This window comes from Oscillatoria sp. FACHB-1406 (assembly GCF_014698145.1).
Taxonomy (GTDB): Bacteria; Cyanobacteriota; Cyanobacteriia; order Cyanobacteriales; family Spirulinaceae; genus FACHB-1406.
Genome location: NZ_JACJSM010000001.1, coordinates 1 through 57,671 on the forward strand (window position 1 = coordinate 1; position 57,671 = coordinate 57,671).

General features: G+C 48.7%; 53 protein-coding genes and 2 tRNA genes (1 of these 55 running past the window's edge). 23 read left to right on the forward strand and 32 right to left on the reverse strand.

Annotated features, from left to right (window positions below):
* Positions 1 to 76: helix-turn-helix domain-containing protein (locus H6G50_RS00005; protein ID WP_190712958.1), on the reverse strand; the 76-nt coding region annotated here is incomplete at its 3' end.
* A gap of 88 nt (positions 77 to 164) precedes the next feature.
* Here H6G50_RS00005 and H6G50_RS00010 point away from each other — a divergent pair.
* On the forward strand, positions 165 to 1,871 hold the full coding sequence (locus H6G50_RS00010) for a hybrid sensor histidine kinase/response regulator (RefSeq protein WP_190712037.1): 1,707 nt from the start codon (positions 165 to 167) through the stop codon (positions 1,869 to 1,871).
* A gap of 245 nt (positions 1,872 to 2,116) precedes the next feature.
* On the forward strand, positions 2,117 to 2,962 hold the full coding sequence (locus H6G50_RS00015; RefSeq protein WP_190712039.1) for a chemotaxis protein CheB: 846 nt from the start codon (positions 2,117 to 2,119) through the stop codon (positions 2,960 to 2,962).
* Between the two features lie 211 nt (positions 2,963 to 3,173).
* Here H6G50_RS00015 and H6G50_RS00020 read toward each other — a convergent pair whose 3' ends face one another.
* The gene (locus tag H6G50_RS00020; RefSeq protein WP_190712960.1) at positions 3,174 to 3,632 is read right to left on the reverse strand and encodes a GNAT family N-acetyltransferase; all 459 of its coding nucleotides are present in this window, start codon (positions 3,630 to 3,632) and stop codon (positions 3,174 to 3,176) included.
* A gap of 26 nt (positions 3,633 to 3,658) precedes the next feature.
* Positions 3,659 to 3,835 (reverse strand): hypothetical protein, encoded by a 177-nt coding sequence (locus H6G50_RS00025; RefSeq protein WP_190713040.1) that lies wholly within the window; start codon positions 3,833 to 3,835, stop codon positions 3,659 to 3,661.
* Between the two features lie 103 nt (positions 3,836 to 3,938).
* Here H6G50_RS00025 and H6G50_RS00030 point away from each other — a divergent pair, with 103 nt between their 5' ends.
* The 3 genes from H6G50_RS00030 (at position 3,939) to H6G50_RS00040 (ending at position 7,318) form a co-directional block, all read left to right on the forward strand.
* Positions 3,939 to 4,841, forward strand: a complete 903-nt coding sequence (locus H6G50_RS00030; RefSeq protein WP_190712041.1) for an alpha/beta fold hydrolase — start codon at positions 3,939 to 3,941, stop codon at positions 4,839 to 4,841.
* Between the two features lie 374 nt (positions 4,842 to 5,215).
* The gene (locus H6G50_RS00035; protein WP_347239832.1) at positions 5,216 to 6,703 is read left to right on the forward strand and encodes an LCP family protein; all 1,488 of its coding nucleotides are present in this window, start codon (positions 5,216 to 5,218) and stop codon (positions 6,701 to 6,703) included.
* Positions 6,704 to 6,808: 105 nt separating this feature from the next.
* Positions 6,809 to 7,318: a pentapeptide repeat-containing protein gene (locus H6G50_RS00040; protein WP_190712043.1), complete on the forward strand. Its 510-nt coding sequence runs from the start codon at positions 6,809 to 6,811 to the stop codon at positions 7,316 to 7,318.
* Here the strand turns inward: H6G50_RS00040 and H6G50_RS00045 are convergent.
* A complete protein-coding gene (locus H6G50_RS00045; protein WP_190712045.1) occupies positions 7,315 to 7,740 on the reverse strand; it encodes a hypothetical protein in 426 nt (141 codons plus the stop codon). The two genes, H6G50_RS00040 and H6G50_RS00045, sit on opposite strands and share 4 nt — an antisense overlap.
* Positions 7,741 to 7,890: 150 nt before the next feature.
* On the opposite strand from H6G50_RS00045, the gene H6G50_RS00050 reads away from it, so the two are divergent.
* The 4 genes from H6G50_RS00050 (at position 7,891) to H6G50_RS00065 (ending at position 12,399) form a co-directional block, all read left to right on the forward strand.
* Positions 7,891 to 8,619 (forward strand): GUN4 domain-containing protein, encoded by a 729-nt coding sequence (locus H6G50_RS00050; RefSeq protein WP_190712047.1) that lies wholly within the window; start codon positions 7,891 to 7,893, stop codon positions 8,617 to 8,619.
* A gap of 223 nt (positions 8,620 to 8,842) precedes the next feature.
* Positions 8,843 to 10,417 carry a GAF domain-containing sensor histidine kinase gene (locus H6G50_RS00055; RefSeq protein ID WP_242032651.1) on the forward strand — a complete coding sequence of 525 codons (1,575 nt, stop codon included), beginning with the start codon at positions 8,843 to 8,845 and terminating at the stop codon, positions 10,415 to 10,417.
* A gap of 78 nt (positions 10,418 to 10,495) precedes the next feature.
* Entirely contained in the window at positions 10,496 to 11,119 is a 624-nt protein-coding gene (locus H6G50_RS00060) for an exopolysaccharide biosynthesis protein (RefSeq protein ID WP_190712051.1), read from the forward strand.
* 140 nt (positions 11,120 to 11,259) lie between these two features.
* Complete coding sequence (locus H6G50_RS00065) at positions 11,260 to 12,399, forward strand: PAS domain-containing protein (RefSeq protein WP_190712053.1); 1,140 nt, start codon at positions 11,260 to 11,262, stop codon at positions 12,397 to 12,399.
* Positions 12,400 to 12,448: 49 nt separating this feature from the next.
* Here the strand turns inward: H6G50_RS00065 and ggt are convergent, their stop codons facing one another.
* Genes ggt through H6G50_RS00080 form a run of 3 tightly spaced genes read right to left on the reverse strand, consistent with a single transcriptional unit; the run spans position 12,449 to position 15,048 of the window.
* Complete coding sequence (gene ggt / locus H6G50_RS00070; protein ID WP_190712055.1) at positions 12,449 to 14,011, reverse strand: gamma-glutamyltransferase; 1,563 nt, start codon at positions 14,009 to 14,011, stop codon at positions 12,449 to 12,451.
* Positions 14,012 to 14,016: 5 nt separating this feature from the next.
* Complete coding sequence (locus H6G50_RS00075) at positions 14,017 to 14,151, reverse strand: element excision factor XisI family protein (protein WP_347239853.1); 135 nt, start codon at positions 14,149 to 14,151, stop codon at positions 14,017 to 14,019.
* 12 nt (positions 14,152 to 14,163) lie between these two features.
* Entirely contained in the window at positions 14,164 to 15,048 is an 885-nt protein-coding gene (locus tag H6G50_RS00080; RefSeq protein WP_190712058.1) for an ABC transporter permease, read from the reverse strand.
* Positions 15,049 to 15,327: 279 nt separating this feature from the next.
* On the opposite strand from H6G50_RS00080, the gene clpS reads away from it, so the two are divergent.
* The 3 genes from clpS to H6G50_RS00095 all read left to right on the forward strand — a co-directional run bounded on the left by clpS (position 15,328) and on the right by H6G50_RS00095 (position 16,274).
* On the forward strand, positions 15,328 to 15,621 hold the full coding sequence (gene clpS / locus H6G50_RS00085) for an ATP-dependent Clp protease adapter ClpS (protein ID WP_199302641.1): 294 nt from the start codon (positions 15,328 to 15,330) through the stop codon (positions 15,619 to 15,621).
* 59 nt (positions 15,622 to 15,680) lie between these two features.
* Positions 15,681 to 15,971 (forward strand): DUF2103 domain-containing protein, encoded by a 291-nt coding sequence (locus H6G50_RS00090; RefSeq protein WP_190712062.1) that lies wholly within the window; start codon positions 15,681 to 15,683, stop codon positions 15,969 to 15,971.
* A 99-nt stretch (positions 15,972 to 16,070) separates the two neighbouring features.
* The gene (locus H6G50_RS00095) at positions 16,071 to 16,274 is read left to right on the forward strand and encodes a hypothetical protein (protein WP_190712063.1); all 204 of its coding nucleotides are present in this window, start codon (positions 16,071 to 16,073) and stop codon (positions 16,272 to 16,274) included.
* Positions 16,275 to 16,394: 120 nt separating this feature from the next.
* Here the strand turns inward: H6G50_RS00095 and urtE are convergent, their stop codons facing one another.
* The 5 genes from urtE to urtA all read right to left on the reverse strand — a co-directional run bounded on the left by urtE (position 16,395) and on the right by urtA (position 22,086).
* Positions 16,395 to 17,096: an urea ABC transporter ATP-binding subunit UrtE gene (gene urtE, locus H6G50_RS00100; RefSeq protein WP_190712065.1), complete on the reverse strand. Its 702-nt coding sequence runs from the start codon at positions 17,094 to 17,096 to the stop codon at positions 16,395 to 16,397.
* Positions 17,097 to 17,227: 131 nt separating this feature from the next.
* Positions 17,228 to 17,974: an urea ABC transporter ATP-binding protein UrtD gene (gene urtD / locus H6G50_RS00105; RefSeq protein WP_190712067.1), complete on the reverse strand. Its 747-nt coding sequence runs from the start codon at positions 17,972 to 17,974 to the stop codon at positions 17,228 to 17,230.
* A gap of 94 nt (positions 17,975 to 18,068) precedes the next feature.
* Positions 18,069 to 19,217 (reverse strand): urea ABC transporter permease subunit UrtC, encoded by a 1,149-nt coding sequence (gene urtC, locus H6G50_RS00110; protein ID WP_190712070.1) that lies wholly within the window; start codon positions 19,215 to 19,217, stop codon positions 18,069 to 18,071.
* An 81-nt stretch (positions 19,218 to 19,298) separates the two neighbouring features.
* Complete coding sequence (gene urtB, locus H6G50_RS00115) at positions 19,299 to 20,528, reverse strand: urea ABC transporter permease subunit UrtB (protein ID WP_190712072.1); 1,230 nt, start codon at positions 20,526 to 20,528, stop codon at positions 19,299 to 19,301.
* Between the two features lie 223 nt (positions 20,529 to 20,751).
* Positions 20,752 to 22,086 carry an urea ABC transporter substrate-binding protein gene (urtA, locus tag H6G50_RS00120; RefSeq protein WP_190712074.1) on the reverse strand — a complete coding sequence of 445 codons (1,335 nt, stop codon included), beginning with the start codon at positions 22,084 to 22,086 and terminating at the stop codon, positions 20,752 to 20,754.
* 317 nt (positions 22,087 to 22,403) lie between these two features.
* Between urtA and H6G50_RS00125 the strand changes: the two genes are divergently transcribed.
* Positions 22,404 to 22,628, forward strand: a complete 225-nt coding sequence (locus tag H6G50_RS00125; RefSeq protein WP_190712076.1) for a ferredoxin family protein — start codon at positions 22,404 to 22,406, stop codon at positions 22,626 to 22,628.
* Between the two features lie 21 nt (positions 22,629 to 22,649).
* On the opposite strand, the gene H6G50_RS00130 is transcribed toward H6G50_RS00125, so the two are convergent.
* On the reverse strand, positions 22,650 to 23,627 hold the full coding sequence (locus H6G50_RS00130) for a cation transporter (RefSeq protein ID WP_190712078.1): 978 nt from the start codon (positions 23,625 to 23,627) through the stop codon (positions 22,650 to 22,652).
* 370 nt (positions 23,628 to 23,997) lie between these two features.
* On the opposite strand from H6G50_RS00130, the gene H6G50_RS24330 reads away from it, so the two are divergent.
* The 4 genes from H6G50_RS24330 to H6G50_RS00150 all read left to right on the forward strand — a co-directional run bounded on the left by H6G50_RS24330 (position 23,998) and on the right by H6G50_RS00150 (position 29,286).
* Entirely contained in the window at positions 23,998 to 26,343 is a 2,346-nt protein-coding gene (locus H6G50_RS24330) for an ATP-binding protein (RefSeq protein ID WP_190712080.1), read from the forward strand.
* A 65-nt stretch (positions 26,344 to 26,408) separates the two neighbouring features.
* On the forward strand, positions 26,409 to 26,678 hold the full coding sequence (locus H6G50_RS00140; protein ID WP_190712082.1) for a hypothetical protein: 270 nt from the start codon (positions 26,409 to 26,411) through the stop codon (positions 26,676 to 26,678).
* A complete protein-coding gene (locus H6G50_RS00145; protein WP_190712084.1) occupies positions 26,678 to 27,124 on the forward strand; it encodes a response regulator in 447 nt (148 codons plus the stop codon). The genes H6G50_RS00140 and H6G50_RS00145 overlap by 1 nt, the downstream gene beginning before the upstream one ends.
* 266 nt (positions 27,125 to 27,390) lie before the next feature.
* On the forward strand, positions 27,391 to 29,286 hold the full coding sequence (locus tag H6G50_RS00150) for a diguanylate cyclase (RefSeq protein WP_190712091.1): 1,896 nt from the start codon (positions 27,391 to 27,393) through the stop codon (positions 29,284 to 29,286).
* A gap of 13 nt (positions 29,287 to 29,299) precedes the next feature.
* Here H6G50_RS00150 and H6G50_RS00155 read toward each other — a convergent pair whose 3' ends face one another.
* From H6G50_RS00155 to ylqF, 6 genes are all read right to left on the reverse strand, one after another.
* Positions 29,300 to 30,622: a glycosyltransferase family 4 protein gene (locus H6G50_RS00155; protein WP_190712093.1), complete on the reverse strand. Its 1,323-nt coding sequence runs from the start codon at positions 30,620 to 30,622 to the stop codon at positions 29,300 to 29,302.
* 509 nt (positions 30,623 to 31,131) lie between these two features.
* Positions 31,132 to 32,070: an SGNH/GDSL hydrolase family protein gene (locus H6G50_RS00160; RefSeq protein ID WP_190712095.1), complete on the reverse strand. Its 939-nt coding sequence runs from the start codon at positions 32,068 to 32,070 to the stop codon at positions 31,132 to 31,134.
* Complete coding sequence (locus H6G50_RS00165) at positions 32,067 to 32,792, reverse strand: class I SAM-dependent methyltransferase (protein WP_190712097.1); 726 nt, start codon at positions 32,790 to 32,792, stop codon at positions 32,067 to 32,069. Before H6G50_RS00165 ends, H6G50_RS00160 begins: the two co-directional genes overlap by 4 nt.
* 259 nt (positions 32,793 to 33,051) lie before the next feature.
* Positions 33,052 to 34,224, reverse strand: a complete 1,173-nt coding sequence (locus H6G50_RS00170; RefSeq protein WP_190712099.1) for a glycosyltransferase — start codon at positions 34,222 to 34,224, stop codon at positions 33,052 to 33,054.
* Entirely contained in the window at positions 34,221 to 35,354 is a 1,134-nt protein-coding gene (locus tag H6G50_RS00175) for a glycosyltransferase (RefSeq protein WP_190712101.1), read from the reverse strand. The genes H6G50_RS00170 and H6G50_RS00175 overlap by 4 nt, the downstream gene beginning before the upstream one ends.
* A 267-nt stretch (positions 35,355 to 35,621) precedes the next feature.
* Positions 35,622 to 36,485, reverse strand: a complete 864-nt coding sequence (gene ylqF, locus H6G50_RS00180) for a ribosome biogenesis GTPase YlqF (protein WP_190712103.1) — start codon at positions 36,483 to 36,485, stop codon at positions 35,622 to 35,624.
* 271 nt (positions 36,486 to 36,756) lie between these two features.
* Here ylqF and H6G50_RS00185 point away from each other — a divergent pair, with 271 nt between their 5' ends.
* The 3 genes from H6G50_RS00185 to H6G50_RS00195 all read left to right on the forward strand — a co-directional run bounded on the left by H6G50_RS00185 (position 36,757) and on the right by H6G50_RS00195 (position 41,593).
* Entirely contained in the window at positions 36,757 to 37,263 is a 507-nt protein-coding gene (locus H6G50_RS00185; RefSeq protein ID WP_190712105.1) for a P pilus assembly/Cpx signaling pathway, periplasmic inhibitor/zinc-resistance associated protein, read from the forward strand.
* Positions 37,264 to 37,916: 653 nt separating this feature from the next.
* Positions 37,917 to 38,321, forward strand: coding sequence for a hypothetical protein (locus H6G50_RS00190; RefSeq protein ID WP_190712107.1), 405 nt, complete (start codon positions 37,917 to 37,919; stop codon positions 38,319 to 38,321).
* Between the two features lie 113 nt (positions 38,322 to 38,434).
* Positions 38,435 to 41,593, forward strand: a complete 3,159-nt coding sequence (locus H6G50_RS00195; protein WP_190712109.1) for a WD40 repeat domain-containing protein — start codon at positions 38,435 to 38,437, stop codon at positions 41,591 to 41,593.
* A 320-nt stretch (positions 41,594 to 41,913) separates the two neighbouring features.
* Here H6G50_RS00195 and H6G50_RS00200 read toward each other — a convergent pair.
* Positions 41,914 to 41,985: transfer RNA gene (locus H6G50_RS00200), tRNA-Cys, on the reverse strand.
* Between the two features lie 176 nt (positions 41,986 to 42,161).
* Between H6G50_RS00200 and hemC the strand changes: the two genes are divergently transcribed.
* A complete protein-coding gene (hemC, locus tag H6G50_RS00205) occupies positions 42,162 to 43,127 on the forward strand; it encodes a hydroxymethylbilane synthase (protein WP_190712111.1) in 966 nt (321 codons plus the stop codon).
* Positions 43,128 to 43,539: 412 nt separating this feature from the next.
* On the opposite strand, the gene H6G50_RS00210 is transcribed toward hemC, so the two are convergent.
* From H6G50_RS00210 to H6G50_RS00240, 7 genes are all read right to left on the reverse strand, one after another.
* A complete protein-coding gene (locus H6G50_RS00210) occupies positions 43,540 to 43,752 on the reverse strand; it encodes a DUF433 domain-containing protein (protein WP_190712113.1) in 213 nt (70 codons plus the stop codon).
* Positions 43,753 to 43,889: 137 nt separating this feature from the next.
* Complete coding sequence (locus H6G50_RS00215; RefSeq protein ID WP_190712115.1) at positions 43,890 to 45,815, reverse strand: GTPase; 1,926 nt, start codon at positions 45,813 to 45,815, stop codon at positions 43,890 to 43,892.
* A gap of 311 nt (positions 45,816 to 46,126) precedes the next feature.
* Positions 46,127 to 46,537 carry an ester cyclase gene (locus H6G50_RS00220; protein WP_190712964.1) on the reverse strand — a complete coding sequence of 137 codons (411 nt, stop codon included), beginning with the start codon at positions 46,535 to 46,537 and terminating at the stop codon, positions 46,127 to 46,129.
* Between the two features lie 70 nt (positions 46,538 to 46,607).
* The gene (locus H6G50_RS00225) at positions 46,608 to 48,167 is read right to left on the reverse strand and encodes a metallophosphoesterase (RefSeq protein WP_190712117.1); all 1,560 of its coding nucleotides are present in this window, start codon (positions 48,165 to 48,167) and stop codon (positions 46,608 to 46,610) included.
* A 340-nt stretch (positions 48,168 to 48,507) separates the two neighbouring features.
* Positions 48,508 to 48,580, reverse strand: a tRNA-Gly gene (locus H6G50_RS00230).
* A 175-nt stretch (positions 48,581 to 48,755) separates the two neighbouring features.
* Entirely contained in the window at positions 48,756 to 49,835 is a 1,080-nt protein-coding gene (locus H6G50_RS00235; protein ID WP_190712119.1) for an SDR family oxidoreductase, read from the reverse strand.
* Positions 49,832 to 51,106 (reverse strand): pentapeptide repeat-containing protein, encoded by a 1,275-nt coding sequence (locus tag H6G50_RS00240; protein ID WP_190712121.1) that lies wholly within the window; start codon positions 51,104 to 51,106, stop codon positions 49,832 to 49,834. The genes H6G50_RS00235 and H6G50_RS00240 overlap by 4 nt, the downstream gene beginning before the upstream one ends.
* Positions 51,107 to 51,198: 92 nt before the next feature.
* Here H6G50_RS00240 and H6G50_RS00245 point away from each other — a divergent pair, with 92 nt between their 5' ends.
* Positions 51,199 to 52,116, forward strand: a complete 918-nt coding sequence (locus H6G50_RS00245; RefSeq protein WP_190712123.1) for a Uma2 family endonuclease — start codon at positions 51,199 to 51,201, stop codon at positions 52,114 to 52,116.
* Between the two features lie 41 nt (positions 52,117 to 52,157).
* Here H6G50_RS00245 and lpxD read toward each other — a convergent pair whose 3' ends face one another.
* The 5 genes from lpxD to H6G50_RS00270 all read right to left on the reverse strand — a co-directional run bounded on the left by lpxD (position 52,158) and on the right by H6G50_RS00270 (position 55,607).
* Positions 52,158 to 53,198 (reverse strand): UDP-3-O-(3-hydroxymyristoyl)glucosamine N-acyltransferase, encoded by a 1,041-nt coding sequence (lpxD, locus tag H6G50_RS00250; RefSeq protein WP_190712125.1) that lies wholly within the window; start codon positions 53,196 to 53,198, stop codon positions 52,158 to 52,160.
* Positions 53,199 to 53,291: 93 nt separating this feature from the next.
* The gene (locus tag H6G50_RS00255) at positions 53,292 to 54,047 is read right to left on the reverse strand and encodes a hypothetical protein (RefSeq protein WP_190712127.1); all 756 of its coding nucleotides are present in this window, start codon (positions 54,045 to 54,047) and stop codon (positions 53,292 to 53,294) included.
* A gap of 282 nt (positions 54,048 to 54,329) precedes the next feature.
* Complete coding sequence (locus tag H6G50_RS00260; RefSeq protein WP_190712129.1) at positions 54,330 to 54,596, reverse strand: DUF2470 domain-containing protein; 267 nt, start codon at positions 54,594 to 54,596, stop codon at positions 54,330 to 54,332.
* A gap of 14 nt (positions 54,597 to 54,610) precedes the next feature.
* Positions 54,611 to 55,372 carry a cobalt-precorrin-6A reductase gene (locus H6G50_RS00265; protein ID WP_190712131.1) on the reverse strand — a complete coding sequence of 254 codons (762 nt, stop codon included), beginning with the start codon at positions 55,370 to 55,372 and terminating at the stop codon, positions 54,611 to 54,613.
* A 34-nt stretch (positions 55,373 to 55,406) separates the two neighbouring features.
* Positions 55,407 to 55,607, reverse strand: coding sequence for a hypothetical protein (locus tag H6G50_RS00270; RefSeq protein WP_190712133.1), 201 nt, complete (start codon positions 55,605 to 55,607; stop codon positions 55,407 to 55,409).
* Between the two features lie 611 nt (positions 55,608 to 56,218).
* Between H6G50_RS00270 and H6G50_RS00275 the strand changes: the two genes are divergently transcribed.
* Positions 56,219 to 57,671 carry the 5' portion of a mannose-1-phosphate guanyltransferase gene (locus H6G50_RS00275; protein WP_190712135.1) on the forward strand. The gene runs 1,067 nt beyond the window's last position, so the window shows 1,453 of its 2,520 coding nt (coding positions 1-1,453); its start codon is at positions 56,219 to 56,221; its stop codon lies off the right edge, out of view.

The window sequence follows — 57,671 nt, forward strand, 5'->3', positions numbered from 1 at the left end:
CGCATCCAATTGTCCGGCGCAATATTTGTTCTTGCTCGGAGGTTGGGTAAAAACGGTAGCGGTAGGCTTTTTCCATGTTTCACATTGTACTATAGTCTCTGAGACCCCGTGCTAGAAGCACGGGGTCTCAGACCCAATTTTTCGATGATCCCTACGGGGTGTTGATGTGTCATGGCAAGCAAGCTGGACAATTTACGCCAGAAGATGTTTCGTTTCTACAGTCGATAGCCAATACACTGGCGGCAGCCCTACAGCGAGAAAAAACAGCCGCAGATTTGGCACAAAGTCGCGAACGGCTCGATCTGGCTCTATATGCGGGCAACATGGGCGTATGGGAGTTTGATATTGCGACTCAGAACACCTCCTGGAACCGGATTGAATACGAACTGCTGGGGTTAAACCCAGACGACAATCATCCCGCTAATACCGAGGTTTTCTATCGCTATGTCCATCCAGAAGATCGGGAGCGAGTTCAGCAAGAGGTCGATCGAGCGATCGCCCAAAAAACGGAATTTAACAGCGAATTTCGCATTCATCAGGCGAATGGTCAACTGCGCTGGCTAGCGGGCAAAGGCAGAGTCATCACCGATGCAGAGGACAACGCGATCGAAGTGATTGGAGTGAACTACGACATCACCGAGCGCAAGCAGAACGAAGAAGAATTGCAGGCAGCCGATCGCCGCAAAGACGAATTCCTTGCCGCTTTAGGACACGAACTCCGCAATCCTCTCAATGCTTTAAGTGGCAGCATTGCCTTAATACCCTTGCTCGTGCAATCCTTCCAGGAGCGCGATTGGGATTTTTCAATGTTCCGCGATCGGATCTTGTCTTTCTATACGATCGCTTGGCGGCAACTCAATCAATTAACCCGGATAGTTGACGATCTGCTGGAAGTCTCGCGAGTAGCCTACGGCAAAATTCAGCTACAGCGTCAGCCCGTCGAACTCACCCAAATCCTGCGAGATTTAAGCCAAGACTACCAAGCTCGTGCCGCAGAAAAAGGCATCCAGATCGATCTGACGATTTCAGATCGGAAAATTTGGGTTGACGGAGATGCGGTTCGCCTGATGCAGGCTTTCTCGAATATTGTGCAAAATGCGATCAAATTTTCTAACTCAGACAGTCAGATTGCGATCTCTATCGCAGTAGAGGCAAACCGAGCCACGATAAAAATTACGGACAGCGGTGTAGGAATCGAGGCAGAAGCGCTTGCTCGCATTTTCAAGCCCTTCAACCAAGAAAACCGCAGCCTCGCTCGTAATGATGGACTGGGCCTGGGGCTGCCGCTGGCAAAAGGGATTATCGATCTGCACGACGGGCAGATTAGCGCAGAGAGCTTAGGGCTAAATCAAGGCACAGAAATCACCATTCATCTGCCCCAAATTGAAGCACCAGAGGGGGATAGACAGGCCGCTCCCGCGTTCGATTTGCCTTCAGAAAATCAAGAGTCTACCACTGAACGGGGAAAGGTTCTGATTGTTGAAGATGACGAAGACTCGGCTTTGTTGCTCGAGCTTTCTCTCGAAGAGGCAGGGTATCAAATTGCGATCGCCCGGGATGGACAAACCGGCTTAGCATTAGCCAGACAATTCCAACCCGACCTGATTATCAGCGACATCGGTTTAACCAAAGCGATGAATGGCTATGCTTTTGCTAGAGCGATTCGTGCAGACCCCGAACTGAGCCATATTTACCTGATTGCCGCAAGTGGCTACGGACAGCCAGAAGACAAAGCCAATGCTAAAGCAGCCGGATTTGACGAGCATTTCACCAAACCGATCGACTTCGAGCAACTGCAAATTTTTGTTGCCCAGCAATTAGCTCAAATCGATCGTCAGCCCCCAGCATCTTTAGATCGGGGCGATAGTTGACACCAATAAGTAATGCTCTGCCCTAATTGTGCAAATAGTGCAAAATCAATGAAAACTGGTCTGAGTACAGGAGGAGCGTTTCCGGAGCGCTCCCGCAGGGATCCGCGTAGCGGCACGCATTAAACTCCCCTCATATTAAATTGGTATTATTAAGGAGCATAAACGCTTGTTCCACCACAGTTTTTCTTAGCTGAAATCTGCTGCCGCTTGCCGTCTAATTTAGGTTTGGAACTCGCTCAAATTTTTTGAGATTAGACAGTCTGATTGATAAAGTCAGTCCGCTTAAGGCTAAAACGGCTGAAGATCGCGAGCCAATTCGACCCGGATATATTTATGTCGCTCCGCCCGATCTGCATATGCTGCTTAAGCCCGGTCATATACACCTGCGTCGCGGGCCGAAAGAGAACCGGCATCGTCCGGCGATCGATCCCTTGTTTCGCTCGGCAGCAGTCGCGTATCGGGCGCAAGTCGTGGGAGTTGTCCTGACGGGATATCTGGATGATGGTACTTCTGGCTTACTCGCCATCAAGCGCTGCGGTGGGATTGCTGTGGTTCAAGATCCAGAAGATGCAGATTATCCAGATATGCCCAAAAATGCGATCGCTAAAGTCGAAATTGACTATCAGCTACCCATTCACAAGATGGGGAATGTGATTCGTCAAATTGTAGAGCAGCCCGCCCCTGCGATCGACGAAGTTCCCCAAGATATCGTACTAGAAGCTGAAATTGCAGCACAAACCATGAGCAATATTAGCGACGAGAACCGACTGGGGCATTTAGTACCGGTTAGCTGCCCCGAGTGTGGCGGACCGCTGTGGCGAATCGAGTCCGATCGCGTGAAGCGCTACCGCTGTCATGTAGGACATGGTTTCACTGCAAAGGCACTGATGGCAGACCAGGATGAGGCTTTAGAGCAAGCGCTGTGGGCGGCAATGCGAACGATGGAAGAGCGCGCAAATATCGCTTTGGCGATGGCAAAAGATGAAGAAAAACGCGGGCATAGTCGGTCGGCGCAAGCGTATCAAGAGCAGGCTAAAGTCTCTAAGGCGCACGCTAACGTTATTCGCAAGCTGTTGGTAGAGGGAATTTGAGTCTTTCGGTGGAAAGATTCCGATCTTCTCAAAAAGTCATATAGCAGTTTTCACGTGAGTGAGGTACACCCAACGGGCGCAAGCCTTGCGCCCCTACCGATTTGATTTTGGAATCCGTACCTCACGCCTATGAAAAACGCTATATACTCTTCAAAGCTTAGATTCTTGTCTTGTCGGTATTCGATCGCCTTCCCATACTTCAACGGTTATTCTATTGACTCGAGTCTAGCAGTTGCTTAACCATCAACAGCGATTGCTCCTGGTATCCCAAACGGCGATACAAGCTCAACGCCGGACGATTTTCGCAAAACACTTGCAGCCCGATTTGGCGATCGCCCCGTCTTCTGGCCCAATCTTCCGCTTTCTGCATCAGCGCCGAACCAATCCCCCGACAGCGATACTCCGGGACGACATAAAGCAGGAAAATATGAGCATAGCGATCGCCTTCCGCTTGCGCGATTGCGTTTCCCATCCACAAACCCGCAATTTTCGCCCCATACGCCCCCAAACTCGCTCCCGACACCACCCACCACAGTGGCGTTTCTGAGGAAAAATAACGTTCTACCGTCGTTGCCAGATGGGAGTATTCTTGATTTTCGGGGAATAACTCTTGGTAGCTGCGGGTTAAAAAGCGCAATAACAAGGCCCGATCTCTGCCGCAGCCTTCCATAATTTCATAGTCGGGAACTCTAGCGTTCAACTTTCTGGAATGCTAGAGGGAACTGCTGCCTTTGCCCCGTCTATCTCCTCAATCGGTGCGGGGGCGGCTAAGTCGGAGGGTAAGAAAATGCGCGCGCTGACCGCTACTAGCGCGATCGCGAAAGTCAGCACAACCAACAAAGGGGCAATATACTGGCGGAAAAAAGCCATCATACGAGGATTTATGCAATCTTTGATCTTCCTCTAGTCTAACGAGCCGCCGGATATATGATAAAAAAATAGTATTAACAAATCTTTATAAAACCAGCATAGAGCCGTGATACAAGCAACTTCCCCCAGCCTCCAAAACCGTTCAACTTGGAACTGGCAAAACCATCAAATCCAGTACGCCGTCCAAGGAACGGGCAGCCCTCTACTCTTAATTCACGGCTTTGGGGCTTCTATCGGTCACTGGCGCAAAAATCTTCCCGTCCTCGCCGCTGCTGGTTATCGCGTCTTTGCCCTCGATCTCTTGGGATTTGGCAACTCCGATAAACCCCTCCTCAACTACACCTTAGACCTGTGGCAGCAACAAATTTATGACTTTTGGCAAGAAAAAATACAAGCCCCAACAGTTTTCATCGGTAATTCTATCGGCGGTTTGCTCGCGTTGATGGTAACGGCAAATTTCCCCGAAATCGCCGCCGGATGCACGGTTATTAACTGTGCGGGCGGTCTCAATCACCGTCCTGAAGAGTTACCCGCCCCCCTGCGCGCGGTGATGGGAACGTTTACGAAAGTGGTGAGTTCTCCGCTATCGGGCCCAGTTCTGTTTAACTTAATCCGTCGCAAACCTCAACTACGCCGTACTCTAAGCCAGGTTTACCGCGATCGCGCCGCCATTACCGAAGAATTGGTGGAAATGCTCTATCAGCCTTCCTGCCATCCCAACGCCCAAAAGGTCTTTGCTTCAATTCTCACTGCACCGCCAGGACCCACGCCAGCAAGCTTGCTGCAACGCCTAGAACGCCCGCTGTTGGTAATTTGGGGCGAGGACGATCCTTGGACTCCTCTGGCGGGTGCAAAAGTTTATCGAGAATTAGCAGAACGGAACCCAGACGTAACTTTCACTTCTATCCCTAAAGCAGGCCATTGTCCCCACGACGAATGCCCCGATCTGGTCAATGCTTCGCTCCTGGACTGGCTTAATAGCGATCGGTTCTCAGTTATCAGTCCTTAATGAATGGTGAATAAGGGAAAAGGGATAGCGATCACTCCCTCTCTCCTGCACCAGTCACCAGTAGCAAGACCCTCTCCCCCTCATCTCCTTCCGGATAGAATGCGGCTTTAATGTAGAGAACTATATTGCTTATCGGCTGCTGACGGGCTAACTGATAACGTTCGACTGTTCTGCATCGCGATTGACGGATGACTCCTGATTGTTAACTGTATAACTGATAACTGTTAACACCTAGAGCTATAATCCTGGATGAGGATTGTGAAGTTAAATGAAGGGCAGCGATCTTGCGCTCTCCTGACCTGATGAGGGAGTGCAGCGCGAGGAAAAAGCCGCCGGAAACCGCCCTAAAATTTGTTGGATGTGTGAGGTTAAATGTGAGAAATCAAACGGAAGCATTGCCGAGCAATGCAAGAAAGGATTCATCTAAACCCTTGCGTCAAACGCCTCCGAGCCTCGAGAGCGAAAGCCTTTTGAGTCCGACAGTTCCCAAGCGTCGATCGCGTCTGACTCTCTTCAATATCTTGATGCAGAAGCGAATTTGGCTGTGGAGTAGTACCTTTGCGATCGCGGTAGGGATTTCTGCGGTATCAGGGGCTGCGATCGGATTATTTGCACCGATTCCCAAAAGCTTCGCCCATTTCGTACCGGGATCGGAAACGAGCGCCGACGGTAAAGTTCTGGAACATCAAAAACTGTGGGACTTTTTCTTACGTTACGAACTCGATCGCCCCGTTAACATTTTAGTATTGGGGATCGATCGCGTCCTTGATGCCCAGCCCGGTTCTAAAGAAGCGTTCGACGGTCACAGCGATACGATGTTACTGTTGCGCTTCGACCCCGAAAAGCACGTTCTCCAAATGCTCTCCATTCCTCGCGATACGCGCGTGCTTATCCCTGGAGAAGGCATGGTGAAAATCAACGATGCTAATTTCTCTGGCGGTGCCAAACGTGCTACGGAAGTTGTGAGCGAAACTCTCAATGATATTCCGATCGATCGCTACGTCCGAATTACTAACGATGCGTTTCGCGAACTGGTGGATCTCGTCGGCGGGATTGAAGTCAATGTTCCCCACGCTATGCAATACCGGGATGAAACACAGCAACTCAATATTAACCTCGCACCCGGACGACAAATTTTAAACGGCGATCGCGCCGAACAGTTCGCCCGCTTCCGTAAGGATAGTTACGGCGATATCGGGCGCATTCAACGCCAGCAAATTCTGCTCAAAGCACTGCGGGAACGCCTGCAAAGTCCGGCAACGTTGCCCCGCCTCCCGCAAGCCGTACAGATGATGCGGCAGTACGTCGATACAAACCTCAGTTGGGAAGAAACGCTCGCGTTAGTCGGTTTTGGGTTGAAGCTGGAAAAAGAACAAATTAAAATGGTCATGCTGCCCGGTCGGTTCAGCGAGAAGAATGAATTTAATGGCGTGAGCTATTGGTTGATGTCGGAGCGAGAACGCGATCGCATCCTTCGTAACAACTTCGACCAACCCGTACCGGGCGAGGAAACCACGAGCGAAAAGACTGAAGCTTCGGAATCGGAGCAAGTCAAACCGTTACGCGCCCGCATTGCTATCCAAAACACCACCGCCGATCCCGCTGTCGCCGAGCGAGTTCTCGAATATCTTCAAGCTCGCGACATTCGTAACGCTTATATCTCCGAGCGCCCCGCCCCGCAAGTCCTCGAACAAACCGAAATTATCGTGCAACAAGGCGATCGCGAAACAGCGAAGCGCTTGCACGCCCTCTTAGGTTTTGGCAGCATCGAAGACGATTCAACCGGCGATATTGGTTCTCAGTTGACGCTGCGCGTGGGAAGCGATTGGTTGCCAAAACTGGAAGCAGAACCAAGGAAGTAGTTTGTAATTCGTAATTCGTAGTTCGTAATTCGTAATTCGTAATTCGTAATTCGGATTTCATAACTCATAATTCATCATTCATAACTCATCTGTTGAAACGAGAAAATGGGAAAAACGTTAGTTGAGAGAGGGCGGGGGTTAATTGCAATTATAGTGCTGGCGCTGCTGTGGCTGTTATTAACGGCAATGCCTGCGATCGCGCAAGATAAAACCGTCAATTATACCCAAACCGACTTGCAAGGGCGGGACTTTTCGGGGGAAGACTTATCCAAAGCAGTTTTCGCGGCTGCTGACTTGCGCGAAGCCAACTTGGAGCGATCGGATTTAAGCGGCGCTATTCTTACGAAAGCCGTGTTGTTCAAGGCAAATTTAAAAGATGCGAACTTATCCGGCGCGCTCGCCGATCGCGTCACTTTCGATGCAGCCAACCTCGAAGGCGCAATTTTTACCGATGCGGTAGCGACCCGAACGCGCTTTTTCGATGCTGAAATTACGGGAGCGGACTTTTCGGGGACGATTCTCGATCGCTACCAAGTGAGTTTGATGTGCGATCGCGCTGCGGGAACGAATCCAGTAACGGGAATCGCCACGCGAGAAAGTTTGGGATGCGATTAAAATTTCCCAGACAATCCCGCTAAAGTGATGGCGCGATCGATAAACATTATCGCCTGCTCTGGCTGACCTATTTCGGCTAAGTCGCTGGCACTTTCTGCGAAGGCTAACGCTTGCTGTTGCTGACTTTCCAAACCCTCGATCGCTTGCAAGGCGCGATCGATTTTGCCAGTTTCAATTAAAGTCGGTGCAATTGAAGATAACGCCTTTGCACTCCACGGTTCAGATCTAAAGCGTTGAATCAGTTGTAGGGCGCGATCGTATTGTCCTACCTTGGCAAGAGCGACGGCAATCGCTGATACGACTTCAGAGTTTAGTGCATTGGCGGGGACGGGAGAAAGGGGGTGTTGCACGAACAGCAAGGGAGAAGCCAGCTTTCCCGACGCAGTTTGTTCGATTACTGGGGCTGCATTCGCTCCGGTCACAGCAAAGAGGCTGAGAGTGGCGAACAGAACAACAAGAGGGTGTGTGAGTTAAAAAAGCCGCGAGCGGGCATTGCATTCTTCACAAATTTTTGCAAAGGTTATTGACGGGGGGACTATCCCCCTCCAATTGTCGTGGTATTAATACTGTCTATGATAGACTCCAATACACAATCGATTCGAGAAACGGCATCGGATGAGATAGCGGCTCTGCGCCAGCAACTCTTCTGCGAGCCAGAAAAAAAACAACTGACCTTGCTTGATAAACTCGCCAGTTTCGGGGATGAAGGACTGAGCGCGATCGCAGAATTTTTGCAAGCGAGCGATCGCAACTCCCCCACCCCCGCCCTTGGCAAAGCCGAACTCTTGCTGCTCGCTGCCGATACGCCGCAAACCCGAACCTTTTTAGAAACCCATTTTCCCGATGGGATTGTCCCCCTTCACTCCGAGCAAAACATCGATTGCAGTCCGATAGCGCGCGCTCTGCGCGAACAAGACTTCCTGAACGCCGACCGCCTCACCCTCGAAAAACTCTGCGAACTCGTCGGTCCAAGTGCCATCCAGCGCAAATGGCTGTTCTTCTCCGAAGTCGAGAAAATTCCGATCGCCGACCTACGCGCGATCGATAGCTTGTGGCGCGTATATTCCGAAGGAAAATTCGGCTATTCCGTCCAGCGCGAAATCTGGTTGGCGCAAGGGAAAGATTTCGGCAAGCTCTGGTCTAAAATTGGCTGGAAAACCGACAAAAACTGGACGCGCTACCCTAACGAATTTATTTGGAATGTCAGCGCGCCGCGAGGTCATTTACCCCTCTCAAACCAACTGCGCGGCGTTCGGGTTATTGCTAAGTTGTTTGACCATCCTGCCTGGTCGGTAGATTGACGGATTTAGATCGTACAATAGTTACTAGGAATTGCGAGATTTTCTTGAAAATGTTAGGTGGATTCACACTCCAATCCCCGAAGAGAATACTAAGTTTTTTGACTTTTTTCGATTTCCGGCTCAAATTTTACGTTTTGAAAGATGAATTCTAAGAGAACCTAGGGAACGCTAGGAATGGCAAAGCAATCATGTTTACGATCGCAAATGGGATGGAAAGCGAACATTGTCAAGCAACAAAACAATTCGGAAGGTAGGGGAAATTATGGTCAATCCGAATAATAGAATTTTTTGTCGTTTAGATGGTTTGACCCCAATCGTTCGAGAACAGCGCCGCTTAGAGACGCTCGAGCGCTTGGGCTTGCTGGATGGCGAAGCTGTTCCCGTATTTGACGAGGCAACCCAAACCATCGCTCGAACCCTCGAAGTTCCCATCGGGATTTTAGAGTTAATGGTTCAAGATAAACTCTGGCTAAAATCGGCAGTTGGACTCTCGAATATCGGCTTGATGAATCAATTAGCCACGTCTCGCAATATTCCTCGCAACGAAGCCTTTTCCACCTATGCGATCGATAGCGAACATTATCTCGCGATCGAAGATGCGTCCGCCGATCCCGTATTTTCCAGCAGTACCCTCTTTCAACACTACGGAATTCGGGCTTACCTTGGCGTTCCCCTCATGACCTCCGACGGTCAGTGCATCGGCGCGCTCGGCGTGATGTCCCTAGCGCCGCGAACCTTTAGCACGATGGATATCGACTTTCTCCTGCTTGCTGCTCGCTGGTGCTTGAGCGAGTTTGAACGCAACCGTTTCTTGCAGCAGCAACACTCCGATAGAACCCGCGATGAACGCGCGTATGTCGAGACGATAGCCGAATCGCCCTTCGTCAGTCAGTACCCGAGCGATTTCAAAGCAATGGTGATGGAGAAGGAGCAGGACTTTTCGGAGGGAGCGGAAGCGATTAACGCAGCCGACTCACTCAAAGTCAAACTGTTAACCAAGCTCACAGAAGAATTGCGCACGCCTTTAACTTCAGTGATGGGAATGGCGCGGATTTTAGAACGAGAAGTTTACGGAGCGCTCACCCCAAAACAAAAAGAGTATATCGAAATTATTCACAACAGCGGTCAGCATCTCCTCGCCCTTGTCGAAGAAATTATTAGCTTGGGGGTATTTTCGCCCGAAAATGCAAACTTGCAACTCGCGCCGGTCGATATCGAAATGCTCTGCCAACAAGCCATTAACAATCTGCATCAGATTGCCCGACAAGAGCGACAGCGATTGCGCTTGTCCGTCGAACCCGGACCGCGCATTTGGTTACTCGATAAGGAAAAAGTTCGTCAGGCGCTTTACTATCTAGTCCGCACCGTGATTCAATCGGCAGAATCAGGGAGCGAAGTTCGCATTCACGTCTCCCGGAAAGACTACCTTCTTAACCTTGCGGTTTGGGTGTCGCATCCTTGGCTGGGCGATGGGCTGCCGCAAGTGGAAATTTACTCTCAACCGCTGAATTTAGAAATTACACCGAGTTGGGAGACGGCGGTAGCACTCACGGAACCGGAGACGGAGGAGTTACCTTCCAACCAACAAATTCTCGCCAATCCATCGCTCTCCCCCCTCGAAAAAGTCGAACAACTGCAACAAAAGTCCCCAGAAGAGAATTACCGAGATATTTTGGGCCTCGTGTTAAGCTGTCATCTGGCTGAGTTGCATGGCGGTAGTATTACGATTCAAGGTTCTCTTCAATCGGGCTATCGATACGTTTTTAAGTTGCCGACAGTGGAGACTCACGAAAGTTAAACTGGAGGTCCGTAGCAACTTTTCCCTACTGAAGAGGGAAAGTTTGCTAACTCCCTGAACTTAGATAAGTACACTGACATGGCAAAACTTTCAGTTGAATTAAACCGCTATTTTTTTGAAGAAGAGCGCCTGCCTCAAGTCAAGTTAGGCGATATCTTAGCGCTAGCTGGGGAACGAATTTTTGGCTTTTTGTTTGTCGTGTTAGCTTTGCCGTCGGCACTACCCTTGCCCGCCGCAGGTTATTCAACGCCTTTCGGGATTGTGATGTTGTTGCTGGCTTTGCAATTGATTGTGGGCGCTCGTCGCCCCTGGCTGCCCCAACGCATTTACAATAGTTCGATTAAGCTCGAAAATGCCCAGAAGTTTGTGAAGGCAGGGATTCCCTGGTTTCGACGGATTGAAGCGATTACGAAACCGAGATTGTCTTGGATTTGTACGAGCTTGCCCGGTCGGGTTATTTTAGGGTGCGCGATCGCATTAATGGCAATTTTTATGATTATTCCCATCCCCGGAACGAATACCCTACCGGCGATGGTGATTTTTGTTATTGGTTTCGGTTTGGTGGAGGACGATGGAATTATTAGTATTGGGGGCTTAGTTCTGGGGGTTGTAATTGCGGTGTTAACGACTTCGGTTATTGCTGCCTTTGTTTGGGGGGGGACGAGCCTGTTGGATTCTTTAAAAACCTGGCTCAAAGGCTAGAAAGGCTATTGCAAAATCTGAAATTTACGCTTTAAGTAAAATTCTTGAGAGTTTGACCTTGACAATGTGGAATTGTAGAGGGTGAGTTTAAAAGCAGCGGTACGAGTATCGCTGCACCTCGTAATTCTGTTTTATGAGCAATGAAAGACGAGCTTGTCACTCTATCTGACCTCTCAGCGTTCAATTTGCTGCGATCGCCGGTTTGGGTTTTTGATATTTATGAGATGAAGGCGTGGTGGGCGAATACCGCCGCCATCCGGTTGTGGGATGCGCCTAACCTAGAGGCTTTTCTCTCGCGCAACTTTAACGATGCTTCTCAAACAACACGCACCCGCTTGCAGGGATATTTAGAATGCTTTGCTCGCGGCGAAACAGTTGTGGATCAATGGACGTTCTATCCTAACGGTCAACCCACCTCCGTACAGTCTACTTTTTCGGGAATTCGCATTGCTGAAAAGAATGGCAGAATAGCGATGCTTGTCGAAGCAACCTACTCTTCCCCCCATGTTAATTCGGATTTGTTGCGATCGGTGGAGGTGCTGCGCCATACGCCTTTATTGGTTTCCCTCTGGACGCTAGAGGGAGATGCAATCTTGCAAAATCCGGCGGCGATGGAATGCTACGGAGAACTCAGTCCGCAACTCTCAAAACGATTCGCCGATCGCGCCCTCATCCAGCTTATTCGCCAGCAAACCCAACAGCAGGGCGGTTTTTGTACGGAAACGGTTATGAGAACGCGGTACGGACTGCGCTGGCATCGGGTAGAGTTGAAGCAAACGACCGATCCGGTTACAGGATCGTCCGTTATTTTAGTGAACGAAATTGACATTAGCGATCGCATCGCCGCAGAAATCGCCCTCGGCCGCGAGCGCAATAAGCTCGCTCGAGCGCAGCAAGTCGCCCACCTCGGCAGTTGGGAACTGAATTTATCAACCCTGGAAATGATTTTATCGCAAGAATCATTCCGCATTTTTGGCTTGCCGTGCGATCGCGCCGCGCCCCCTTACCGCGAATACCGACAACAAATTTATACCGAGGATTTATCCCTATGGGATAGTCGCTTGCAACAACTTATTCAAGGACAAGAAACAGAAATTGAATTTCGCATTGTCCGTCCCAATGGCGAGATTCGATATCTTTTAGGGCGGGGAGAACCTATTTTTAATGGCGAAGGACAAGTTGAAAAACTCTTCGGAACCATTCTCGATATTACCGAACGGAAACAAACCGAAATTGCGCTCCAGCAGGCGAAAGAAATCGAAACTCATGAGAAGGATTAATCAGCAGCTTGAGACTAATGACGCTAGTCTCAACGAGCAATTATTTTATTCAGCAGACCCCCGCTACAGCCCCTTCGCGCCTCGGATCTCCCGCACCTGTAACCCATCCGCCTTCCGCTTTTCCAACCGCATGAACGCCACCAAAAAACATATTTTGAGCCTTCCACAATAAGACTTCTGTTTCATTAGGTAACTGCAATTTAGCAACTCGTTCGGACGGAAAAGGCGGCTCGATATTCAGCAAGTTATTTTCCCAATGAACGCGAGAATTAGCGACAGCAACTTCGAGGGGCAGTTGAAAATCGAGCAGATTGATAATAACTTGTAAAATTGCGGTTCTAATTCGGTTCGAGCCGCCGGAACCTAACACGAATAACGGATTTCCGTTCTGGAGAATTAGCGTTGGCGACATCATCGAAGACATTCTGCGATCGCACGGCCATTGATGAAATCCTGATGGGTTTAAATCTTCCTCCCCGAGCATATTATTCACCATAATATCCGTACCGGGAATGATATAAGCGGAGCCTTCACCGTTGGAAGTGGTAATACTAGCGGCATTTCCTTGATCGTCAATTGTACTGATATGGGTGGTGCTTCCCCAACGATTGACTCCTTCTGTAAGTTGTTGTTGGTAAAGGGCTAAATGTTCGGGAGAGAGAAACTTCTCGGCAACATCTTCATCGTACAAATTGGCATTATAACCATCTTTGCGAGCAACATTGGTTAATTGCATTGCTCGCGCGAGTAGTTCGATATATTGAGGACTACCCAACGCTAACGAACCGACTTCGATGGTTTCTAAAAGTTTGAGCGCAAAGGCAATTAAGGTTCCTCCCGAACTGGGCGGCGGATTGGTAATAATTTCATAATCGCGATAGCGAATCGTGAGGGGTTGGCGTTGGATGACGCGGTAGTTTTCTAAGTCTTCGCGGGTTAAATAGCCGCCGCGATCGCGACAATCTGTTACTAATTTTCGAGCAATTTCACCGCGATAAAATTCATCAACCCCCTTACAACTTATCTCCCGTAAAGTTGCCGCAAAATTTTTCATATAAAACCGATCTCCAGCTTTTACCAAGCATCCTGAAGGCGCAAAAAGTTTTTGTCCGAGCGGCTCGGCAAGAAGGATAGGATAGAGGTATTGATTGATGCAAGTATCTTGGAAAGCACTTAGGGTAATGCCGCGCTCTGCATATTCAATTGCCGGTTCTGCGATCGCTTTGAAAGGTAAGCTACCGAGGTGTTGGTGAACGGCAAATAAACCGGCTAAGTTGCCGGGAGTTGCAATCGAACCAAGACCGATATGAAAGCTTTGAATCGTATCGCCAAAATCAATATCAATGGGGTAAAAATTAACTTCGGAAAGCGGTCTTTTTTGACGCGGCGTTTGCGTGAAGAAATCAAATAAAATGTTGCGTTTTTTTGAGGTATGTGCTAATAAAAAACCACCCCCTCCGGCTGACGTGAGCGTGGGTTCGGTAACGAAGGCAGCGAGGGTTGCTGCAATGGCGGCATCGAAGGCATTTCCCCCTAATTCAAAGATAACTTTTCCGGCTTCTACGGTGAGAGCATTGCCCGCCGCGATCGCGCATTTGTGTTTTTCTCGCACGATCGTTAACTCACCGCAAATCCTGTATAGGGACGAACAAAAGGTTCTTGAAATCCTAAAACAATATCCTCTTTCGGAACGCCGAGTTTAACTAATTCATCTGCCATCTCAATTTCAGTTCCATCGTGCTGCACCCAAATCTTACCATTTTTCTACTTCTCTTCTTCTGCAATTCTTAAATAAAGAACAATTGGTACGACAACCGCCGCCATCATAACGATAGAAAGAACGGAGCCAAAGGGCCAATTGCGCGATCGCAAAAATTGACTTTGAATTAAGCTCCCAATCATCAGCGTTTTAGCGCCGCCGAGAATATCCGGCGTAATAAATGCGCCAACGGAAGGAATAAAAACCAGCAAAGAACCCGCCACAATTCCCCGTAATGTCAGCGGTAGAATGACACGAAAGAAGGTTCGCCAATCGTTTGCCCCTAAATCGTGTGCTGCCTCAATCAGAGAAAAATTGAAGCGTTCGATCGTTGAATAGAGTGGCAAAATCATAAACGGTAAGTAACCGTAAATCAAGCCAATAACAACAGCAAAGGGCGTGAATAACCTGAAGAACGGATGGTCGAGAATGCCCAAACTTTGCAGCCCGATATTCAAAACACCTTCGGTTCGCAACAACACCATCCAAGCATAGGTTCGGACTAAAAAATTTGTCCAAAATGGAATAATAATTAGGAGCAATAAGGCATTGCGCCAGCGAGGAGTGCGAGTCGCAATAAAAAATGCAATGGGATAGCCAATTAACAAGCAAACAACGGTCGTTAAAAATGCCCAAAGAACCGAGCGCCAAAGCACAGTCCAATAAACTGTTTCTTTCAGGCGCAGATAATTATCGAGGGTGAATTTCCAGACAACACCCCCATAAACGCCGCGTTCGAGAAAGCTGTAGAGTAAAATCACTCCCAATGGCGCAATAAAAAAGATTAATAACCACGCCGTACCGGGAAATAAAAGTAGGGAGAGGTAAGCGCGTTTGCGAGTTTCTAGGGCAGAAGGAGAACTTTTTCGCTCGGGAGGAAGAACGGTCATGTTCGGGAACCTTAGTGATGGCAAAAACGGGTTGAAGCTGAGGTCGGATGTCTCAATGCTGTTGATTGTATCCTCAAATTGACCCGTTCGTCGCGCTTGAGAGGAGATGCGCGGTAGGTTGCGTACCCCTTAATAAGCACAATTGAAACTCAATAGTCTGGAAAAATTTATTAAAAATTGAACGGTTGCGGTAAGATTCAGAGATTGAGGCTGGGGTTCTAGCTGTTTTTAGGATATGTTTGAGTAATGAGTACATTCCGGCTAACAACTGTAGTGGCGATGGCTGCTAGTCCCACGGTAACGCCAGACCGAACGAGTCAGGTGGTTAGCAAGCCGTATCCAAACTACAAAGTCATCGTTCTCAATGACGACTTCAATACTTTTGAGCACGTGGCTAATTGTTTAATGAAGTATATTCCAGGAATGACGAGCGATCGCGCCTGGAATCTCACCAATCAGGTACACTATGAAGGTCAAGCGATTGTTTGGGTCGGTCCCCAAGAAATGGCGGAACTCTATCACCAACAGTTGAGTCGCGAAGGGTTAACGATGGCTCCCTTAGAAGCCGCTTGAGTCAAGTTTTTGGGGTTACTATAGGTTAGATTTATCTTTGCTGAATAGCTTAACAACTGATGAGCCGTGCCAATGAAGGACGATTAGTTTGGAATCATTCAACGCACATTCCCGGGTTAATCCCAATTTTGGAGCGACTGATTACTTACGATGGCATCGGGACGGTTACGCCGGGAGTGATTTCTCGCGCGAAAGGTCACTCTCCGGCAATGAAATTGCGCGTTTCCGTGCCAATTCGCGGCGGTTTTAAATTAATTGCCCGTCAGGGAAAAACAGTTCAGGAAGTGTTTGTTTTGACGGAATTGAGTCAACAAGATTTAGAAGGCACGATCGCGGACATTTTAAAGTAGCTTAAAATTCTTTGTCTAAAGATTATAGATTTCTTGATTCTGGTTGGGCAAAGTAAGAAGAGAGTAACTCTAACGCCCGAAAGTTAGGAAGGCATCACCATGTTATCGACCCCCTTAGAAACCCAAATTGACTTAGATTGTATTGTCGAACGAATTTTTGCGTTCCGCCAAATTACTCGCCTCGACCAGCGCCTGCTGATGTCGGTTATGTTATCGAAAACCGAAATTACACCGGAAGAACATATGCAAATCGACCGAATTTTTGAGGGGGTAAAATCCGGTCGGTTGCAAGTTGTCGATTGATGTTAACGAATAACTCAGTAAAAAACCGGATGACTTAACAAAATATTCCTGCTAGTAACCCAGTCTCTTGTAGGCAGGATTCGGTTTCCTAGTCATTGAACTTTGCTTTTTCTACTTTTTTTAAACCGCTAAGAAACGTTGAATCGTTTCTTGAGAGAGTTCGCTAGTTGCGCCGGAAGCAACGATACCGCCTTTTTGCATGGCGTAATACCAGTCCGCTTGGCGCACGAAATGGAGGTGTTGTTCGACGAGTAAAACAGAGATTCCGGTTGCTTCGATAATGCGTCGGACAGCGGCTTCAATTTCAAGAATAATCGAGGGTTGAATCCCTTCGGTGGGTTCGTCGAGAACGAGAAGCTTGGGTTTCCCCATTAAAGCACGCGCGATCGCGAGTTGTTGTTGTTGTCCGCCGCTCAAATCGCCGCCCATCCGCGATAGCATTGTTTTCAACACCGGAAACAGCGTAAAAATCTCTTCTGGAATATCTTTTTTCCCCTGTCTTCCTTTCGGTAATGCTTCCAAACCCAGCAACAAATTTTCGCGAACCGTGGCGCGGGGAATAACTTCTCTTCCTTGGGGAACGTAACCGATTCCGGAGCGCGCGCGGCGATCTGGGCTATCTTTTAAGAGGGAGCGATCGTAAAAAACAATATTACCAGTACGCGGCTGAAGTAAGCCCATAATTGTTTTTAAGAGTGTCGTTTTTCCGACTCCATTTCTCCCGATTAAGCAAACCATTTGTCCCGGCGGAACAGCCATATCGACACTGCGAAGAATATGACTTTCGCCGTAATAAACATTGAGGTTAGAAACTTGTAACATTTATTTGAGTGATTAGTTATTAGAGAGAGCGGAAATCTGTAATTCGTTGTCAATTATCCATTTGCTCTGGCGGAACAGCCATATCGACACTGCGAAGAAGCGGGAATCCGTAATTCGTTATCAATTATCAATTAACTTTCTTCACTGCCTAAATAAACTTCAATCACGCGCGGATCTTGCTGTACTTCATCCATCGTGCCTTCACACAGAACGGAACCTTGATGTAATACAGTTACTTTACGAGCGATTTGGCGCACGAACTCCATATCGTGTTCGATCACGATAATTGAATGACTTTCCGCCAGCGCAATTAATAAAGCCCCTACGTTTTCTGTTTCCTCGTCGGTTAATCCGGCAACGGGTTCATCAACTAACAGTAATTGCGGCGATTGTGCGACTAACATTCCGATTTCCAAGCGCTGTTTTTCGCCGTGGGAAAGGAGGGCAGCTTGTAAGTCGGCTTTCGCGGCTAAACCAATCGTTTCAAGGAGTCCGATAACGTGGCGGCGATCGCTTTCTCTCGGCTGGGCAAAGAGCGTGCTTAACACATTTTTGTTGCGATTGCAAGCCAAGTCTAAATTTTCGCGCACGGTGAGATTGAGATAGACTCGCGGGGTTTGAAATTTACGACCAACTCCGAGGCGGGCAACTTGATGTTCGGACAATTTTCGCAAGTCTCGCCCGTCAAATCTAACCTGTCCTTCCGTGGGTTTGGTTTTGCCGGTAATGACATCGAGAAAGGTCGTTTTTCCCGCACCGTTGGGGCCGATAATCGTGCGGAGTTCGCCCGCATCCATACTGAAGTTAAGGTTATTGATGGCTTTAAATCCATCAAAGTTAACGGTGAGATTATCGATTTCGAGAATTTTTGAGGTCATTATTATCCTTTCATTATTAATGGGGAGGGCAGGTTTGAAGACAGAGGATTGCTGTAATAGCAAGGGTTTTTGGGGAAACCTGCCCCTACAATACTTATCTCTCAAATTCTTCCCGTTCTTGTTGCACTTCTGGATTTTCTTCGAGTTGGGGATAGGTGATGAGTTTTGGACGCAAGAAGGGAAGCGATCGCGCGTATTTCAGCAGTCCCATTAAACCATCGGGTAGGACGGTGACAACGATGAGAAAAAGCGCGCCTTGAAAGAATGTCCAAACGGCGGGATATTCTTCGCTTAAAAAGGTTTGAGCGAAGTTAACTAAGAGAGTGCCAATAATTGCCCCAACCAGCGTTCCGCGCCCCCCCACAGCCACCCAAATGACCATTTCGATTGAAAAAGCCACTTCCATTGCGTTGGGCGTAATAATGCCGGTTTGCGGCACGTAAAGCGCTCCAGCTAATCCAGCGATCGCGCCAGAAATGGCAAAGACTAAGACTTTAAACCAAGTCGGATCGTAGCCGGAAAAACGAACCCGCGTTTCGTCGTCGCGAATGGCAACGAGTAAGCGCCCGAAACGCCCGCTAGTAAGCCAGCGACAGAGGGCGTAAGTGAGGACGAGGAAGAGAATGGTAAGGATGTAAAAAGTGAGTTGGGCGCGATCGGAACTCACCACCATCCCGAAGATGACATCTTTATCGGTTTTTAAGCCGTTTGTGCCGTTAATTAATTTTTGTTGGCCGTTGAAGAAATTGAAAAAGACAAGCAGCGCGGCTTGAGTGAGAATGGAGAAGTAAACGCCGCGAATGCGATTGCGAAAGACGAGATATCCGAGTAGTCCGGCGACGATCGCGGGAATCACAAAAATCGCGATCGCGGTGAAGGGAAAAGAATAAAACGGTCGCCAAAATCCCGGCAGTTCCGATACGCCGTAAAGGGAGAAAAAGTCGGGAACGGGCGCTTCCGGGCCATTGAGTTTGAGATACATCGCGATCGCGTATCCCCCTAGGGCAAAGAATATCCCGTGTCCCAAACTCAACAATCCGGTATAACCCCAGATTAAATCGATCCCTAAAGCCGCGATCGCCAATGCCAAAAATCGACCCAAAAGTTTAAGCCGAAAAGCCGGAATCAGTAGGGGCATAATGACCGCGAGGAACAAAACAATCCCAGCAATAATCCCCGCTTCTTTAAGAAGCGCCCGATCGAGCTTAAGTTTAGATTTAGGAAGTTCGCTTTTCGATTTCATGAAAGTTATGGGGGGAATGCTGAGTTGCGAGTCGCGCGTCCGATTTTGTCAGGGGCATAGCACTGCTACGCCCTAACAAGCTTAAATTTCTGCCGTTCTTCCTTTCGGGGCAAAAATTCCAGCGGGTTTAACTTGTAAGAAGGCAATAATTAAGGCGAAAACCAGCACTTTTGCCATACTGGTCGTCGAAAAGAATGTCAGAATTTCGGTGAGGGGCTTTAAGGCTTCAATCGGTTGAGAAAGCGTCACTAACGTTCCCGAACCAATCAGAAAAGAAACGGTTCCGATCGCCATTGCCGCTAAAATCGTCCCCAAGAGATTGCCTACGCCGCCGAGAACGACGACCATAAACGTATCGACGATGTAGTTTTGTCCGGTATTAGGGCCGACCGAACCCAACATCGCGATCGCGCAACCGGCAATTCCCGCCAATCCCGAACCGACTGCAAACGTCAGCGCGTCTACCTTAGCGGTCGGAATGCCCAAACAGGAACTCATGCTGCGATTTTGGGTGACGGCGCGAATTCGCAGCCCCCAATCGGTGTAGTTGAGGAAAAAGTAAGTCCCCAATACGCACAAAATCGTTAGCGCGATGATAAATAAGCGGGTGCGGGGTAGCGGAAAACTTTCGGCCCCCAGCGGGAATTTTATCGGTTCCTGCAATAACCAATTCGGGGCAGTCACATCGACGTTTCGCGCGCTGAACCAGGGCTTGACAAAAAAGTCTTTTTTTGTATTCGCCATTAATAAACCCGCGACGAAGGTAATTGCGCCGCTGATTGCGACATTCGCCGGGATCGCCCAACGCGGGACGACAATGGGATTGCGTCGCAGTACGGTCAGCGCGCCAAAAAAGAGGAGACAGAATAGCGCGATCGCGATCGCCAGCAAAGTATTTATACTTCGCACCAACTCGCGCAAAATCAAACTTACGCCCCAAGTCGCCAACAGCGTTTCCAGCGGTCTTCCGTACAAAAAGCGGATTGCACCTCGTTCCAAGGCTAAACCCACTAATCCCGCCACAATAAACGCCGCAATTAACGCATAAAAAATATACATTTCGCGACTGACAACAAACGCGATCGCGTTCCCCAAAAATCCCGCTTCCGCTGTCGGTTTAAACTCCGGTAAGATCGCCTTAGCAATATTCTGCACCACAAACGTGGTATACGCTCCCAGCATCATCAATTCCCCGTGAGCGAGATTAATCACGCCCATCAACCCAAAGACAATTGCCAGTCCTAATGCCGACAACAAAAGGACAGAACCGATACTAATCCCATCAAAAATACTTTGAAGAAGTTGCAGCACGATAATTCGGAGATAGAGATAAGCGAGCAATAATCGGTGTTAGATAGCGAAAGTTGGCAAGTAAGCCATTGATGTCAAAATCCAGGAGTCGAGCAACTCTTTAGAAAAAATCGGATTTCCGACTTGCGATCGTTTTCAAAAAACTACACCTCAAGAAATCCGATTTCTTACCCATTCATTCAATTAAGGGTTTTTCGATCGCCCCTCAAGAATTGACTAGCCCTTAACTCACTTTATACTTACCGCCTTTCTTCGGATCGGTCCAATCGCAACCAAAACCCTTCGTATCCGGAACGAATTGGTTCCAAGGCTGCGGTTCTAAGGGGGCATCGGTAGACCAAACAATCTTAAAGAGTCCATCGTCTTGGACTTCGCCGATGCGAACCGTCTTAGAAATATGATGGTTCGGGAACATTTTAACCTTGCCTTCCGGAGCCGCCAATTCTTGACCGACTGCCGCCGCGCGAACTTTTTCTAAATCGTCTGCCGTTCCGGCTTTTTCGACCGCTTGTTTCCACAGATAAACCATGATATAAGCCGCTTCCATCGGGTCGTTCGTTACGCGATCCGCGCCGTACTTCGCCTTAAACGCTTCCACAAACTTCTTGTTTTCCGGCGTATCGACGGTTTGGAAATAATTCCAAGATGCGTAATGTCCTTTGAGGAATTCAGTCCCGATCTGACGAACTTCTTCTTCGGCTACGCTAACGGACATAACCGGATATTTCTCGGGTGTAATCCCCGCGCCCTTCAGTTGTTTGAAGAATGCGACGTTGCTATCGCCGTTGAGGGTGTTGAAAATAACGCCGCCGTCGGGCAACGCTTGACGAATTTTTGTGATAATCGGCGTAACTTCGGTATTTCCTAAAGGCAAGTAATCTTCCCCAACGGTTTCGCCGCCTTTGGCTTTGAGTTGTTCTTTGATAATCGTATTAGCCGTGCGCGGGAAAACGTAATCGGAGCCGACTAAGAAGAACTTTTTACCTTTATTTTTAAGCAACCAATCGACAGCCGGTTCGATCTGTTGGTTGGGTGCTGCACCGGTATAGAAGACGTTCTTAGAACATTCTTGACCTTCGTATTGAACGGGATACCATAACATATGGTTTTTCGACTCGAAGGTGTCGAGAACGGCTTTGCGGCTAGCAGAAGTCCAACATCCAAAGATGGTAACAACTTTATCTTTATCGATAAGTTTTTCAGCTTTTTCTTTGAAAACATCCCAATCGGAAGCACCATCTTCTTTAATGGGTTCGATTTGTTTGCCCAGAACGCCGCCTGCTTTGTTGATTTCTTCGATCGCGAGCATTTCGGCATCAACGACTGTAGTTTCACTAATCGCCATCGTACCGCTCAGCGAGTGAAGAATTCCGACTTTAATCGTATTGCCGCTGCCTGCGGCGACGGGTGTTGAAGCACTCGTCGGACTTTCCGCTGCGCTCGGGCTGGCAGTGGGCGCTGTGGTTTGGGATTGCCCACAACCTTTAAGTAAAATGCTAGTTCCTAATGCTGCCGAACCGTAGAGTAAGAATTTTCTTCTTCCAAATTGCCTTGCCATAGCCGTCTCCTAACACCTTGCTGAAAATGAACTATCGCAGTTTAGACATAGATTTAACTGCGCCGATAGTATCGATTAAATCGCGTAAGGATATTAGATCGCTCCAGAGCAGTATTTTGTAGTCCAGGATACAAAATACTTCAAGAATCGTGAGGTAAATATTAAATTTTTGTACGCTAACCGTAATATTGACGATAATTTAAGCTTTTTGGGCGATCGCACCCGTTTCTGGACGATAAAATTAGAGCATTTGACTGAGGAAGTCTCAATAAAAATACCGAGCAATATTAAACCCATTTTTTTTTGGAAAGCGATTTATGGCCCATACGATTGTCACGGAAACTTGTGAAGGCGTTGCAGACTGCGTTGCACCCTGTCCGGTCGCTTGCATTCATCCCGGGCCGGGTAAAAATGTGAAGGGAACGGATTGGTACTGGATTGATTTCGAGGTTTGCATTGATTGCGGCATTTGCCTGCAAGTTTGTCCGGTGGAGGGAGCAATTCTTCCAGAAGAACTGCCTTCGTTACAAAAAACGCCTTAAAGTTTTGGGCTGAATAACGATTCACTTAACGGTTCGCTGTTCGCTGTTGGCTGCCTCCCGTTCCCCATTCGCTGAGATTCGCGACTTCTTGGAGGGGGAGGGTTGGCGGTTAAGATCGGGATCGGTTTCAATGGTACAAGTAATTTGAATCGGACCGTAGCGTTCGCGCAGCACTTGTTCGATTTTACGAGCAACTTTGGGGGCAAGTTGGCGATCGCCCGATTCAAGCACTAAGGATATAGAAATATAGACAAAGCGACCGATCAAACCGCGCGATTTGATGTTGTAACATTTAATTACGCCGTCAATCTTTAAGATCGTCCGTTCGAGAACTTCCGGCGCGATCGCGGTTTGTTCGACCAACAGGGGAAAATGCCAAATTAGTACGCGCCAGAACCCTTCTAGGGCTAAAACGAGTAAAATAGCGGCGGCGATCGAGTCAAATAAAGGTTCGCCCCACCACACCCCGATCGCGCTCGCTAAGGTGAGCAACATCAAGCCAGCATCTTTAAACAATTGTTCGGCATTGAAGCGTAACATTGGATAACGACAGATTCGAGCTTGGATGCGATCGAGCAAAGCCAAAGCTAGGGTTGCAACTAAGAATAAGCCCAAAAATTGCAGCATTGGAAGGTTTGCCCTCACCGGAAATGGTAAAGGAGCTTGGTTCCAAATTGCAGCAAGCTGTTGCAGGCAAAAAAAAGCTAATCCCAACCAAGCCACTGCAAAGGAAACTGCAAACAAAAGCACCAAAAATGTTTCCCGCTTGCCATGACCGTAAATTTCCTCTCCAGTCGGGCGATCGGGACTGGTAACGGCTAACCAACTAAAGAGCAGGCTAAAAGTGGCAATCTCGCTATGAAGCGATTGAGCGAGCAGAGCGAGGGACTGGAATTCCCACCCCATCCACACTTTAGCACCTAACAGCAAGATCGTCAGCCATAACGTCGCCCATAAAACTGAACGACTGATAAAGTAGCGATCTTGTCGGTCGGTCATGGATAAAATACATCGAATATAGCTTGAGAATTCAGTTATATCATGCTGGGACTCTTTATAACGCTTCTACCGCTAAAAGTCAGGAATTCCCCGTTCGCCCAGCTAACTTCTTTCCCTGAACTTTACTAATCTACAAAAATATAATCAAGGCTTATTAGACTGTACTGCAATTAATAGCCTTCAAGCCGACATTTTTTAAGGTAAGGTGAGAAAAAGCAAAATTGGCAACACCCATTTTAACCTCTAACGTTTACTCTAATGCAAGATCGATGGAGCCGGAAATCGCCAGACTATCGGCTGCTGAAAGCCTCAATCTGTCGTTATAAAGGTATAAAAAGGTGTCTTTACCGAACTCACATCTAGAAAGAATATGAATCAGGAGTTGGCGCGCGTTTTACTCGTCGAGCCGAGCGAAACAACGGCTCGTTTCCTGCGAGATTGTTGCGCTCGTATTTCGAGCTATCGCCTCGAATTCGATTGGGTAACAACGCGAGAAGCAGCCTTAGATGCGCTATTGTGCGTGCCTTACGATGCCTATTTGCTCGACCTTCAGTTTGTTCTGGGTAAGGATGGAGATTTATTGCCAGCGATTTTAGAGTTAGGTCGCTTTGCTCCAGCGATCGCGCTGGTGGATGGAGTAGAGTCCGGACGCGCCGCCTTAGAATTGGGGGCTGCCGATTTTTTAGAAACAGAAAAACTCGATCCGATGGAACTGGAACGTTCGCTGCGCTTAACGCTGAGAGCTAGCCGCAGCGAACGGCAACTGGCGTGCGACCATCGCGATCGCCAACTCGCTGAGGAGACTTGGCAAGAAAATGAATGGGCTTTTCAAATCAACGAGGAACGACTGCATGGCATCCTCGAATCGCTCGATGATGTCGTCTTGTCGTTTAACCCCCAAAGCCATAAATTACTCTATTTGAATGCCGCAGTCGAGTCGGTTTACGGTTATACCGTGTCGGAGTTTTTCCAAGACTTGGACTTGTGGCGAGCGCGGATTCATCCGGACGATCGCGATCGCGTCGAACAGTGCGTGCCGGTACGCGGATCCCTGCGAGATCGCGAAAGGAAAGGCGACCCGGCAACAACAGACGGTTTCGACATCGACTACCGCATTTTTCGACGCGATGGCACGCTACGTTGGCTCCGAGAACGCACCCGCGTCATTTACGATCGCACCGGGTTGGCGATTCGGTGCAACAGTATTGTCAGCGATATTACCGCCCACAAACAAGCGCAAGAACGCCTTCAGCAACAAATGGAGCGGGAACGCTTGCTCGCTCAACTCGCTCGCGATATTCGCAGTTCTCTCAATTTAGATGAAATCCTTAACACAACCGTGCGCGAAGTGCAAAAGTTATTGGGCTGCGATCGCGCGGCGATCGTGCGTCTGGCCGCTCCGGAGTCGGGGACAATTTCTCACGAAGCGCGCGCCGACGGCATAGAATCGCTCTCAAAGGTTCAACTCGCCGATCTGCAATTCCTCCACGCGCCCGCTCGCAACGACTCTCAAGCTAGTGCAGCGTCCGTCTCGCAAGAATACATCGAGGATACTGTCCCGAACTTACCGCCCGCGCTGCAAAAAATCGGTGTAAAATCTCAGCTTGTGCTGCCCATTCTCCAACAAAAAGCATTATGGGGATTGCTGGTCGTTCATCAATGCCGAGAGCAGCGCGACTGGCAGGGTTGGGAAGTAGAATTGTTACAACAACTCGCCACTCAAGTTGCGATCGCGCTCTACCAAGCTCAATTGTTGGAGGAACAAACCCGCTATGCGCGCGAACTCGCCCGTTCCAATCAAGAATTAGAACAGTTTGCCTACATCGCCTCCCACGACCTCCAGGAACCGCTGCGAGCCGCGATCGGTTTTGCCCAACTGCTCGAACAAGAGTATCGAGACGTTCTCGGCGCGGAGGGACGAGAGTACGTCGATTTTATCGTCGAAGGTGCAATGCGAATGCGCCAACTGATTCAAGACCTTTTGGCGCTTTCGCGGGTGGGGACTCGAGGCAAGCAATTTGCCCTCACCGATTGCGGGTACGCCCTCGAACAAGCCTTGGATAACCTGAAAGTCGCGATCGCAGAAAGTAACGCGCTTGTTACCTACGACCCTCTCCCCACGATCGTAGCGGACGAGTGCCAATTGATTCAGTTGTTCCAAAACACGATCGCGAATGCCATTAAGTTTCGCTCCGAACGGCAGCCCCGCATTCACATCCGAGCGGAGTCAGAACCTGCCGATAGCGTGTCCCGTTCCCATTTTCGAGGAGACCTCAAGGGGCCGAAGCGCCGAGGTTCCCTCGGCAATCAAGCGCCGCCAAGTTCTGAAACTCAGTCTGTTACGAGTCCCGCTCCCATTTTCGAGGAAACCTCCAGGGGCCGAAGCGCCGAGGTTCCCTCGTCAATCAAGCGCCGCCCCGCGAACACAGGAAACTCTACTGCCTGGTTGTTCTCCGTGCGCGATAACGGCATTGGCATTGAGGAGAAATACCGCGATCGCATCTTTGAAATTTTCCAACGCCTTCATACCCGCGAGCAATACGAGGGAACGGGCATTGGCTTGGCAATTTGCCAGAAAATCGTTCAACGCCACGAGGGACGGATTTGGGTCGAGTCAATCCCCGGTGAAGGCTCGGTATTTTATTTCACCCTGATGAGTGGTGAAGCCCCAGCCGAAGACATCCCAAAGGGCGGCACTTCAAGGCAGAATCCTTGAATCAATCTTGCCTATCGCATATTTCCATAGATCTTTTTCGTTCTAAACTAGAAGCAGGAAAAACGTTGTTAACGTCAGAATTTACTCAAACTGCCGAACAGCATTATGTTTTTGAGGAGTGGCTAAAAACTGTTACTGTCATCATGAGCAAAATCGGCGAATACTATGCCTCATTACTCGTTAATGATGAAGGCTTGCGAGTCTTAGCATTAGCAACCAGCGCTATGGCTCGAGCAGATCGTGCAAGACCGAAGCGCAGACGTGAGTCCTCCGTAGAGTTTATTATTGTTGAGTGGGGCAGCCCCGTCCAAAGCGTGGGTGGGTCAATTTACTGATGAGGCGCTTTCCCCCCCGACCGATCGAAATTCTCTTGGTTGAGGATTCTATTAGCGATGCCAAACTGATGGCTAAAGCCCTCAGACAATGCAAAATCGCCACTCAGATTCATCGCGTTCGAGATGGAGTCGAGGCACTTGATTTTTTGCGGCAAGAGGGGCAATATGCTGACTGTCCGCTACCGCATTTAATCCTCCTCGACCTCAATCTGCCTCGAAAAAATGGTTGGGAGGTTCTCACAGAAATTAAGTCTGACCCGCGTCTGCGTGCAATTCCCGCGATTGTCTCGAGCAGTTCTGACGACAGTCGGGATATTTTGCGAGCTTACCAACTCCATGCCAATTCTTACGTGGCTAAACCGACCAATCTCGAACAATTTAGGGATTTAGTTCGCTCGCTTGAAGATTTTTGGTTAACTCTGGCTAAACTTCCTTCTTTATATTGAAACTTAAGGGTCTTCAAGTATTGACTGCATTCGTCCTAGAGTCCTTCTCGCGTGCTGCTGAGGGGAGCGGCTTAATTGCGAGTTTCGTGAATTTGTGGATAAAACTGGAACAGGGACAATGCCGATAACTTGAAATACCATCGATTAAGGTGAGTTAGACCGAAATGTCAATTTTGGGGATTACTGCGAAAGCATGAGACTATCGACTTACGACAGAATCAAGGTTTTAAGCTCCCTCAAACTTGCCTTAATTCCTTGAAATTAAGATGCTGACAACGGTGCTACTGGTTGAAGACAATTCTGCGGATGCGCGTTTGCTGGAGCTTTTTTTAGCTCGCACGAAGGGTAAGCAATACAGCTTTGTGAGAGTGGAAACGCTGGCAGCAGCACTGAAAGCGGTCGAGGAAAACGAATTTAGTGCAATCTTGCTCGATTTATCGTTACCCGACAGTCACGGACTGGAAACGTTAGGTCATATGTACGAAACCGCAGCGAACGTTCCGATTGTTGTCTTGACGGGATTTGATGATGAAGAACTGGCGATCGCGGCGCTCAGAGAAGGGGCGCAAGATTATTTGATTAAGAATGAGATCGATTCTAACGTTTTGAGGCGGGCGATTCACTACGCGATCGAACGGCAGCAGATGCTGGCTCAAATGCAAGCATCTGAAGTCCGATATCGCGGTATTGTTGAGGATTTAACGGAGTTTATTTGCCGGTTTTTGCCCGATGGAACGATTACTTTCGCTAATGATGCTTACTGCCGCTATTTTGGTTTAGAAGTGGGTAGCGCGATCGGACAGCGTTTTTTGCCGCCGATTCCGTTTGAGGATGCTGAGTTAGTGCGGCAGCATTTTGAAGCGATCGCGCCGCAAACACCAACGCACACCATCGAACATCGCGTTATCGTCCCGAACGGCGAGATTCGCTGGCAACAGCGCATCGATCGCGCTATTTTCGACGAGCGCGGGCGCATTGTCGAGTATCAGTCCGTCGGACGCGATATTACCGCCCTCAAGCAAGTTGAGGAGCAACTGCAACAACGTCTCGCCCGCGAGCGTTTGCTCGGTTTGATTACTCAACGTATCTTGCAATCGTCCGATCCGCTCGCAATTCTTCAAACGACGGTGGATGAGTTAAGCACTTTTCTCGAATGCGATCGCGTCATTGTCGGGCAATTTCAGCCCGATGGTAGCAGCCAAGTCATCGTCGAAGCCTTACGTTTCAATGCCCTTTCTATGCTCGATTTTACCTTGCCCGAGTTTGGGATTGTGGACGCTTTAAGGCGCGTTGGCACGAAGGAGGAAATCGATCCGCTCTGCTGGCAACACGAGGCTTTATCGAACGAACTAGCGCAATTTCGGATTCAAAGTCAATGGGTGGTGCCGATTTGGACGAGCGGGCGGGGCGACTCGGATGACTGCCATTTATTTCTCCCCACGTGCGAGGGAGGAACAGCAGAAACGAGTTCTCGCGTCTGTTTGTGGGGGCTGCTTGCCGTTCATCAGAGCAACCGCGCGCGCCAGTGGGATGAATCGGAGACGAGCTTGCTCGAGCAGGTGGCCAACCAATTAGCGATCGCGATTCAGCAGTTTCAACTCTACCAAAATCTTAAAGCGGCTAATCAAGAGCTAAAACTGCTGGCTTCAGTGGATGGTTTGACGCAAGCGGCAAATCGTCGTTGTTTCGACGAGTATCTCGATCTGCAATGGGAGCGCAGTCTGAAGGAAGGCTTGCCGTTATCTTTGATTTTGTGCGATATCGATTTTTTTAAGTTCTACAACGATTGCTACGGACATCTGGCTGGCGACGAATGCCTCAAGCAAGTGGTTGCCCAAATCAGCAGCGTCGTGCGCAATGCGTCGGGTTTAGTGGCGCGCTATGGGGGGGAAGAGTTTGCGATTGTTTTACCCGATACGGCTTTGACTAGAGCGTATCAGATTGCTCAGCAGATTTCGGCTCGCGTTAAAGCGCTCCAGATTCCTCACGCCAGATCGGAGGTTAACGATTACGTGACGCTGAGTTTGGGGGTAGCGAGTACGATTCCCCGACGCGAGGGCGATAGCTTGCAACTGATTGCGGCGGCAGATCGGGCGTTGTATCATGCTAAAGCGAGCGGGCGCGATCGCGCCGTGCAAAAATTGATGGTGGTTTTGGATTGAGGCTGGGCTGGCGCTAATCATTCCGAATCGCGCGCTCGAACAAGCGAAAATACTCTTTAGCAATAATTTCTGGAGTAAAATGCTCCATTAAGTAAGCGCGCCCCGACGATCCCCAATTTTTCACCAGTTCGGGAGTTTTTGCTAAATGGCGAATGAAATTTGCTAAACCCAGACTGTCGCCATTGTTGAAGGCTCGCCCGCAGTCGGCGTTATCGAGCAGTTCGCGCAAGTAGGAGTGCGGCTCGCAAATTGCAGCAACCGGACGACCGGCGGCTAAAATACCGTAGAGTTTGCTGGGCGCGATAACTCCTTCTAAGCCGCAGCTAATGCTAACAATTGAGAGATCGCAAGCGGTTAGGGAGTACGGCAAGACAGATTTATCTTGATAGGGCAAAAATAAGCAATTATTTAAGTTTAGGGATTTGACTCGTTCGATGCAACTTTCGAGTTTGGCTCCCTGCCCGATGAAGACAAATTGAATGGGTTCGTCTTGCAATAGATGGGCGGCATCCAAGAGCGTATCGAGATCGTGGCAGCGTCCGAGGTTGCCGGAGTAGAGGACGGTGAATTTTTCGGTGAGGTCGAATTTGCGCGCGAACCAGTTCTGTTGTTTTTCGATGGGTGCGATCGCCTCTGGATCTGCCCAACTGGGTATAATGGCGATTTTATGGGCAATTTCGGGATACTGCGCCACAACTCGATTTTTCATGCTCGGAGACAGGACGATAATGCTCTGGGCGTGTTTCCAAGTCTGGCGGTTGCACCAATTCCAAAGGCGTACCAGCCAATGCCGAGGCGAGATCACGTTCAATTCGACAGCGACATCGGGATAGAGGTCGTAGAGGATACAAATATAGGGAAGTCCGAACAGTAAATGGGCGAGGTAGCCTAAGAAGGGTAGATATGCAGGTTCCGTGGAAATTGTCAAGAGGTCGCGCTGTTTTGCCGTTTTCAGCAGGTGCATCGCCGCGCGCAGACAAAATAGCAAACCGTTGATGGCACGCCCGCGAATGCGTAAGGGTAAAATTCGGGAAGTTCGCGATCGCTGAATGCTAACGCACTCGGTAACTTCGCGCTTAGGAGCGGAATCTTTCTTGAAGGCATATCCGGGCTGTCCCGTAAAGATATTGACTTGCATCCCCAACCCTCCCAAACGAGCGGCTAGTTCGGAAATTAGCTGTCCGGTAGCGGCGTAGTCGGGCGGGTAAAACTGAGTAACGATTAGAAGCCTTTGCTCGTCGCACGCCCCCGCGATATCTTTATGGGGTTTGCGCTTCCCTCGAGACTGAAACTGTAGGGGCAAAAACCAGGATTTAGGTAGATGTTCGTTGACCATGCCCAATGTTAGCGGAACGGGGGTGGAAGAGCGGTTACTGCACAGTCGAGTATCGGGGGTTGGGGATGGAAGCTCGCGATCGAGTTAACCCCTGTAAGCCTTAAGTTGCAATAGATTGGAGGTCTTCGAGGGCAGCGAGTCGGCGACTAGCTGCTAAGGAAGCACAATTACTCCAAAAACGCTTAAATCAAGAGTGGACAGTTACCCCGGTAAATCGATCGAACTTAGGGTGCGATTGCAAAGGAGATTATACTGCACTGCGAGATAATTCAGCGGAAGTTAGCCGCTAGAACTTTTGAACTCAGCAACTCTTCGCAATTTGGTCTATCTTTGCAATTTGGGTGAAAATACTGAATTGAGAGTTTTATAAGGGCGTTGACTCTCGCTTTGGGAATGGTATTAGAGGCGTTTTCGGGAAATACTGACTTTGCATATCCGAGCTTTTATTGAATTTGCGATCGCTTCTTAAAGATTCTGTAAAGTTGACGGATTCGGGTTTTCAGAAGTTCCTAGCGTTCGTCGCTACTTAAGAGTTTCACGAGGGCGCGATTGCCAAGGACGGTGAGATGAACGCTATCGCGAAAGTAAGTTTTGACGGTGGCGGGAGGCAGTTTCGACCAAGCCGCCTGACTATCGTATGCACGAATATTTAATTCTGTCAATATTTTTAGGAATTCTGCTTTAAACGGCGGTTCGCTGGGCTGGGGTAAGATATCCGTCCAATTGGGGGTATAAAGGACGGAAACGGGGATATTTTGCTGGCGTGCGAGGGTGGCGATGGCGCGCAGCGATTGCATATTTTGGCGGAATTGGGTTTCGGGAGTTGCGGTTGTCGGAATTTCCTTCGGGGGTGGTGCGGGAAAAATGCGCGGCAGAAGATAGCGGGCGAAGAGTTCTTGTAGGGCGAGGAGGGGGCGATGGTTGGGATAGTTGGGATCGATTCCGACGCGATCGCTCGTACTGGTGGGCTGAACGAGATCGTGCGTACCAATTTGTAGGATGAGGGCGTTACTGTCGAATAAGCCGAATTCGCGCAAGTATCCTAAAGCATTGCCAATTCCCCAAGATCCGGCGGAAGCGTTGAGAACTTCGACTGATTTTTTTGTTTTTGCGAGTTCGGCTTGAAAAAGGGCGGTAATTGTCTCATTTTGGGCGATGGGCGTACCGCCATTGAGAACGGAATCTCCTGTCATCAGGATGCGGAACGTCGGGGCGGGTTTGGGGGTTGCGATCGCGTTGGAACGCTGGGAATATTGATTGTAGGCGATCGTGCGTCCGAAGCGAACGACGTGCTGATTGGGCTGGAAGCGATATCCCGTCAGAGGATCGGCTTGAGAGAGAACGGGCGTTCCTAAGCCGAAGGCTAAGCGCAGGAAAAGTTCGATCGCGATCGCGCCAATGACTACTCCCCCTAAAAAAAGTTTAAATCTTTTGCGTCGTTTCCTCATGCTTTAACGCGCCCTACCCAAACTACCGTACTATTTAAGAGATTTCCTAAAAGCGGAAATGGCGAAAAATAACGCCGTTCGATCGCGATTTTATCTTTCACTATTTTTTCGAGTTTGCGATAATCAAATCCTTTATGCGCTCTCAGTTCGACATCTTCGCGATGGGAAGAGGGAAAACTTTCTGCATCCCAAAAAAGACTGGCGGAAACTAACTCGGAAATTCTGTAGCGTTCGTAACCGTAGCGTCCTTTTAAGTTCGCAAAATAGCGCCCTATTTGTTTGACGAGGAGAGAGGGGCCGACTTCAATCGGGACGGAAATAATTATTTTAGCGCCGGGTTTAGCATAGGGCAAGAAATCCGCGATCGCGCCTTCTGCATTGCCGACGTGTTCTAGGGTTTCCGTACATAAAATTAAATCGCAACTTTGGGGCAGAATGCGATTTTTCATTTCGTCGGGTTTCATAAACTCAAATTCCTGGTTTCCCGAGAACAATTCTTCGCACGCCGAGAGCATATAGTCGGAAATATCGACACCGTAGCCCGATTGAATGATGCCTTGCTCTCGCGCAACTTTTAACAACCAACCGTCGCCGCAACCAAAGTCTAAAACCCGTTGATAGGATTGGTTATCCAGCGCATCAATTACTTGTTTGAATCGCGATTGATGGGCGAGGCGAGTAATCGATGTGCCTTGTTGTAGGAGGCGTTGGGAATAAGACATTTAAATTAAATTATGAATGATGAGTTATGAGTTATGAATGGGGAAATTATAAATTATGAGTAATGAGGGGAAAGTTATAAATCATGAATGATGAAGTGTTAAGAGTGAATACTGAATGAAGAACGGTGAATTGGAAATGATGAGCAATGAATGGTGGCTGATGACTAATTGATGAGGCATAAACAATACCTAATATAAACTATTGAAAGACAAAGGTCATAATTCATTATTTCTTCATTCATCACTCATCACTCATAATTCATAATTTCTTTTGAATAATGCGCTCGTATATAGGGATAAGCTGAGTTGCATTCGCCTCCCAACTGTAGCGCCCGCGCGCCCAATTCCTGCCATTGTCCCCCATTTTTGCGCGCTGAGTCGGCGAAGTCAAGAGTTGCGCGATCGCGCGTTTTAATGCCTCTACTTCTCCTTCTACCACAATTCCTGCCTCCGCTTGCACGATATCGGGGGCAATTTGAATTCCTTGAGTGATAATAACGGGTAATCCCGCTGCCATTGCTTCAGCTACCGCGATCGCAAAATTATCGGCATAGGACGGTAAGATAAATACATCGCAGCCTTGCAACAAGATATCTTTTTCTTCCCCGCTCGCAAACCCGATAAAAGAGACGCACGATTTTAAGTCCAAGGCTTCAACAAGTGCTTGAAGTTCCTCAACATAATCTGCCTCTCCCGTTCCCGCAAAAATGAGATGAAACTTTTGCTCCTTCGGCAGAGAAGATAAAGCTTCTAGCAGTAAATCCGGACGCTTTTTGTAATGCAGTCTCGAGAGGAAAAGAAGCAGAGGAACGTCCCTCGGAAGCTGATAGCGATCGCGAACTTTATCCGATGCTTCAGGAAAGCGCGGCGGAACCGGAACGCCGAGGGGAAGCGTAATAGTCGGGTTCATTAAACCGAAGTTTCGCACATCTTGTTCTTCGCCGCTAGAAGTACAGTGAATTGCAGCTGCTTTTTCTAAGTTGCGTCCTTCGATTAAGCGCATATAAATCTGTTTTTTCTTTCGACTTTGAGCTAATGCCCAAGGAGAAAGTTGTCCCATCGTTCGAACGGTATAAGGAATGTTATAAAAACGAGCAATTGCCGCCGCGCAACTCGGTGCGTAAGAGAATAAGTAATGATTATCTGAAATATCGTAGTTGCGAATATTGTTGACAAACCATTGAGTAATAGCGGGAGAAAAAATGAATTCTTTCAACGGCGGTGAGAAACGCGGTAAAAACCAGACGGGAACGCCTTCATATTCAATTTTACGATTTAAAGGAACCTTTAAACGTTCGTTGCCGCAATCGTCTGTCGTAACAATTTCCACGGTTGCACCCGCAGATTGCAATGCTTTTGTCAAACAAATTGCAACTTGTGTCGGCCCTCCCAGTTCGGGGTTTAATGAAGGAATAACTTGTAATATTTTCACGAAATTTTTGTAGCTAAAATTTGAGCGAGCGTGCGGTTGAATTGTTCGACTCCATACACTTCTATCACTTTTTCTCGTAAATGTTCGGGCTGATACATCAACGGATTGGGATAAGTTCCTTGTAAAATATTAACCAGCGTTGCCGCAATTTCTTCCACCGAATCCGGATTGACTAACGCGCCTAGTTCTCCCCCTCGCAACGCATCGATCGCGCCATCGCAATTTCCCCCTAGCGCCGGTTTGCCGCAAGCCAGCGCCTCCAGGTAAACAATGCCGAATCCTTCCCCTTTAGAAGGCATGGCAAAAACATCGCAGAGGTTATAATAATCCAAAATTTCCTCGTCGGGAACGAATCCCGCGAGGGTGACGAAATCCTGAAGTTGCAAGCCTTCGATTAAACCTTCAACGCGATCGCGATCGCTCCCCTTTCCGACTAAAATATAATGAATATTGGGGATTTGCTGGCGAATTAACGGTAAAGCAGAAATAATCTTATCGTAGCCCTTATATTGCTCGCTATCGTCGAGGCGAGCGACAGTTAAAATAATTTTTGTATCGGGTTTTAAGCCATAGCGATCGAGCAAGGTTTGAGACTTGGGCGCAATCTGAAAGCTGCTTGCATCGAAGGTACAAGGAAGAAGAGAAAAGCGTTGCGGATCGAGGTTTTGTTCTTTGAGGAGGCGATCGCGCGTATACTCGCCGATGGAGATGATGCGATCGGCATTCTGTAATGCAACTTTTAAACGACGGCGTTGAATATTCCAAGCATCAACGCCATAAACGATTGTCCAATAAGGAATCCCGAACTGTCGTTTTAACCAATAAGCGGCGGGTGTAAAATTGAGGTGCGTGGTGAGGATGAGATCGGGCTTTTCTACCGCGCCGTAGTACAAAACTTGCGAGGCAAACATTAAAGTACGGATGGATAAAGACCACTTTCCCGTACAGTGAAAGCGTAGATTTTCTCGTCGTTCTAACTCTGGCGGGTAGCGCTTATCGTGCTTGAGAAAAACCTCATAATGCGTTTCGGGCGCGATCGATTGTAAGGCATCGAGAAGGAAGGCTGAATAAACTTGAATGCCACCTTTGAATTCAAAAATGTTGGGGAACCAGAGATGACAGCGAAACATAATTGATAATTGACAATGGATAATGGATAACGGGATTTTGATAATGGATAACTGGACTTTAACAAAAGATATTTCGTAGGGTGGGCAGCGCCCACCCACCTTAATTCAACGCTATTCGATAATGGATAATGGGACTTTGAAAACAGTCATGGATAACGAGACATTTCGTAGGGTGGGCAGCGCCCACCAACCTTAACTCAACGCCATTCGATCTGGATAACGATACTTTGACCAAAGTCTGGATTAAAAAGGGCTGAAAACCTTATCTTAATACTCCTCCGTTACCCTGTCCCCATCGTTCGGCAGTTCCAAAGGAATTTCGCCCATAATTCCCTTACGAAAATCATTTAAAAACAAAACGGAGACTCGTTCCACATCGCCGCGATAGCGAGTTTGCGCGAGGTTGTAAATATACTCTTCCCCCGTTAACATTTCCGCTTCGAGTTGATAGCGGGATTTTAATATCTCTGCAAATCCAAGCTTTATAAGCAAATCAACTAATGCTGCTGCGACGCGCTGATTATCATAAGCCGCTTCGCCAATATCTTCACAAATGGCAAGTTTAACCGCATTCTCTTGATTTTCCAAACGCCAGGGAATTACGCCCGGTGCGTCCAGAAGCTCGATTTCGTCCGAAATTCGCACCCATTGAAGCTGGCGCGTCACCCCCGCGCGGCGTTCGCTGCGGACGGCTTTACGCCCGACTAAACGGTTAATCAGCGCGGATTTGCCCACGTTGGGCATCCCAATGACGACAGCGCGCACCGAACGAGGCAACATTCCGCGATCGCGCCGTCGCTGATTCATCGCCACTCCTGCTGCTTGGGCGGCCTTTTTAACCGCATTAATCCCCTTCCCGTGCTTGGCATCGGTAAAATAGAGAGTCTCGCCGCGATCGCCAAACTCACTTTTCCACCCCTGTTGCACCGATATCGGGATCGTATCCATGCGATTGAGAACGATCACGCGCGGTTTGTCGCCAATCCACTCCCTCACTTGCGGGTGGTGAGAGGCGAGAGGAATGCGCGCGTCGAGAACTTCCAGAACGACATCAACGCGCTTGAGTTGTTCTTTGAGTTGCCGTTCGGCTTTGGCAATATGTCCGGGATACCACTGAATTAGAGCGCTCAAAGTTCCGTTTGCTACCAATAGATCTGTTACAGCATTTTTACACACCCGTTCTATTTTCTGTTGTCGATTGCCCGTTGTCCATTACCCGAAGGGCGCACGGCGCGAAGATTAAGTTATTGTTCCCCGCTGCGGCCCAAATGCGATCGGGACTTTAGTTCTAGTCTCAAAATGGGAAGATCGATCCATGCGGATCGTAGAGATTGCCTCGTAAGCTGAGAGTATCGAATCCCTCAAAGGTTCGTTCCTCTCACTCCTCAATTCAGAATCGACCATGAAATCGAAAACGAAATTACTCTCTATTTTCGCGGGTTCTATTGCCCTTTCTTGCGCCCTCTCCTCAACATTACCCGCCTTCTCTCAAAATAATAATCCGACGACTCCCCCGCAACACGGTCGGATGCACCACCCTGACTTGAATTTGACGGACGCACAAAAGGCGCAAATGCAGCAAATTCATCAAGAAGAGCGATCGCAGATCGAGGCTATTTTAACCGACGCACAGAAAGCGCAACTCCAAAGCGAACGTGCTAATCGCCAACAGGGTCAAGCCGGAGAACGTCGCCAACCGCCTCAAGCTGGCGCGAATGGCGGCAGACCTCCTTCGCCCTTTGCTTCTCTCAATCTTACCGACGAACAACGTTCTCAAATTGAAGCCATCCGTCGCGCCACCAAAGAAAAAATGGATGCAGTTTTGACCCCAGAACAGCGCCAACAAATGGAACAACACCGCCAAGAACGCCAACAGCGCCGTCAAGGAAACACGCAGAACCCGAACTAAGGGATAGCATCAAAAAGTAGGGACGTTCTCGATAATGTCCCTACGGAAATAGAGAACGATTTATATCGTCCTCTGAAAGCTTTAACTAGATCTTGTTAGAGTCTCCTTGTATGGGGGAGCCAAGAGCCAGTGCTAAACTGTGGAAGTTTGGAGCGCTGGCTTTTGCTTTTATACTGCGATCGCAACATCCGCATCCATCCAGTTATGCCAATTCCCAATCCTGACCGTAGGGGCAGCATGGGTGTCAACTTAAGCTTAACCCCCGCTCAGAAAGTGGAATCGCCCTCACCCCCAGCCCCTCTCCCAACCCTGGGAGAGGGGAGCAAGAGAGAATTCTTCTCCCCCCTCGCCCAAAATTGGGAGAGGGGGGTCGGGGGGGGTGAGGGCTGGGATGACGCTATAACAAACACTCGTGCTTAAGTTGACACGAATGGCCCTAATTCTGCTTCTCAGATGGTGGTGTGGCAAGGTTGTCAGAACAGTTGTAAGGGCGGAAATGAGCGATCGCAGCCCTCCCTAGTTGCCAGCCGCCAAGAGGAGAACGAGAGCAACAAATATACACATTTAGGGCTAAAAATCAATAACACTACACTACAATAGACTGAATGTGATTTCACTGCCAAACACTCTTCAAAAATCATCAAGGAGTAACGATGGAGCCTATTTCCATGATTATTGCTGCTTTAGGCGCTGGTGCGATCGCCGCGACTAAAGATACCGCCGAAACAGCCGTTAAAGATGCCTATCAAGCGTTGAAAACTCTGATTAAGAAGAAGTTTGAAGGTGAACCAAAAGCAGAAATGGTTTTGGAAGAACATGAAACAGATCCTGAAACATATAACGCACCCCTTAAAAAGAAATTAGCTGAAGCTGGTGTTGATAAAGATGCAGCTATTCTTCAAGCGGCTCAAGAGTTATTAAATCAAGTCAAAGAACAGCCCGGTGGACAGCAGATTATTACCCAAAATATCAGTAATGTCAAGTATGCCGCTACCTCTGGTTCTGGTAGTGAAAGTATTAGTGGCATCACCGAACAAAGTTTATCGAAAGACGAGTGAAACGAACTAGCGTTTTTCAAATGGATGAGGTACAAAAATTGCAATTAGATTGGTAGGGGCGAATGGCCTTCGCCCGCGCAATGTACCTCATTTAATGAATCACAGGGTATGTTATGTCCGAGCAAGGCGATATCCAACAAAGTATTACAGGAAGTGAATACGCGGCGACCTCCGCGACGGGCAATGCCACGATCTCGATTACCAATTACTACTATCGAGAAGAAGCAAGATTAGTCCCGTCTGATTCTACCGAAGCTGCTGATGACAATCTCCCCTGTCCTTATCGGGGGTTGTTTCATTTTGGCCCCAATGATGCGGATGTATTTTTTGGGCGGGAAATCTTTACCGAAGAACTTTATCGTGCAACTCAAACCCGTAATTTTATTCCGGTGTTAGGTGCATCAGGAAGCGGTAAATCTTCGGTCGTCTTAGCGGGATTAGTCCCTAAATTGCAAAAAGAAAGGTATTGGAAATTTACTCACTTTCGTCCGGGTGCTGTACCGTTTTATGCTTTGGCTGAGGCCCTCGTTCCGCTTTATACACCCGAATTAGATGAGACCGAGCAAATTGCCCAAACCCGAAAACTAGCGGATTACTTGCTCGATAGCACTGTTTCTCTAGCTGATGTTTTAAAAAAAATTAAACAAAATCACCTCAATCATCGGGTGCTACTGATTGCCGACCAATTTGAAGAAATTTACACGCTCTGTAATAACCTGGAAATTCGCCGTCAGTTTCTCGACTGCTTATTAGCCGGTTTAGAAACTCCGACTTCTTTGTCTGCATCAGCGACGGTGTTGGTAACAACGATGCGAGCAGATTTTTTGGGAAATGCGCTCTCCTATCGTCCCTTTGCTGATGTCTTGCAAAAGGCTGATGTGAAACTGGGGCCGATGAATCGGGGGGAACTCACAGAAGTTATTGAAAAACCTGCCCAAAAATTAGGGGTGACGTTTGAGTCGGGATTGGTAGAACGGATTCTCGATGATGTGGAAAACCAACCGGGAAATTTACCGTTGCTCGAGTTTGCTTTAACTGAGTTGTGGAACAAGCGCACGGGTAAACAATTAACTCACCAAATCTATGAAGCAATTGGTCAAGTAGAAGGTGCATTAGCTCGCCATGCGGATGAAAAATATGGCAACTTGACTGATGAAGAAAAAGAAAAAGTTCGGCGAATTTTTATTCAATTGGTGCGTCCGGGGGAGGGGGCAGAAGATACCAGACGCATCGCCATGAAAGCGGAATTGGGAGAGCAAAGCTGGAGTTTGGTCAAACAATTAGCTGATGCTCGGTTGGTGGTGACAAGTCGCAATGCTACCAGTCAAGAAACGGTGGAGGTCGTCCATGAAGCGCTGATTCGCAATTGGGGAGAACTGCGAGCATGGATGAATACAAACCGCGATTTTAGGGCTTGGCAAGAGCGACTGCGGGCAGCAAAAGGGCAATGGGAAGCAACGAATCGAGATTCCGGTTCATTGTTGCGGGGTGCAGCACTAGCGGAAGCAGAAGAAAAACTGAAAGAACGCCCAGAAGACTTACTCGACGAGCAAGAATTTATCGAGCAGAGTATCCAAGAAGGAAATCGCCTCAAACAAATCGAAGCAGCCCGCAGGAAGCGCGACATTAGAACAGCTTGGGGGGTGGCGGTGGGTTCGTTGGTGGCGGTGGTGATTAGTGCGGGATTGGGTTTGACGGCATGGAATCAGAAAAACCAATCGGAACTCAATCAAGCCGAATCTCTGGGTCGATATTCCTTATCTCTATGGAATGAAAATAAACAATTAGAGACTTTTGTCCCAGCAATCAAGGCGGGAAAAATCCTGCAAAGCCAACACAAAACGAACCCAGAGATCATGAAGGCTTTAGAGGCAGTTCTTGTTCAAGGAAGAGAACGCAACCGCTTAGAAGGGCATAGTGATGTTGTCATTAGCATCAGTTTCAGCCCCGACGGCAAGACTTTGGCTTCTGGCAGTTCTGACAACACCATCAAACTGTGGAATATCGAGACCGGAAAAGAAATCCGCGCCCTCAACGGACATAGTGAATCTGTCATTAGCATCAGTTTCAGCCCCGACGGCAAGACTTTGGCTTCTGGCAGTCGGGATAAGACCATCAAACTGTGGAATATAGAGACCGGAACTGTAATCCGCACTCTCAACGGGCATAATAGCCCTGTCATTAGCGTCAGTTTTAGCCCCGATGGCAAGACTTTGGCTTCTAGCAGTGATGACCAGACCATCAAACTGTGGAATATAGAGACCGGAACTGTAATCCGCACTCTCAACGGGCATAATAGCCCTGTCAGTAGCATCAGTTTCAGCCTCGACGGCAAGACCTTGGCTTCTGGCAGTTCTGACAACACCATCAAACTGTGGAATATCGAGACCGGAAAAGAAATCCGCGCCCTCAACGGACATAGTGAATCTGTCATTAGCATCAGTTTCAGCCCCGACGGCAAGACTTTGGCTTCTGGCAGTGATGACAAGACCATCAAACTGTGGAATATCGAGACCGGAACTGTAATCCGCACTCTCAACGGGCATAGTGGCACTGTCAGTAGCGTCAGTTTTAGCCCCGACGGCAAGACCTTGGCTTCTGGCAATACAGACAAGACCATCAAACTGTGGAATATCGAGACCGGAAAAGAAATCCGCACTCTCATTGGGCATAGTGGCACTGTCAGTAGCGTCAGTTTTAGCCCCGACGGCAAGACCTTGGCTTCTAGCAGTGATGACAAGACCATCAAACTGTGGAATATCGAGACCGGAACTGTAATCCGAACCCTCAACGGGCATAGTGAGTCTGTCTATAGCGTCAGTTTTAGCCCCGACGGCAAGACCTTGGCTTCTGGCAGTGATGACAACACCATCAAACTGTGGAATATCGAGACCGGAACTGTAATCCGCACCCTCAACGGGCATAGTGAGTCTGTCTATAGCGTCAGTTTCAGCCCCGATGGCAAGACCTTGGCTTCTGGCAGTTATGACCAGACCATCAAACTCTGGAATATAGAGACGGGAAAAGAAATCCGCACTCTCAACGGGCATAGTGAGTCTGTCAGTAGCGTCAGTTTTAGCCCCGACGGCAAGACTTTGGCTTCTGGCAGTTATGACCAGACCATCAAACTCTGGAATCTTCCAGAATTGGAGCTAGACCCCTTAATGAAGCGTAATTGCGATTTGGTACGCGCTTATTTAACCCATAATCCTAATGTCAGCGAGAGCGACAGGCACTTGTGCGACGGTATCGGCACGCAAAAAAGCCTGTAAACTCCCTCAAACAGTAAAGTCCACATTTATTAGTTTTGAAAAAAATCTCTTTAATCCGGTATGAATATAGATTCACCTTGACGACATTGATAGCAATAGACACATCAATGAGGACAATTCGATGGGTGGAAAACCGGGCGAATGCCATTCGCCCCTACCCAATTTTGTCCTAACTGCCTTGACGATGGCGATAATTAATGACTCCCTGCGACTTCAACAATACTGAGTGGGTCGCAGCCGCATCTAACATTCCGTTACAGCGAACAGCAATCTATCAACCATGACAAACCATGCCTATAAGTTACTGTACGCTAGATAAAAGGCGACACCCGGATTTGAACCGGGGAATAGAGGTTTTGCAGACCTCTGCCTTACCGCTTGGCTATGTCGCCAGACATATAGCTCTGAATTATAACATATAATCTGCCTCTCGATCCAGCAGTCCGGACGCAGAATTTTGTAACTAATTGTTATGGTGGGTAACAAAGGCTTAACGGCGGTCTGCTGCTGCGATAATCTAGATCGGGTAATTCACAGACCGATTTTATTGTTCGAGAGAGCTTGTTCCATGACCTCTACTGCTTCTAGTTCGGTGCAAACCGTTCGCATTGCTTCCCGTAAAAGTCAACTCGCGCTGGTGCAAACCCATTGGGTGCAGCAACAACTGCAACAGCATTATTCCGATCGCGCCTTTGAAGTAGAGATGATGAGTACCCAGGGCGATAAAATCCTGGATGTGGCTCTCTCGAAAATTGGCGACAAAGGACTGTTCACCAAAGAATTAGAAGTCGGAATCCTGAATGGCAGCGCCGATTTTGCCGTTCATTCCCTCAAAGATTTACCGACGCGATTGCCGGAAGGCTTGATGCTGGGCTGCGTTACCGAACGAGTTAACCCCGCCGATGCACTCGTCGTCCATGAAAACCACCGCGACAAGCAAATCGATACCTTACCCGAAGGCGCGGTAATCGGAACTTCTTCGCTGCGACGCTTGGCACAACTGCGCTACCACTTCCCCCACTTAGAGTTTAAGGATATTCGCGGCAACTTAAATACGCGCTTGGCGAAGTTGGATGCGGGCGAGTACGATGCGCTCATTCTAGCAGTAGCGGGGCTGGAGCGCTTGGAAATGAGCGATCGCATCCAGCAAGTCATCCCCAACGAAATCTCCCTCCACGCTGTCGGACAAGGTGCGCTAGGGATTGAATGTCGCGAAGGCGATACAGGTATCCTCGAACTGCTGAGAGTCCTCGAACACGAACCCAGCAAACAGCGCGCCCTCGCCGAACGGGAGTTTTTACGCTGTTTGGAAGGCGGTTGCCAAGTGCCGATCGGCGTGAATACCACCATTGAAGGCAAGACCTTAACCTTAACCGGAATGGTGGCGAGTTTGGACGGGAAACGCTTGGTAAAGGATGTGGTTTCCGGTAGCACTAGCGATCCCGAAGCGTTAGGGCGCGATCTCGCCGAACGGTTAAAAGTACAGGGCGCGAAAGAAATTCTTGATGAGATTTTCGCTGAAATCGGTCGGTAAATTGCAACGTTTGCTTGTACGTTTTTAAAGGATGCTGGGCAACGGCGGCGATGATTGCGTTCTATCCGCAGGTCAATTTAAGCTTCACCGTTGCCAGCCCTTGTATGTTGAGATGGTAAATAAGTAACGTTCTATTCGGTGCGTTACGCTGTCGCTAACGCACCCTACAAAAACTAAATTTTAAGAGATTTCAATTTCGAGGTAATACCAATTCTCATTAATTTTGCACGACTCCCGAAGAGGGCATAACAATGTTATGCCCCTACGACGAAAAATTTAGTGCATCGTAACTGAGAATTGGTATAAGCACCTGGCGCAATATTCTCGATCGCGTTCTCAATCTCGTTGGTATGTCTTTGAATTCGGGGCCAAGAAGTAGAGAGTAAGACCACAATAGCAATGTGTCGGCTTGTCAGATTTTGTTGATAACGCAAGTTGCGATTAAACTCTCGACTTGAGCGCGAGTTCCCCCCGGAAACCACTCGATGAACTGGTCAATAGAAGCTCCATCTTTAAGATTCTCAAACAAAGCGGCAACTGGCACGCGCGTTCCTCGGAATACCCATACACCGCTAACCCGATTGGGGTGACGTTCGACGATTTCAAATAGGTCGATATCTTTCATAACAATTTGTCGCGAGTCGGGGATGGAGTTGTTGCCCTAATAGCGTAGTTTAACAGGTTGTCAGCAAGAAAGAAGTCGGAAGAGAACTTGCTAAAAAGGCAATTAGAAAACGTATTTTCTTTAATTTTAAATGGCTTTCAAACTTGCTGTAAATAATGCTCGTAACGCTGCTGCAATTGCGCGCTACTGAGGTTTTGCGCCCAGTATTCGACTAACGCATGGCCGAACGCCCAAGCATCGCGATCGGGCGTACTGGGATGCTCGAGTAAGAAAGGCCATAATGCGAGTAAGTCGAAGTTGCGTTTTTCGGAGTCGCCGCCGTTTAATAAAGAAAAGAGATCGTAAGCCATTTGCAACTTACCGATCGCGACGGGCAGTTGTTCGATGGGAATTTGCGTCGCTAGGGCGGTGGCGAGGGTGGCAGAACCCGTGGTAAGCGTAGAGATGAATTGCAGGATCGGGCTTTTGAGTAGGGCGGTTAAGCCTTGCGCGGTGGACATTTGGAAGGTGTAGCGATCGATGATGCGGGCGGCGGCGGTGACTTTGCTGCTGCGATCGCGCAAAAAACGGGCGAGGCGCAGTTGTTGGGCGGGCGCGATCCCTTCCAGGAGTGCGTTAGAGAGTGCATCGGCGTTCCATGCGGCTCTGCCGGTTTGCCCATCATCTGTTACCATCGGTAAGACGAGATTGCAATATTCCCCCAACTGCTCGGCTCGATATTGCGTCGCTTCGCGAATCGATTTTTCTTTGGGACGTTCGCCCCACTGCCAATCGTAGGGCGGCTGCCACTCGCGAATCGGGCGCAAGCGATCGACTTGCGTGACAATCGCGATCGCGGGCAGTTCTTGCACCTGTTCTCGCATTTCTTGCAAGAAGTCTGCATCCATTTGCAGGGCGGGATCGAGGGCAGGCGTAACTAGCAGCAATAAATCGGCTTCGGTGGCGTAGTCGAGAACCAATTCGCGCAAATCTTCGCGTTTTGCTTGTTCGTAACCGGGAGTATCCCACAGTACCAGTTGACTTTGCATCGATGCGCCCGGTTCGTCACTCTGCCAATTGTAAGTCTGGACGCGATCGGTACTGGGCAAGACATCGACAGCGGCGAGTTCGGCTTGAAAAAGGGTATTAATCAAGCTGCTTTTTCCCGCGCCGGTGCGCCCGACGAGGAGGATATTAACGGGTTTTTCTCGAACGGTTTGGGTGGGTTGCGATCGCTCGATAATTTCGCTGAGGGTTTGCGTTTTCGCTTTAGGAAGCGTTGGCGGACTGGCTGGGGCTAATCCCGGCAGGTTATCGCCGCCATAAAGTGCCGCAGCTTGGCGCGCGAGGTTGCGTAAAGCCGCTTCTCGCAGCGATTGCCCTAAATTGAATAATAATTGGCGATCGGCGCGGGTGCTGGATTTTTGGGAGGCGACGCGGGCGGCGGCGGCGACGGGATTGAGAAGCCACTGCGCCCAATTCCAAGCTTTAAAGAGTTTGCGGGCGGAGGGTTCGAGTTTTTGGTAAACTTCGTAAGCTTCGTAAGCTTGACCGACGGTGACTTGTCCGAGGGCGGGGGAGAGTTGGTTCATCCAGCGATCGAGATCGTCCACCGTACCGCGAATTAAGCCGTAAGCTTGGGGGACGTAGATGTTGAGGAGGGGGTATTTAACTTCGGGATGGTAGATATTCGCGATCGCAACGATTAAGTCTCGGCAACGCTGAAAAAAGGTCGTCCAATCTTCCCAAAGCGGTGCATCCTCGAGGGTCGACTCTAAAACCTTTTGCAGCGCGGTTTCGACTTTTTGGGCAGCATCGCCGCCACTGGTTAAAGGCGGTGAATTCTGGAAAGATTCGACTTCTGCATTCATCTCTTCGATCGCCGCTTCGACTTGGGCGAGGGCGGGAGTCGTCCACTTCACCAGCAACCAGCGCCAACCGACAAAGACTAGAGTAAAGATGCCCCAAATCCAGTTAATTCGCCAAGTATGAATTTGAAAACCCGCCGCCACGAGAAGGAAAGCAACGATCGCCGCGATCGGCGCTGCTAGAATAATCCACTGCCAAGTTTTTAAACGCACCATTTGCCTACAAATTAAAAATTAAAAATTAAAAATTAAAAATTAAAAATTGAAAATTCACAACTCACGCCTAATGTGAATTAGAAGCCAGAAAGCTCGAGCTTGCTGTTCTTTCTCCCCTCGCCCACCGATTGGGAGAGGGGCTGGGGGTGAGGGAAATCAAGACTTTTGGATAATGCACATCAGACGTAACTCATAATTTATTAGCATTTCCAGCGAACTAAAAAGCTTAGAACTGCCTAAATATAGCCACTTCGATTTTATCGTAGATTTTTTGGTCGGGTAAAACGCCTCTTTAGACAGCCGTTAACCCCTTATACAACTGGCAGTTCAAGCTGCGCGAACCAAGTGTGCTTGTCAATGTAGCCCCGCTGAAACTTGATTTTGCCCTCCACAATATGAAAAAATCCACAGCCCTGCAAAGTGAAACTCTTGCCGTTGGGAACATTGCCACCGAGTTCGCCCAAAAACGTTCCGCTGCCTTGCCATTCAACAACCGCCCATTCGCCATCTTCCAAAATATGGATCGGATGCGTGGAGTTATCCGGGAATGCACGGAAGAAGGCAACAAAACTTTCAAGAAGAGCGTCACGACCGCAAATAGGAGCGCCAAAAGCGACCTGTTGATTGACGGCATCATCGTGATACAGTTCGATGAGCGCATCAGCATCGCGAGCATTGTAAGCAGCAAGCCAATCTTTAATAACAGCCTTTGGCGATTTCATCACGTCCGATCCGATTCAAACTTTGCGCCCCCAACTAAGCTACGCGCTGCTGCACGATTTTTGCTCGTATTTAACGATTCGGCAACTGGAAGGGATCGATCGCGCAACGCTGCCATTTGCTGTGCGTGCGTTCGATAGCGAGCGGTTGTACGGTCATTTGGGGTGGAGTCCCCGCACCGACATCAATGCGAATCGCTGAATAAGGTCGTTGCTTGTTTTTACCGCGCCCCATCCGACCGAGGAAAAAGTGCGATCGCGCCACCCATTCCCCATCTTCCATTAAATCCGGCCCTTCGGAGCGTTGGCGGCGCAAACTATAACCGCTTCCCCCGCAAACAATCCAGTTCGTCCCAGCATCGCCGCGTCCAGTATCGCCCGTTCGCAAGTATTCCAAGCAGTGTGCGTGTCCGTTGAGGACAAGATCGACAATCGGGCGATTCTCAGCGAATTGTCCCACAGTACGAGCCACGCGATCGAGGACGGCGCGCAGGCGATTGCGCACTTCCAGCGTTTGCGCTTGCCCCCATTTCGTCGCCTCCGTCACGTAAGGCGGATGGTGAAAAAAGATAACCCGTCCCCGCACGCTCTCGGTATACCAGGATTCAATTAAGCGTTCCTCGAGCCAATGTAATTGTTCAATATCCGTGGCGGTGGTTTCGTTGGCGTTGAGTTGCTTCTCAATGTCCAACTTCATCTCTTCAATTTGCTGCAATTTAACTTGAGCGTCGTCCAGTTCGTCAAGTTGTTCGAGATCGTTGCGATCCATTGTCGCCATTTCTTCCAAGATTTGCTGCTGCTGTTGCTCTAATTCTTGCAAGCGTGCGGCTAAATCGCTGCGCCGCACGTCGCCTTCTTGGGTATCCGGGATCGGAGTCGGAGCATTGAAGGTATTGGAATCGAGAGCAAAAAAGTCAATTCCCCCGTAACAAAACGTATAGTAACGATTGGGCAAGCGGGTAAAGATTCCGGGTTGATAGCGCAAGCATCTTCCGGTAGGCGTTTTAACCGTGTAATAAAGATCGAGATGGCGATCGAGTTGTCCGGGAAGGTTGTAGTTTTGCAAGTAGTCGAGGAAAGCCCTAGCGTAGGCATCGCCTTGTCGGGAACCGTGCCAGCCCACATCAATATCGATTTTACTGCGTAGGAGGCGACGCAAGGGCCAAGCCATCTGCGCAAGTAACCCATAAACGAAGGGAAGATCGTAATAATCGTGATTGCCGGGGACGGGCAAAAAGGGAAAATTAAAGGTCATGCGATCGTAAGCAATTTGTGAGACGCGATCGCCGCCGACTAAAAATTTGCGATAGGGTTTGATAAAGTTATCGCGGTAATATTCGCTCGAACCGACGAGATAAACCACATCGCCCGTATGCAGCAAAAACCGACAGCGCGAACGTTCTTCCTCGAGTAGTTCGGCGACTTGGTGTTGGGGGCTTTGTCCGTAGCGATTTCCCGTCCCACTGTCACCAATTACCAAAAACGAAAATTCCGGATCGCGATCGCCGCCATCGTCAATGGACAAGCGCGTTTGATCGATTTGGCGCTGCGCGATCGCGCCTTCCTGCCACCGCACCCGTTGCTTCATTACACCGATCTTTGTCGCAATGGGCGGTTCTGAAACAAATTTCATAGCTCTCGTTGCTTAGACCAGCACCATCAAAACACGATTTGGGGGCAAATGGATCGTAGCGCGAGGAAGAATAGTCAGAGCAACGGCGGGAATTACACCCGCATCACCCGGTATACTCCAGGGCGTTCTGCTGTTTTGAACTACGTTGCAGTTGGCAGCGGGCTGACTCAAACAGCCATATGAAAAAAGCAAACAAGGAACGCTTTACCCTTAAGCTACACTGCCTTATTTTTCCTATTCTACAACCCATACAACAATACACCAAGAGCAACGGCGGGAGTTACACCCGCATCGCCCGGTATACTCCAGGGCGTTCTACTGTTTTGAACTACGTTGCAGTTGGCAGCGGGCTGACTCAAACAGCCTATTTCCCGTTTGGAAGACGGGCGCTTTATCCCTTAAGCTACACTGCCTTATATTCCCTATTTTATCGAGAGCAACGGCGGGAGTTGCACCCGCATCACCCGGTATACTCCAGGGCGTTCTACTGTTTTGAACTACATTGCAGTTGGCAGCGGGCTGACTCAAACTCGCCACCTTCCCCGCTTGCTGGCGGGGCGCTCTACCGTTAAGCTACACTGCCGAGTGTTACCATTCTACTTCTGCGTAATCCTTATAAAACTGCCCGAAGCGATCCCGCCCTTCATTCAAACTGACAAAGATTGGGGCGCAAATGCGCGCGGCAGCATCGATATAATCGAAGGAAAGTTTAACCCCTCGCGATCGCATTCCTTCAACTTGGGGATGGGGATGTTGGAAACTCACCCAACCCGGATCGACACAGTTCATATAAATGCGATATCGAGCGTATTCTTTAGCACAGGTGCGCGTCATCATGTGCAGCGACGCTTTCGCCATATTAGTATGCGGATGTCGCCAAGGTTTCTCCACGCCGTTAAAGCGTCCTTCCATTGAAGAAACGTTGATAATGTACTTTTTATCATCGGGATGGGCTTGCATTAAAGGTTTGAGGCGACTGTTGAGAATGAAGGGCGCGATCGCGTTAATTAAATGCACCTCCAACAGTTCCAAAATACTCACTTCATCGTCCTTCATCAACCAACTATTAAAAGGGCGAAAGTCGAGTTGTTCTCCATCTTCTCCCAATTCTCCCGGCGGAAAAAAGGCTAAATCTTCTTCAAATTCAGCCAGATTATTAGCAGCAGGAGGAAGCGCGAGTAATGGTTGTAATTGGGGTGGAAGTTGTTGCATTTCCGCCGCTTCTAAAGAACGGTAAAAAGCCGCAGGACGGCGCACGGTTTGAGCCGCGTTATTAATAATAATATCGAGTCGAGGAAAATGGTTGCGAATGTGGTAAGCAAATTGTTCGACAACAGCGGGATTCTTAAGATCGAGGCTATAAATCGAAAGGCGATCGCGCCATTGCTCGAAATCCTCTTCCCGCGCGTAACGTTGCGCTGCATCGTTGGGAAAGCGCGTCGTTGCGATGACTTGCGCCCCCGCTCTCAATAACTTCAATGTTACTGCACGACCGATTTTAACTCTTGCCCCGGTTACTAAAGCAATTTTCCCTTGTAAATCTGCGGTTTGTTCGCGTTGAATTTGATTGAAATCGCCGCAGGAAATACACAATCCGGGATAAAAATTATGGGGTCGATCGACAAAGGCTTTACAGATGTAGCAACGTTGGCTTTTCTTGTCCGTCATTGTTTTGTGCCATCCGGCATTGTACTGTTCCAAAAATGGATGTGGCTCAATTCAATCCCAAAAAGATTCGCCCCCGTTAAGTCGCTCTCCCACAACGCCGTATTATAACAGTTTGCTCCCATCAAATCTGCATTTTTTAAATTGACCCGATTAAAGTAAATCTGACTCAAGTCTGCCCCAATTAAATTTGCCCCGCTCCAGTCTGCATCCCCAACCCTACAGCCGGTAAAATCAGCTTCAATGGCACTCATTCCGGTTGCTAAAGTTCCTTCGAGATTCGCTCCTTTAAGTCGAGCGCGATCGAAATTTGCGCCTTGTAAGTTAGCACTTTGAAGATCGGAATTTTGAAGTTTAGCCTCGCTGAAGTTTAACCCGTCAAGCGTCGAGTTTTTAAAATTCGCTCTTTTTAAGTTAGCGCGACTAAAGTTGACATTATTCATAACCTTCGTACTAAAATCGACATCGGATAAATTAGCAGAACTGAGATCGGCTCCCTCAAGCTCTGCATTATTCATTTTCGCAGATTTTAGATTAATCGATTTAAGGTTACATCCGGTTAAATTAGCACGCTCAAAGCTCGCGCGTTCAAAGGTGGTACGATCCAGTTTAATATTCGTAAAATCGACTCCATAAAGGTTCGCTTTTGTAAACCTCGTTCGTCTCAGGAGCGCACCGTCAAATTTTGTATAACTTAAGTTAGCACCCGAAAAATTAATTTTGTAAAAATACCTGTCGCTAAAGTCAAATTCACTTAAATTTGTTCTTTTAAAATTGACTTCCTGCAAGTTCGTTTCGGTTAAAATGCTTCCTTCTAAGTTAGCGCGGCTGAGGTTTGCTCCGCTTAAGTTGGCATTGCTCAAATCTGCCTCTCTGAGGTCTGTTTTGTAGAGTTTAGCCCCGCTCAAATCTGCCCCGCTTAAATCTGCACCTCGAAGATTGCATTCGCGAAAATTAACTTTCTTTAAATCTTTCCCCCGTAAGTCTACGCCACTGAGATCGGCTTCCCAACCGTCGAGATAAACGGTTATCGCTCGCCATTTATTCCAAGTTTGAACGCCTTGGGATAGCAAAAAAATTAAGTCCGATCGCGTGACAAAGCGCTTACAAGCAACTTCTCTTACCCACTCGATTTCATCGTGCAGCGATCGCGCGGCTAATTCCAACCCCGCCTCGCCATAATCGCCCAATTTCTCCAGCGCCGCAACCCGTTCTTCCGCTATCGTGCTATTGAGGCATTCTTGCAATTGTTCTAATGTTTCGCGATCGGACACAACTCCTCTCCCTTAAACTGGTAAATTCCTTTATTAGACCCTAGATTGACCTGCTAAACTCAAAATAAGGAAATGAAGCGGGGCATAATCCAATGCTAAAATCGGAAATTCAAAATCTCCCTAGCAGCGCCGAACTGCCCTGTTCGGACGACACCCCCGTGGATAACGAAGAACAAAACTTTATTCCCAACTTCCTCTTATTTTTACTCGAATATATTTGGGGCGATCGCCAAGATTGGTTTTTTGGAGTCGATATGGCGGTGTATCACACTAGCGGAGAAAACCCTCGCATTCCCATTATCCCCGACGGATTTTTAGCTCTCAACGTCGAACGGCGTAAAGGCGGACAATCGCGCAGCAGCTATGTGATGTGGGAAGAAAGCAACGTCGTACCTATCCTGGCGCTTGAAGTCGTCTCTCAAACCCCCGGAGGAGAATACAGCAGCAAAGAAGAAATCTATGCCAAGTTAGGCGTGTTGTATTACATCGTCTATAATCCCCGGCAATTTGGAGGCGGCCGCCACCGAGGATTAGAGGTGTATAAATTAGTTAAGGGAAAGTATAGCTGGCAGGTGCAAGAACCATTCTGGATGCCAGAAATTGGCTTAGGAATCGGTCGGAGTATCCGTAATTATCGGGGAGTAGAAAGAGAGCTTTTATACTGGTTTGACGAGCAAGGCAATCGCTATGCTGGTACGGAGGAGGAATTGGACATCGCCCGACAACGGGCAGAACGAGAACGGGAACGGGCAGAACGAGAACGGGAACGGGCAGAACGAGAACGGGAACGGGCAGAACGAGAACGGGAACGAGCCGAAACAGAGCGACAACGGGCAGAACGAGAACGGGAACGAGCCGAAACAGAGCAGCAGCAGCGAGAATTTGCCCAACAACAAGCCGAAACGGAACGACAACAGGCAGAAAAAGAACGACAACTGCGCGAACAACTGCAACGAGAACTCGAACGCTACCGCCAGCAACTAGGCGATCTATCCGAACCGCCGAATTAGTAAACTAAGACACATTTAAGTTGGGTACATTCAATCTCCCCTCAATGCAACAATTTCTGCAATTGCCGCAGAGTTTTGTACATTTCCGGCAAACGCTTGTAAATGGCAGCCGCTTTAACGAAAACGGCGTGAGGAATGGCAGGAACGCCGGTAACGACGGCTCCAGCGGCGACGTTGCTATGCACGCCTGCTTTTGCTGTTGCGATCGCGCGATCGCCAATTTCCACATGATCCACAATCCCCACCTGCCCCGCCAGAATAACGCCATTGCCCACTTTCACGCCCCCCGCAAGCCCAACCTGTCCCGCGATCGCGCAACTTTGTCCGATTTGGCAGCCATGACCGATTTGCACTAAATTATCGATCTTAGTGTTGCGCCCGATGCGCGTTTCTCCCACCGAGGGGCGATCGATCGTACTATTTCCCCCCACTTCCACGCTATCTTCGAGGACTACATAGCCCGATTGCGGCATTTTAAACCACCCCGTCGCAGTGGGAACGAAGCCGAAGCCTTCACCGCCGACGATCGCACCGCTATGGATAACGCAATCTGCCCCAATGCGAGTGCGTTCGTGGATGGTGCAGTTCGCATGGAGAACCGTGCGATCGCCGATTTCAACGTTGGGGTATAGTACCGTATGGGCGTGAATGCTGACGCGATCGCCGATTTTAGTCCCCGCGCGTACCACCACATAAGGCCCAATGTAAACATCTTTGCCAATTTCAGCAGTCGGATGAATAACAGCGGTAGAGTCGATTTCAGCTTCGGGGCTGTCGGGTTGATAAAAAAGCGCGATCGCGCGGGCAAACAGCAAGCGCGGTTCCTCCGTCGCCATCCAAGCAATCCCCCGTTCTGTTGCCTTGGCTTGTAGCGCTGCATCGATGGGGAGAATGAGAGCTTTTGCCGCAGTGGTGTCCAGGTACGAAGCAAACTTATCGCCTTGAATATGGGCAAGCAATTCAGCCGTTGCCTCTTCAATCGCCGCCACGCCGCTAACTTCCGGATTCACTTCGGGTGAGGCGCTTAAGCTACTGTCTCGGACGCTAGAACCCAATTGCTCGACAATTTCGCTAAATTTCATAAACAACGTTCTCAATCGCTTGCGACTGGCTGAATTACACTTATATCAGTTTTCAGCGCCACCCAACTCAGTAATTCGTAATTCGTAATTCGATTAAGAAGAAAGTTTATCCTTATTCCGTTTATCGCGCTTCGACAGCAATATCCAAATTGGAATTCCCCAGAAACCGATCGCTAAAATTTGAAGCCCTTTCGTCAACCCCTCAGCTATAGGATTTTTTACAGGAATTTCACTCGCAAAATTAGCCATATCAATCGAAGATGGGGTAGCTAACTCTTGAGTCGGTAAGGGAACTACTTCGCTTGTTGTCGCCTTCTCCTGAAAGTCAAACGAATTTTTGAGTTTAGGGGAGGAAGGAACAGTCGAAGTATTGAGTTTAGGAACCTCGAACGGTTCCGATTTCGTTTTAGGCAGTTTTGTTCTCTGAAGTTTCACAGGAGACGTAGTTTCTGGTTCGTAGCCATCGTTCCAATTTGAATGAATTTTGCTACCAGACTTAACGCCTAAAGACTTTTTAATTGTGGAAGAGCGTGTTTCCACCACTTGCTGAGTATTGCGTTTGATGCTGCGGGGATGAGAGCGCGTTTCCACGACTTTGTTTACATCTGAGTTCTTAACACTGCGAGGATTGGAGCGCGTTTCCACCGCTTTATTAGTTTGGACTCGGGTGGCGGACTTAGAACGGGCAGCTTGTTCGGGGTTTTCTCCCTCGCGAGCTAAAACGGTCGAGCCAAAGGTTAGCGCGTTTGTTTGTTGCGAATCGTCGGGGATTTGCACCGCGAGCGGACTGACAACGCAAGAAGTCAGTATAGCGGCTAGCAGGTGCTTGTATTTAAGTGTGTGTGACATGGTGTATGCACTTAGGTTTAACCCTGCTTTAGTTTTACACCATTTTTCAACTAAGTTTCGAGTAGAGAAAATTAAGTTCGCGAGGGAAAGACAAGTCGTTGTGAAATAATTGACATCGATTTTCTGAGTTGACTCAGTTTTCAGAATTCATCCGCATAATTTTGTCAAGACCGAGTAATTGACCGGCTCTCCTGGGCTTGGGTGCGATCGTACTGAAAAGACACTAGACCTTAACAGAGCAATGAACGGCTCCGAACGTTATCCATTATCAATTGTCCATTGTCAATTATTCAGCATTTCTACCAGTTTATGATGGGCTTCTTTCGCATCTTGCAGTTCGCGATCGAAGTTGACGCGCACGGGTAAGGTTTCGCCGTTGGCGATCGCGTTTAAATCCATTCCTTGCAAATCAATCGCAACCATCGTTGCGCTCTCGGCTTGGCTGCAATTGCCGTACTGCTGGGCGTAAAAGAGAACCGCATCGGCATGATCTTTATTCATGTGCTTGCAGATGCGATCGCTAACGGCGGGAGTAATGGGTTCGGACATGATTGAGTAAATTGCTATGGGTTGACAAATTGACGACAAAATGCTATTACATCTTCTAAATGGGATGTTTGCTGAGTATAGGCCACCTTGGGACGAGCAATAATAATTAAGGGAATCCCCAATCGTTCTGCCACCGACCGTTTTACGTCTTCTCCGCCCGCCTTGCCCGAAGCTTTCGCAACAACGAGGGAAATTTGCCATTGCTGCCAGAGTGCTGCTTCCAGTTCCGCACTAACCGGAGGACGCAGAGCAATGATGCGATCGCTGCTAAACCCAGCCTTCAACGCCACCTCTAAAGAGTTTACCGCAGGAAGAACCCGCGCAAACAGCGTCGATCGCGTTTGCCAAGCCTGAAACAACGGCAACGCCTTGCATCCCACCGCTAGCAACACCCGTTCTCCCGCCAAATAATTCCCCTCCAGCAACTCCGAGTAATTCGTAATTCGTAATTCGTAATTCGTAATTGGTCGTTCCTCATCCCGCTCGTAACGCAAATAAGAAATCCCTACTGCCGCCGCCGCCGCGATCGCATTTCGGGAAACCTCTACCGCAAATGGATGAGACGCATCAATAATTGCAATAACCTTCTCCCCCTGCAAAAAAGCTGCAAACCCGCTCTTATCCATCCGCCCCACCCGTACTTGTAGATAAGGAGAAGCGGGGTATAAACTCCGAGCCGCATCCGTGGCTACCGAAATCGTACAAGAAATCCGAAGGGACGCGATCGCCGTTGCAATCTCCTTGCTTTCCTGCGTCCCTCCAATCACCAAAAGCATTTTCTAATTTCTGCTCACCGCCTGAAACTTTAGCTTATCGTCCCCTCAACGCTTTCTGAAAATTTTGACGATAAGATGGATTAACCGCAACCAATGCCGGCCAAAGTATAGTTAAGGCAATACGACTCGTTAAACTCGGCTGAAAATTCGTTCGGGTAAACCCTTTCCAAAACTTCCAGCCTCCCCAAATATAACCTGCGACCAAAGCAATTCCGAGCAACTTAACAAGAAACATTGCAATCCACTCCTAGTTAACCAATGAGGGCGCTATTTTCTCTCAATTCTAGTCTACCGTTGTTCTAAATGGGAATTGACTTTCTTTAAAAAAAATAAAATCTCTTCTTAGCTAAATCTTAGCAATCGCTTCAACTCAGAACAATTAAAATTTTTATTTCAGCAAAAATAAAAGCTCGTTTATCCCATCAACTTACCATATACAAAAGAAATCGACCCCCACAAAAAATCAAAATAAGCGCAAAAAGTCCGGATTCGATCCAATCAATTGTCGGTCATTTTTACTCGAAACAGAACCGCAGAAAGTATCTCTTTTTCCCAAAGAGGCGGTTCTGCTCGACCGATCTCATCCTTTTAGCACTTCTAGAAGCGGTAGCCAAAATGGTAAAATGCAAGGGATTTTTCACGAGCGCTTTGATGATGATTAAAATCAAGCCATGCTCTCCTCACACCCTGACTTTAAATCTGAAGCCCGTTCATTAGCGATCGGAAAACAGTTTAGCCAGCCCTAACCGAAGCTCAACTTTTAATTCAAAGAGTCGAGCCTTCAGAGAGCAATGCCCCATCAAAAGCGTCTCAATTTAGCGAATAAACGACCTTTAAGGAGGAATTATGCGGGCAGTGTTAATGGCTGGTGGTTCCGGAACCCGGCTGCGCCCCCTCACTTGCGATCTACCCAAGCCGATGGTGCCAATTCTCAATCGACCCATCGCCGAACATATTATCAACCTTTTAAAACGCCATCACATTACCGAAGTCATAGCGACTTTACATTATCTGCCCGATGTGATGCGAGACTACTTCCAAGATGGTAGCGACTTTGGCGTACAAATGACCTATGCCGTCGAAGAAGATCAACCACTCGGCACAGCAGGCTGCGTCAAAAACATTGCCGACTTGCTCGACGATACCTTCATCGTCATCAGCGGCGATAGCATCACTGACTTCGACCTCAGTGCTGCCATTGAGTTTCACCGTCAGAAAAAATCCAAAGCCACCCTCATTCTCACCCGCGTTCCCAATCCCGTGGAATTTGGTGTCGTCATTACCGATAAAGAACAGCGCATCTCTCGCTTCCTCGAGAAGCCATCGACCAGCGAAATCTTTTCCGATACGGTCAATACCGGCACTTACATCCTCGAACCCGAAATCCTCCAGTATCTCCCCGAAGCCGAAGAATCGGACTTTTCCAAAGACTTATTCCCGCTCATGCTCGAGCGAGGCGAACCCATGTACGGGTACATTGCCGAAGGATACTGGTGTGATGTCGGCCACCTCGATGCTTATCGAGAAGCACAATACGACGGCTTGCACGGCAAAGTAAAACTCGACTTCGCCTACCCCGAACAATCGCCCGGAATTTGGGTCGGTCAAAACACCTATATCGACCCTGCCGCCAAAATCGAAACCCCTATCCTCATCGGTAGTAACTGTCGTATCGGACCGCGCGCCCGCATTGAAGCAGGAACCGTCATTGGCGATAACGTTACGATTGGAGCCGATGCCGACCTCAAACGTCCCATTGTCATGAACGGCGTTATCGTCGGGGATGAAGTTCAACTGCGCGCCTGTGCCATTTCCCGAGGCGCTCGCGTAGACCGCCGCGCTAATATCCTCGAAGGAGCCGTCGTCGGTCCGCTGTGCAGCGTCGGCGAAGAAGCCCAGATTAGTCCCAATGTTCGCGTCTGGCCGAGCAAGCGTATCGAATCCGGCGCAATCCTGAACATTAACCTGATTTGGGGCGAACAGGCCAAACGTAACCTGTTCGGACAGCAAGGCGTTTCCGGTTTGGCAAATATCGACATTACCCCTGAATTTGCCGTCAAATTAGGCGCGTCCTACGGTTCGACGCTAAAACTCGGGTCGGCAGTAACCGTTTCTCGAGACCAACGTGCCATCTCGCGCATGGTCAGCCGTTCCTTAATTGCAGGGCTGATGTCGTCGGGAATTAACATTCAAAATTTAGAAGCGACGGCGATTCCGCTGGCTCGGACGACAGTGCCGACGCTGCAAGTGTCAGGCGGCATTCACGTCCGCTTGCATCCCGACCGTCCCGACTTTATTT

Bases quoted from the DNA above. Each gene is read 5' to 3' on its own strand.
- H6G50_RS00010 (WP_190712037.1), top strand. From the start codon at position 165: ATGTGTCATGGCAAGCAAGCTGGACAATTTACGCCAGAAGATGTTTCG.
- H6G50_RS00020 (WP_190712960.1), bottom strand. From the start codon at position 3,632: ATGGAAGGCTGCGGCAGAGATCGGGCCTTGTTATTGCGCTTTTTAACC.
- H6G50_RS00025 (WP_190713040.1), bottom strand. From the start codon at position 3,835: ATGATGGCTTTTTTCCGCCAGTATATTGCCCCTTTGTTGGTTGTGCTG.
- H6G50_RS00040 (WP_190712043.1), top strand. From the start codon at position 6,809: ATGGGAAAAACGTTAGTTGAGAGAGGGCGGGGGTTAATTGCAATTATA.
- H6G50_RS00050 (WP_190712047.1), top strand. From the start codon at position 7,891: ATGATAGACTCCAATACACAATCGATTCGAGAAACGGCATCGGATGAG.
- H6G50_RS00060 (WP_190712051.1), top strand. From the start codon at position 10,496: ATGGCAAAACTTTCAGTTGAATTAAACCGCTATTTTTTTGAAGAAGAG.
- H6G50_RS00065 (WP_190712053.1), top strand. From the start codon at position 11,260: ATGAAAGACGAGCTTGTCACTCTATCTGACCTCTCAGCGTTCAATTTG.
- H6G50_RS00080 (WP_190712058.1), bottom strand. From the start codon at position 15,048: ATGACCGTTCTTCCTCCCGAGCGAAAAAGTTCTCCTTCTGCCCTAGAA.
- clpS (WP_199302641.1), top strand. From the start codon at position 15,328: ATGGCTGCTAGTCCCACGGTAACGCCAGACCGAACGAGTCAGGTGGTT.
- H6G50_RS00090 (WP_190712062.1), top strand. From the start codon at position 15,681: ATGAGCCGTGCCAATGAAGGACGATTAGTTTGGAATCATTCAACGCAC.
- H6G50_RS00095 (WP_190712063.1), top strand. From the start codon at position 16,071: ATGTTATCGACCCCCTTAGAAACCCAAATTGACTTAGATTGTATTGTC.
- urtE (WP_190712065.1), bottom strand. From the start codon at position 17,096: ATGTTACAAGTTTCTAACCTCAATGTTTATTACGGCGAAAGTCATATT.
- urtD (WP_190712067.1), bottom strand. From the start codon at position 17,974: ATGACCTCAAAAATTCTCGAAATCGATAATCTCACCGTTAACTTTGAT.
- urtC (WP_190712070.1), bottom strand. From the start codon at position 19,217: ATGAAATCGAAAAGCGAACTTCCTAAATCTAAACTTAAGCTCGATCGG.
- urtA (WP_190712074.1), bottom strand. From the start codon at position 22,086: ATGGCAAGGCAATTTGGAAGAAGAAAATTCTTACTCTACGGTTCGGCA.
- H6G50_RS00125 (WP_190712076.1), top strand. From the start codon at position 22,404: ATGGCCCATACGATTGTCACGGAAACTTGTGAAGGCGTTGCAGACTGC.
- H6G50_RS00130 (WP_190712078.1), bottom strand. From the start codon at position 23,627: ATGACCGACCGACAAGATCGCTACTTTATCAGTCGTTCAGTTTTATGG.
- H6G50_RS24330 (WP_190712080.1), top strand. From the start codon at position 23,998: ATGAATCAGGAGTTGGCGCGCGTTTTACTCGTCGAGCCGAGCGAAACA.
- H6G50_RS00145 (WP_190712084.1), top strand. From the start codon at position 26,678: ATGAGGCGCTTTCCCCCCCGACCGATCGAAATTCTCTTGGTTGAGGAT.
- H6G50_RS00150 (WP_190712091.1), top strand. From the start codon at position 27,391: ATGCTGACAACGGTGCTACTGGTTGAAGACAATTCTGCGGATGCGCGT.
- H6G50_RS00155 (WP_190712093.1), bottom strand. From the start codon at position 30,622: ATGGTCAACGAACATCTACCTAAATCCTGGTTTTTGCCCCTACAGTTT.
- H6G50_RS00160 (WP_190712095.1), bottom strand. From the start codon at position 32,070: ATGAGGAAACGACGCAAAAGATTTAAACTTTTTTTAGGGGGAGTAGTC.
- H6G50_RS00165 (WP_190712097.1), bottom strand. From the start codon at position 32,792: ATGTCTTATTCCCAACGCCTCCTACAACAAGGCACATCGATTACTCGC.
- H6G50_RS00175 (WP_190712101.1), bottom strand. From the start codon at position 35,354: ATGTTTCGCTGTCATCTCTGGTTCCCCAACATTTTTGAATTCAAAGGT.
- H6G50_RS00185 (WP_190712105.1), top strand. From the start codon at position 36,757: ATGAAATCGAAAACGAAATTACTCTCTATTTTCGCGGGTTCTATTGCC.
- H6G50_RS00190 (WP_190712107.1), top strand. From the start codon at position 37,917: ATGGAGCCTATTTCCATGATTATTGCTGCTTTAGGCGCTGGTGCGATC.
- H6G50_RS00195 (WP_190712109.1), top strand. From the start codon at position 38,435: ATGTCCGAGCAAGGCGATATCCAACAAAGTATTACAGGAAGTGAATAC.
- hemC (WP_190712111.1), top strand. From the start codon at position 42,162: ATGACCTCTACTGCTTCTAGTTCGGTGCAAACCGTTCGCATTGCTTCC.
- H6G50_RS00210 (WP_190712113.1), bottom strand. From the start codon at position 43,752: ATGAAAGATATCGACCTATTTGAAATCGTCGAACGTCACCCCAATCGG.
- H6G50_RS00215 (WP_190712115.1), bottom strand. From the start codon at position 45,815: ATGGTGCGTTTAAAAACTTGGCAGTGGATTATTCTAGCAGCGCCGATC.
- H6G50_RS00220 (WP_190712964.1), bottom strand. From the start codon at position 46,537: ATGAAATCGCCAAAGGCTGTTATTAAAGATTGGCTTGCTGCTTACAAT.
- H6G50_RS00225 (WP_190712117.1), bottom strand. From the start codon at position 48,167: ATGAAATTTGTTTCAGAACCGCCCATTGCGACAAAGATCGGTGTAATG.
- H6G50_RS00235 (WP_190712119.1), bottom strand. From the start codon at position 49,835: ATGACGGACAAGAAAAGCCAACGTTGCTACATCTGTAAAGCCTTTGTC.
- H6G50_RS00245 (WP_190712123.1), top strand. From the start codon at position 51,199: ATGCTAAAATCGGAAATTCAAAATCTCCCTAGCAGCGCCGAACTGCCC.
- lpxD (WP_190712125.1), bottom strand. From the start codon at position 53,198: ATGAAATTTAGCGAAATTGTCGAGCAATTGGGTTCTAGCGTCCGAGAC.
- H6G50_RS00255 (WP_190712127.1), bottom strand. From the start codon at position 54,047: ATGTCACACACACTTAAATACAAGCACCTGCTAGCCGCTATACTGACT.
- H6G50_RS00260 (WP_190712129.1), bottom strand. From the start codon at position 54,596: ATGTCCGAACCCATTACTCCCGCCGTTAGCGATCGCATCTGCAAGCAC.
- H6G50_RS00265 (WP_190712131.1), bottom strand. From the start codon at position 55,372: ATGCTTTTGGTGATTGGAGGGACGCAGGAAAGCAAGGAGATTGCAACG.
- H6G50_RS00270 (WP_190712133.1), bottom strand. From the start codon at position 55,607: ATGTTTCTTGTTAAGTTGCTCGGAATTGCTTTGGTCGCAGGTTATATT.